Raw genomic sequence first — 53,885 nt, 5'->3', positions numbered from 1 at the left:
GGATTTACGACTTTTGAACGAATCGCCGTGCTCGGCTAGGATCGCATCGATGTCTTCCGCTCCCTTCCACCGCCGCATTGCCCTGGCCACCTGCGTGGTCCTGGCGGCTGCCCCCCTTTCTGCAGCGATGGCCCAGCAGCCACCGCGCGGTGGTGGTGGTGGCGGTGAGCCGCGTGCCGCCATGCGCGCGGACATGCGTACGGACATGATGGATCGTGGTGGCCGTGGCGATGATCGTTCGTTGTCCGATGCCGTGCGCCGGGTGCAGCGCTCCACCGGTGGCCACATCCTCGGCGCCGAGCGCGTGCCGTTCGATGGCCGGGACATCAACCGGGTCAAATACATGGATGACCGGGGCCGCGTCCGCTACATGGACGATCCCGCCCCGGCACGTTCACAGCCGCGCACGCCGCGGTCGGATATGTCATCACTACGCGGCGATAACCCCTGAACAGGGATAGTTGCCGTAATACACCGTACCCACTGGCCTCCGGGCCACACCCAGGACACTAGGGAGAGTTCATGCGTATCCTTCTGGTCGAAGACGAAGCCCCGCTGCGTGAGACCCTGGCAGCCCGGCTCAAGCGCGAAGGTTTTGCCGTCGATGCTGCACAGGACGGCGAGGAAGGCCTTTATATGGGCCGCGAAGTGCCGTTCGACGTCGGCATCATCGACCTGGGCCTGCCCAAGATGTCGGGCATGGAGCTGATCAAGGCCCTGCGCGATGAGGGCAAGAAGTTCCCGGTGCTGATCCTGACCGCGCGTTCGAGCTGGCAGGACAAGGTCGAAGGCCTCAAGCAGGGCGCCGACGATTACCTGGTCAAGCCGTTCCATGTGGAAGAACTGCTGGCCCGCGTCAACGCGCTGCTGCGCCGCGCCGCTGGCTGGAGCAAGCCGACCCTGGAATGCGGTCCGGTTGCCCTGGATCTGGCAGCACAGACGGTCAGCGTCACCGGCAGCAATGTCGACCTGACCAGCTACGAGTACAAGGTGCTGGAATACCTGATGATGCATGCCGGTGAACTGGTCTCCAAGGCCGACCTCACCGAGCACATCTACCAGCAGGATTTCGACCGCGACTCGAACGTGCTGGAAGTGTTCATCGGCCGCCTGCGCAAGAAGCTGGACCCGGACGGCGAACTGAAGCCGATCGAGACCGTGCGTGGCCGCGGCTACCGTTTCGCGATCCCGCGCAACGAGGGCTGAGCCTTTCACAAGGCGATAAACGATGTCCGGCCGTCTGTGGTTCTTCCGACGCTGGCGGCCGCGCTCACTGCAGGCGCGCCAGCTGTTCGCCGCGTCCGTGGGCTTGGTCGCGTTCCTGGCCCTGGCCGGTTACGCGCTGGATGCCGCCTTCGCCGACACGGCGAAGGCGAACCTGCGTGAGCGCCTGAAGAACTACGCCACGGCCTACGCGGCCGGCATCGATTTCACCCGCGACCGCTCGCTGTACATCCGCGAGCAGCCGCCGGATCCGCGCTTCGACGTGCCCGGCAGTGGCCTGTACCTGCAGGTGGTGATGCCGGACGGCAAGGGCAATTCGATGTCCGCCGAAGGCCCGATGCTGCCCACCGTGGGCGGCGGCCTGCTGGCCCCGCGCCAGGAAGTGTTCGAAGGCCCGCTGCCGATGATCCAGATCGATGGCAGCCAGGGCTCGGTGTACCGCTACGGCCTGGGCCTGGTGTGGGATGCCGACGCCGACCCCGCCACCGAATTCCCGTACACCATCTACGTGATGGAAGACTCGCGCGCGCTGGGCGCGCAGCTGCGCGTGTTCCGCAGCCGGGTCTGGTTCTACCTGGGCGGCATCGGCCTGATCCTGCTGCTGCTGCAGACCGTAATCCTGCAGTGGAGCCTGCGCCCGTTGCGCCGGGTCATCACCGAGCTGACCAAGGTGCAGCGCGGCGAGACCGAGCGCATGAGCGAGCGCCACCCGCGCGAGCTGGAACCGCTGACCGACAGCATCAATGCCTTCATCGAGAGCGAGCGCGAGAACCTCGAGCGCCAGCGCAACACCCTGGCCGACCTGGCGCACAGCCTGAAGACGCCCATCGCCGTGCTGCGCACGCAGATGGACAGCGGTGCCGGCGATGGCGCCCTGCGCGAGGAACTGGACGTGCAGCTGCAGCGCATGAACAACCTGGTGTCCTACCAGCTGGCGCGTGCCGCCTCGTCGGGCCACAAGCTGTTCTCCGCGCCGCTGCCGGTGGAATCCAACGCCGAGGAAATCGTGCGTGGCCTGGAGAAGGTCTACGCGTCGAAGGGCGTGCTGTGCGAATTCGACATCGACCCGGCCGCGCGTTTCCACGGCGAACCGGGCGACCTGCAGGAACTGCTGGGCAACCTGCTGGAAAACGCCTTCAAGTGGGCCAAGCGCCGCGTGCTGCTGACCGCACAGCCGCTGCCGGCACCCAACGCGCGCCGCGCCGGCCTGCTGCTGGCGGTGGACGACGATGGCCCGGGCATCGCCCCGGAAGACATCGGCAAGGTGCTGCAGCGTGGCGTGCGCGGCGATGAGCGCGTGCAGGGCCACGGCATCGGCCTGTCGATCGTGCAGGACCTGATCAAGGATTACCGCGGCGAGCTGCTGGTGGCCCGTTCCAGCGAGCTGGGCGGCGCCCGCTTCGAAGTGCGCCTGCCGCCAGGCCCGTAAACCCCGGCACTTCGATCCGCCGGGCATGGCCCGGCGCTACCGGTCGACGTGCCCGCAGGTAGCGCCGGGCCATGCCCGGCGAACGGATGAATCAATCGGCCATTGCCGGCGGCTCGCCATAGAACCGCCGCAGGTGCGCGGCCACCTCCGGCAGCGCCTGCGCCAGCAGATCCGGCGCGGAGAAGTGGTACTCGCTGGCCACTGCGAAGAACTCCTCCGGCGCCTCGGCCGCATACGGGTCGATCAGCGTCTCCACGCCAGCATCCACCTGTGCGCAGAACGCGTCGTAGGACTGCTGGAACGCCGCCGCCCACTCGCGCTGCCACGCACGCGGCAACGGCGGGGTGCCATCCATCGCGCCATCCAGCGCATCCAGCTTGTGCACCATTTCATGCACGGCCACGCAGTAGCCCTCGTGCGGCGCGGCCAGGTCGGCCTGCACGTCGGCCCACGACAGGATCAACGGACCGCTGTCCCACGATTCGCCAATCAGCTCGTCATCCCATTCGTGCAGCACGCCGGCCGCATCCATGTGGCTGCGGTGCACGCGGAAGGCGTCGGGGTAGACGATCAGCTGCGACCAGCCCTCCAGCCCGACCTCGCCGAACTCCAGCAGCGGCAGGCAGCACAGCGCGGCCAGCAGCACGCCATCGGCCACCTGCAGCTGCAGCTCGCCAATCGGGGTGATGGTCTTCTCATGCAGGAAGCGGGTGGCCAGCACGCGCAGGCGCGCGCGGCGCGCATCGCCCAGGCCCCGCAGCCAGGCGGCGCGGCCGCAGGCTTCATTCCACACCGCATCTTCGATCGGCCGCGGCGCAGGCCGCAGCCACTGCAGCAACGACTTGATCAGCGGAACATACCCGGCAGGTAGCTGTGCCACTTCGGCGCGCGGATGCGCTGCAGCACATCGTCATCGCTGCCACCGCCGCCACTGCTGGTGGCGCTGCTGGCCGCCGGCCGTACCGGCGCCGGCTTGGCTGCGGTGGCCGAAGCGGTGGACGTGGCAGCACGCTGCGAAGCGGCGTCCGGGGTGGAGTACACGCAGCCCCCACGGCTGTCGTCCAGCGATGCCGTCGCCGACGCCGCAAAGGGCATCGTCAGCAGGATCAGGCAATGGGCATAACGGCGCATTGACGACATCCACGTTAAGGGAGGGTGAGTTCCCGATTCTAGCCCGAACCCGGCCCCGGATTGGAAGCCCCGCCCCCGGCACCCTGCGGGCGTCGCTGGCGGCTTTCCCGCATAATTCCGTTCTGACCTTGTGGAAGCTGCCGTGGACGATCGCCAATTGCTGGCCAAACTCGCTGCCGGTCGCCTGTCCGGCGACGCCCTGGCCCGTGAGCTGGGCCAGACCCGGGCGGCCATTTGGAAGCGCATTCAAGGACTTAGGGCTGCTGGTGTGGGCATCGAAGGCCGCGCAGGCGAGGGCTATGGCCTGAGCCAGCCGCTGGAGCTGCTGGACCCGGCGGCCATCCGCGCGCACCTGCCCGACGACGCCGTGGCCCTGTTGCATGAGCTGCAGGTGGCCTGGACGGTGGATTCCACCAATGCCGAATTGCTGCGTTGCAGCGCGCCACAGCGCGGCGTTTGCGTCCTGCTGGCCGAGCGCCAGACCGGCGGCCGTGGCCGTCGCGGCCGCAGCTGGGCCTCGCCGCTGGCTGCCCACGTCTACCTCTCGGTGCTGCGGCTGTTCTCCGGCGGCCTGGGCCGCCTGGCTGGGCTCAGCCTGGTGGCCGGCATCGCCGTGGCCGAGGCCCTGCACGACCTCGGCTACACCCAGGCGCAGCTGAAGTGGCCCAACGACGTGCTGGTGGACGGCCGCAAGCTGGTCGGCCTGCTGGCCGAGGGCGGCGGCGAGTACGCCGGCCCGGCGCGTGCGGTCATCGGTATCGGCATCAACGTGCACATGCCGCCGGCCTTCGCCGAACAGATCACCCAGCCGTGGGTGGACCTGGACACCCTGGCCGGTACCCACGTGGACCGCAACGTGGTGGTGGCCGCCGTGCTGGCGCGCCTGCTGCCGGCGCTGGACGTCTTCGACCGCGAGGGCCTGGCCCCGTTCCTGCCGCGCTATGCCGCCTTCGACATGCTGGCCGGTCGCGAGGTGCGCGTGGAACTGGAAGGCCAATGGCAGCACGGCACCGCCCTGGGCCTGGCCGATGACGGCGCCCTGCGCGTGCGCATCGATGGCCACGAGCGCCTGCTGCACGCCGGCGAAGTGAGCGTGAGGAAGGCATGAGCGATTGGTTGTTCGACCTTGGCAATTCGCGCTTCAAGTTCGCGCCATTGCAGGGTGACCGCGCCGGTGACGTGCAGGCCTGGGCGCATGGCGCCGAAGGCATGGCCGCACAGCCGCCGCACAGCCTGCCCACGGGCGGCACCGCCTTTGTTGCCAGCGTGGCCGCACCGTCGCTGACCACCGCCATGCTGCAGCAGCTGCAGGCCCGCTTCGGCGATGTGCGCGTGGTGCGCACCAGTGCCGAATGCGCGGGCGTGCGCATTGCCTACGCCAAGCCGGAAAAATTCGGCGTTGATCGTTTCCTGGCCCTGCTGGCCGCCGCTACCGCGCGGCGCCCGGTGCTGGTGGTGGGCGTGGGTACCGCGCTGACCATCGACCTGCTGGACGCCGACGGCCAGCACCACGGTGGCCGCATTTCCGCTTCGCCCACCACCATGCGCGAAGCGCTGCACGCGCGTGCGGTGCAGCTGCCGGCCAGTGGGGGCGACTACAGCGAATTCGCCAACGACACCGCCGATGCGCTGGCCTCCGGCTGCGATGGTGCAGCCGTGGCGCTGGTGGAACGCAGTGCCCGCCACGCGCAGGCGCTGCTGGGCGTGTCCCCCGCGCTGCTGGTGCATGGCGGCGGCGCACCCGCGCTGATGCCGCTGCTGGACGGCGCCGACTACCACCCGTCGCTGGTGCTGGACGGCCTCGCCCGCTGGGCGGTGCACCAGCCCGCAGGCTAGTATCGGCAGCATGCTGACCCGTGCCCTGATCGTCGTGCTGGCCATCCTCAACGTAGGCGTCGCCAGCTGGTGGCTGCTGCGCAGTGAACCCGCGCCGGCCACGCCGCCCCAGCCCGCCACCGGCGTGGCCGAGCTGCGCTGGCTGCCGGGCGGCACCGATGCCGCTGCCGTGGCCCAGACCAGCGCCGCCACGCCCACCGAAGCCCTGCAGGAGCGCGAGGCCGCACCCAGCGCCGCCGTGGCGGCCACCCAGGCACCGGCACCGGCGACACCGCCGCCCGCCGAAGCCGCCCCCACTGCCAACGCAGCACCCACCGTGGCTGCCGCCGCCAAGCCCGCCGAGCCGGTGGCCGAAGCGCCAGCCGTAGCGAAGCCCGCTGCCGACAAGCCCGCCGCACCGCCGCGCTGCGTTGCCCTGGGCCCGTTTGCCGACCGCGCCGCGGCCGTGGCCGCACAAGGCCGCGCCGGCAGCCTGCTGGCCCCGGCGCGCCTGCGCGAACAGCCCGCCGCCAGCGGCAGCACCCGCTACCGCGTGCTGCTGCCAGCCGCCGCCAGCCGCGAGGAGGCGCAGGCCACGGTCAAGCGCATCGTCGCCGCCGGTCTCAGCGATTACTACATCATCAGCCAGGGCGAAGAGAGCAACGCCATCGCCCTGGGCCAGTACCGCAACCGCGAGGGCGCCGAGCGCCGCATTGCCGCCGTGAAGGCCGCCGGCTTCCAGCCGCGCCTGGTGGCCAGTGGCGACGCCGGGCAATGGTGGCTGGAAGGGCAATTGGCCGCCGGCAGCGAACCGAAGCAGGTGCAGCAGCGCAGCGGTGCTGCGCAGCAGCGGTCGCTGGAATGCACGCGACTGCGCTAGAATCGCCCCACCGCGGCACTGCCGCCGGTGAAGCACCCATGCCGCTTTAGCTCAGTTGGTAGAGCAACTGTCTTGTAAACAGTAGGTCATCCGTTCGATTCGGATAAGCGGCACCAGATCATGGCCGGCCATGGCGCAGAACGTGGCCCTTGGCCCCTGTGAGCATGCCGTGCGCGCTCGTATGGCTACCAGTGTTCAGGCTTTCGGATGGGCTTCCTTCCCGTTTGTACGCGCAGTGGCAGCAGGGCGCGTTTCAGTTCGTCGTCCAAGAGGTGCGTTCTTGTCCAGTCCGCCCTCCCATCGAGAGACGAACTCACTGACCTTCCCGCGGGGCCACCGCCATCCGGAGGGTGTCTCGGCGTCACTACGCCCAGTCGTATGTGTGGAAAGTCCTCTCGAATCGCACTGAGCACCGGCTCAACGTCGCTGTCATTCGAACAGATAACCATCTGCGCATATCTCCCGGATGCTGCATCCCGATACATCGCCAAGGCGATGTTCACATCCGTCTGCTTCTCCTCAATTTTCCACACCCGTATGCGTTGCTTGCGGTCATAAGGGCCGTCTGGGTTGAAGACTGGAAGCAGTGTTCCCTTTCTCTCCATGCTGTGCCTGCCCAATGTCTTGAGGAATCGATCAGGGTGGAGATGTTCATGCGCGCGCAGGTAGCACGCTTGTGCTGCAACTGAAGCGCCGCCATGAGTAGCAAAGCGCCCCAATGCCATGGCCGTGAAATAGTGCACGTGCGCTAGTTCATTCGTCGGGTTCTGATCGTGGAGCAGGATCTCGAATAGCCTCACGACATCAATCCATTTAAAGCACGTATTTCTGATGCGGCCGTAGTAGAGGTTGTAGCCGTCCACGTAGACCGCTGTCGTGATCGCCATATTTGCTTCCTGCAAATGTGAAAAAACCGCCTTTCGGCGGTTTTTTCGTCCTGAGCCGTTGAGTCAACCGAATGACGCGGCAAAGGAGGAGTGGTGCGGCCATTTTATATCGGCGCGCGCGTACCAGTGCAAGGCAGATGCCGACATTCAAAGCCCTGCCCACGCCAGCCCTGCCCCACGCCGTACCCCCCCCAGCCGCCTATTCAGTTGAGCCCGCCAGATTCGTCGCATGATGTGCCCGGTCTGCAACGGATGACGGACATGGCACGGAACTGGATTGTGATGGGGGACGTTACCTCCAGCGGCGGTCGGGTGATCACCGCCTCGGGTGACACCGATGTTGCCGGCAAGGGCGTCGCGCGTATCGGGGACAAGGCAACCTGCCCAAGTCTGCATAAAGGCGTCTTCGCGATTGTCGAAGGCGATGCCACGCTGATGGTCGATGGCCAGCCGGTTGCCTTGCATGGCAGCGCGCTTGCCTGTGGCTGCCGGGTGTTGTCCAGCCAGCAGTCCGTGGTGCATGTCACCGGCGGTGGCGGTGGCGGTGGCGGTGCGGGCGCGGTCGCGGTCGCGGGCGGTGCAGGTGCGAGCTCTGGTGCCGCAAGCAAGGTCGCCGCCATCGTGGGCGCCGTGGCGCCGCTCGCCAGCAAGGTGCTGCCTGCGTACGACCAGGCGGTCCGGTTCGTCGGCTCGCAAGGGACACCGTTGGCCAATGTGCCGTACACGCTGCACCTAGCCGATGGCCAGTCCATCAACGGCACCACCAATGCACAGGGCGAGACGGCACGCGTGTCATCCGGCCAGAGCCAGCCCATCGCGCGTGCCGAGCTGCATCCGCCCGAGCAGCCGACGGGCTGCTGCGCACGCACGTCGCCGGCCAGCGCCGACGCCAAGGAGGTCTTCGAGCTTGATGGGGTGATGACCACCTCCGACGAAATGGGCACCTCGGTCGTGCCGGTGAGTGCGCCGGGCCATGAGCGCAGCCTGACCCCGGGCGAGATCGAGATGGCACGGCTGGTGTTCGGCGATGCGGTCGACTACAGCAGCGTGAAGGTCCACAACCACGGTTATTGGCTGTTTTTCGGCTTCCAGGACAAGAACACCGCCGTTACCCCGAACGGCGAAATGTACTTCCCCAAGGGCATCTACCTCGATGACTTCTCCGCCGACAGCATCGGTAACCAGCAGTTCTTCATCCACGAGATGACGCATGTCTGGCAGTACCAGCTCGGCTACAACGTCAAGCTCGTGCGCGGGCCGAGGCCGGGCATGAGCTATGACTACGTGCTGGATGAAACGCGCCTGTTCCACGACTACAACATGGAGGCGCAGGGTGACATGCTGGCCGACTACTTCCTCGTCACCTTCCGTGGCTCACAGTCGCGCATGAACAACACCCGATATCGCGCGGTGGCCGGCATCGGCGCACAGCTGGAACACACGCTCTCCCAGTTCCTTGCCGACCGCAGCAGCAAGGACAACCTGCCGAGGACAACCCGATGATGCAACTGCGAGTGCCGGTCGCGCTGCTGGGCCTGCTGCTGCCGATGATGGCCAGCTGTTCGTCGCCCGCCGGGCGCTACCAGCAGGCGACCATCCAGGACCGTGGCGGTGTGCCCTGTTTCGGCGTGCCCGATACCCGCGAAACGCGCGCCAACGCGCCGCTCATCACCGGTGTTTCGGTGATGGAAGTCGGCACGGGCGGCGCGCCGATCTGGGAACGCGACTTCCTGCAGTCCGGGTCTGCCGAACCGCCGCTGCCGCCGGGGCAGTGCCTGCCCTACGGGGAAGGCGGACCGCCCGCGCCCGCGCTGCAGAGCGGCAAGCGCTACCAGGTGGAACTCTGGGGCCGCACACCGGGCACGCCGGGCAACAAGGACGAGGCGCAGTCCCGCTGGTTCAACGGCCGCTTCTGCATGGTGGACGTGGCCGGAAAGGTGGTGACCAAGGCCGGTGAATCGGAGTGCACTGCCTCACCCCGGCCGTGACTGCAACGCCACATATTCGGCCAGCCCCCGGCAGGCCAGCATGAGCCCTTCGCGCGCACCGTCGCCGATATCGTCCTTTTCCTCGCCATCCACGCGCACGCGTTCGTTGGCGTGATACAGCTCCAGCAGCGCGACCAGTCCGGCGGCGCTGCGGTCCCGGCGTGCGTTGTCGGCCGCCTAGCCGGGCGTGCGGGTCGGCAACGGCCAGGGCTGTCCATCCGCGGCATCGCCGGCGGCAATGTTCAGCAGGCAGTTGCGCAGGGTGATGGTGCAGGGCACTTCATTTGCGGCAGCGAAGGCGTCCTCCAGTGGCTGGGCCAGATCGGGCGGCAGCTGCGTGGCGGCGTCGCCCAGGGTGGCGGTCAGGTACGGGTGGCGGGATTTGGACATGCGGGCATCCTCGGCAGTAACGGAGATGCCACCGGCTGAGGGTGGCGGACGATGCGTGGCTTCCAAAACCGGGAATGATGAGCCGGCGGGTACGAGACCCCCACGCACCGCCCGCCATACAGCCGCAGACGGATTGCCAGCCGACGCCGCCACATACAGGCGACGTCGGCTGACAAGCGCAAACTTGCTTCATCACAACACGGGTTTGGAAGTCCCGGCCACCCAGTGCGGGTGGCAATTCATCTTGGGCACGCAAAGTCGTGACGCGCCAATCAATTGTTCGGATGAATCTGCTGTTTCCGAAAGGAAAAATGAATTATCGCGATTGGCCTGTTTTTCAGGCTCCGATGGCAAAAGCGACAACGTGCGCGAGCGTGTTCGAGGTGTGCTGACGCAATCAACGACATCGCAACGCTTGAAGCCACGCCCCACGCGCATTGCAAAGCTGGCTTAACAGCCGCACCAGGCCATGCACACCCTCAGTGCGGTGCCAAGCCGAGCGTTACCGCTGCCCGGTATCGCCCGGCACCAGATGCGCCCACGGGAACACGTTCTTTTCGAAATGGCTGACGTAACCGCCCATGCCCGCCTGGATGACCATGAACTGCAACCCCGGCCGCAGGGCCTGAAGCGTCTGCAACTGCGCCACGCTGAGTGCGCTGTTGCGCAGGCGGAAGGTATGCACCGCTGCGAACGCGTCACTGGCGAACAGCCGTTCGTAGGCGGCAAACGGTGTCACCGCATTGGCCTGCCGCGCATCGGCCCAGGTGAACTGCAGTTCGGTGGATTCGCTGAAATCCAGCAGGCCCAGTGCCGGCAGGTTGCGCGATGCGGCCAGGTGCTCGATGAAGTGCTGGGTGTCGTAGCCGCCGCCAATCTGCAGCACGTTCAGGTGCGGCAGCGGCACGTCGAAGAAGCGGGCATCCGGCGCGTTGGGCACCACCAGTTCGGTCAGGTGCGGGGCACGGCTGGCGAAGCGGGCGATCTCGCCCGCCTCTTCCATGATCGAGCCCGCGCGCTGGATCAGCGAGGTGTTGTGGTGCTCCGGCGCGGTGGGGGTGATCACCAGCGAACGCAGGCGCGGGAACTGCACGTTGCTGTCCAGCAGGGAGGTGAACGCCCATTCGCGGGTGCCGTTGGCGCCCTCATCCCCGCCGGTGAAGCGCAGCGACATGACCGCCGCGGCCACGCCCGGATCAGACAGGCAGGCCAGCGTCCATTCGAACGGTTCGTCCCACGGGTTGCCGAAAAATTCCACGTGCAGGCCACCGTACAGCGGTGCCACGGTCAGCCGTGTCTGCAGCGCCAGCCACAACGGCCCGGCTGGATCGTCGATGTCCAGCGCGTACTCGCTGGCGGTGTCCAGGCTGAAGGCGTGGATGCGCTGCTGCAGCTCGAGCAGGGTCTGCTGGGCGGGGGCGAAGCTGGAGGTGGCCATGCGGGTGGTCCGGTCGTCCTTGGGGTGCCCGGATGATAGCGCCGGCCCGTGACGCACCGGCCCCGCGATGGCCGATCGAGGTCTTGATATTCCTCACGGACCGGCGCGCCCCTGCCGACGCATACTGTCGCCATCCGCCCAACCGGGCCGCCTTGGGAGTCAATCATGCGTCGCTACGCTGTTTCCCTGACCGCTGCACTGGTGTGCTCCGCCGTCGCGGCCCCGGCCATGGCCGCCGTGCCGTTCTTCAACGCGAGCTGTCCCGGCGGCCTGGATGTGCACGCCGATGAGGGCGGGCCGGTCTACGTCCAGGGGCGGGAGGCGGCGCTGAAGCGCTTCAACGACCGCTATTTCGAAGCGCGTGATGCGCAGAGCGGCGTGACCCTGTCGATCACCCGCGGTGACGACGGCACGCCGCAGATCAGTTACACCGGCCGTGGCGGCGCCAACGGCATCTGCCAGGTCAGCGGCAGCGATGCACCGGCCGCGACGGAGCGGCACGACCGCCACCACCACGATGACGATGAGGGGGCGGCGCTGCCGAGTGAGGTCACCTGCGAATCCACCGACCAGCGCCAGGTGTCGTGCGCGATGGATACGCGCGGCAACGTGGAAGTGGCCCGCCAGATCAGCCGCACGCGCTGCGAGCAGGACCAGAACTGGGGCCTGTCGCGGCACGCGGTGTGGGTGAATGGCGGGTGCCGCGCGGTGTTCCGCAACACCTCGCGCGCCGCGTACAGCGCACCCAGCGGTGGCAATGCGCTGGGGGCCTGCAACACGCGCAAGGGCGCACAGGGCACGCTGGTCACCCAGGTGCCGGTGGGCAGCGATTACCAGGAACTGATCATCGATTACCCCGATGGCCGCTTCCTGTGCATGCTGCGCAACAGCGGCGAAGTGCAGAGCGTGACGCCCGTGCGGCACCGCGGGGGTTGAGTTCGTCGCGCCCACCGCCCTATGGTGGCCGCCCTTACTGACGTCGGGTGGCATCACCATGTCCCATCTTCTGGCCAAGGCTGCTGAAAAGGCGGATCTCGACCGGATCGATGCCTTGCTGGATGCAGGCGCCGATATCGAGTGGCAGCACAAGGGTACGGGGCGCACCGCACTGCTTTCGGCCGTGATTGCCGGAAAGCGGGATGCCGTAGCGCGTTTGCTGGATCGCGGTGCCAATATCGAGCATGCCTGCACGGCACTGGGCTACACCGCGCTGGGTTGGGCCGCCGAGCAAGGCGATACTGAAATCGGCGGCCTGCTGATCGCACGCGGCGCCATGCTCGATCCTGCTTCATCGGAACAACGGCGTACGCCGCTGATGCTGGCGTGCGCAGGTGGGCACCTGGCGATGGTCGAACGGTTGCTGGACAGCGGCGCGTCCGTAGCAGTCCGTAGCACCGCTGGATTTCGACGGCCGGAACGCTCTGGCGATGGCCGATGACCGCGGGTATGCCGAGGTGGTGGCACTGTTGCACGCCGCCGGTGCGACGCCGCCGCCTGTGTTGATGGAGGCACCGCCGCTGGAATGGCCCGAACCGGACGCGGCTGGGGAACCGGCGGCCGTGGTGCGCGGTTATCTGTTGGCCCACTACGCGTGGGAAACGCGCGGTTACCTGGATTCCCGGGCCGGCGGCACGCTCCTGCTCAGTCCGGGCTTCCAGGAGGAGAAGGCAAATCTCCTGGCGGCCTGGTGTACGGAGCGGAAACGGGCGTACGCAACCGGTGTTTCGGTCGGCAACCCCCGGCGGTTTGTGCCTGAGGATCTGCTGGTGGCCGTTGCGAAGCCGACCGCCTCGAAAGCGGAAGTGCTGGTACGCGATGACCCGCAGAAGTCCCGCTCGCTGCGCTATGAACACCTGTTCGTGCTCAAGCGCGTTGGTGGCCAGTGGCGTATCGACGTGCTGAAGAAGCGCCAGTACCACACCGAGGCCTGGACGACGGCCATTCCCTGAGTGGCGAAGCGGCCAGGATCGCGGCACTTTCCTGCTGCACCGCCGCGAGTGGTGTCACATGCCTCTGGCTAGACTGTGCTTCTTTTTCGCCTGCAGGAGGCACCCATGGCCCATCCCATTTCCGTAACCCTCATCGGCGTGCCCACCGACGTGGGCGCGGGCCATCGCGGTGCACGGCTTGGCCCGGAAGCCCTGCGCGTGGCCGGCCTGCCGGAGGCGCTGGAGGCGCGCGGCGTGGACGTGCGCGACCTGGGCAACCTGGACGGCCCGCGCAACCCGTGGACCACGCCGGTGCAGGGCTACCGCCACCTGGACGAGGTGGTGGCCTGGAACCGCGCGCTGATGGACGCCAGCTACGCTGAACTGCAGGCCGGGCGCATGCCGATCATGCTGGGCGGCGACCATTGCCTGGGCATCGGCTCGATTACCGCCGTGGCGCGCTGGTGCCGCGAACAGGGCAAGACCCTGCGCGTGCTGTGGCTGGACGCACATTCGGATTTCAACACCAGCGATGTCACCCCGTCGGGCAACATCCACGGCATGCCGGTGGCCTGCCTGTGCGGGCTCGGCCCGGACGCGCTGACCCAGCTGGGCGGCAGCAGCCCGGCCATCACCCCGGCGCAGATGCACCAGATCGGCATCCGCTCGGTGGACCCGGACGAGAAGCGCCTGATCAAGACCCACAAGGTCGATGTGTACGACATGCGCTACATCGACGAGAACGGCATGAAGCGCACCGTGGAAGCGGCACTGGCCGGCATCGACGAGAACACCCACCTGCACGTCAGCTTCGATGTGGATTTCCTCGACCCGAGCATTGCCCCGGGCGTGGGCACCACGGTGCCGGGCGGGGTGAACTACCGCGAGGCGCAGCTGGTGATGGAGATGATTGCCGACAGCGGCCGCATGGGTTCGTTGGATATCGTTGAACTGAACCCGCTGCTGGACAAGCAGAACGCGACCGCCGAGCTGGCGGTGGACCTGGTGGAAAGCCTGTTTGGCAAGTCCACGCTGATGCGCGACTGAGCGTCAGCGGCCTGCACCTGAACGGCCTGGAAGCCTGTTCACACTCGCTGCACGCGGCAGACGCCAGATTGCACTTCACGCAAGGCCACTCCACTGCGGGAATGGCCAAGCGCGATGAAAACCATGTAGTGGCGAACCCCAGGAGAAGACCATGAAGCGTGTAGTTGCCCTGATGCTGTTGTCGATGTTCTCGGTGGCCATGCTGGCTGGCTGCAACACCGTTGCCGGCGCCGGCAAGGATGTGCAGAAGGCAGGCCAGTCGGTTGAGGATGCCGCCAAGGGCAACTGAGCCCGGGGTGGTGCCCAATGAAAGAGGCCGGGATATTGTCCCGGCCTTTTTTGTGCGCGCTTTCCAGGGTGCAGGCGGAGTGAACCATTCAAGCAGGTGAGCACGCTTTTCATTGCGGGTTGACCGCTGGCCAACAGCCGATGCGCGAAGCTGGAACCACGGTAAGAACGCCGTTGCAACCAAGGGTTCCAGCAATGAACAAAGACATCATTTCCGGCAAGTGGTCGCAGCTCAAGGGCAAGGCACAGGCCAAGTGGGGCGATCTGACCAACGACGATTTCGATGTGGCCGAAGGCAACGCTGAGTATCTGGCCGGCCGTCTGCAGGAACGCTATGGCTGGGCCAAGGACCGCGCGGAGAAGGAAGTGCACGAGTTCTCCGACAGCGTCCGCAAGGATTATCCGGACTTCAAGTAAAGGTCCGTCGCGCTTCCCCCACAGCGCGCCCCCACAGCCCGGCGCCCGTACCGTGATGGTGCGGGCGTCGTGGTGTCTGCCTCAGCGCGAGGGCGGGTCGGGCACGTAGCGGTTGGGGAAGGCCTGCGGCTCGCGCGGCAGGCGCGAGGGCGAATCGAGCACGATGCCGCGTGCGCGCAGGTTGCGTGCGCTGTCGTAGCGCAGTTCGCTGACGTAGGACGGATCGCGGCTGGCGCGGTCGAAGGTGGTGTCGCGCACCTGCGAGGTCTCGCGGTCGCCGTGGCCGGTGCCGAGTGCCGGTGCCTGCGACTTGGCCGCGTAGCCTTCGGCACGGCTGGCACGGGCGCTGCTGTCGGCGGCTGCGGAGGCTTCAGCCATGGGGGCGGGCGACGCCGGCCGGCGCAGGATGGGGCGCGGCTCCGGCCGCCACTGGGTGCGCTCGTTGAACACCGCGATACCGATCACGCCCACGTTGTCCGGCCGCCCGGTACGGCTGGCATAGCTGTTGCCAGGGCTGCTGAACACGAACTGGGCCACCTCGTCCTGGCTCTTGCGCCAGCCGGTGATGTCCGCGCGCTGGCCGGGGTTGAGCACGTAGCCGGTCTGGGAGGGGTTGGCCTCCTCGCCGGAAATGGCATTGATGCCGTCCACCGACAACACCACCAGCACGCGGCGCGGGCTGTCGTTGTACAGGCGCACCGCATAGCGATGGCCACGATCGCCGGCCACCCAGCGCTGGCCGTCGGCCGGGTAACTGCGCAGTTCGGTGCCGCGGTCGCGGTCGACCAGGGTCATGCGGACCGGGCCGTCCTGGGCGATCGGCGGCGGCAGCGGGGCCGGGCGGAAGCCAGCCAGGGGCAGGATCAGCAGCAGGGGCAGCAGGCGTTTCATCGGGCGTCTCCAGCGGGGTTGGGTGAACAAACGCGCCGCAGGCCCTGACGGGGTTGGTCACGGGCGCGGTAAACTGGCCCCGTTCATCGAAGGTTACCCCCACGCAGTCATGACGACCCGAGTCCTCACCGGTATCACCCCCTCCGGCACGCCCCACCTGGGCAACTACGTTGGCGCCATCCGTCCAGCCATTGCCGCCAGCCGCGCTCCGGACATCGAGAGCTTCTTCTTCCTGGCCGACCTGCACAGCCTGATCAAGTCGCAGGACCCGCAGCGCACCCAGCGCGCGACCCTGGAGATCGCCGCCAGCTGGCTGGCCTGTGGCCTGGACCCGGAACACGTGTGGTTCTACCGCCAGAGCGACATCCGCGAGACCACCGAGCTGATGTGGTTCCTCACCGCCATCGCCAGCAAGGGCATCCTCAACCGCGCGCATGCCTACAAGGCGGCGGTGGACAAGAACCGCGAAGAGGGCGTGGATGAAGATGCGGGCGTCAGCGCCGGCCTGTTCATGTACCCGGTGCTGATGGCCGCCGACATCCTCATCTTCAAGGCCAACCAGGTGCCGGTGGGCCGCGACCAGATCCAGCACATCGAAATGGCGCGCGATTTCGCCCAGCGCTTCAACCACGTGTACGGCAAGGAGTACTTCCCGCTGCCGGACGTGGTGATCGACGAGCAGGTGGCGACGCTGGCCGGCCTGGACGGCCGCAAGATGAGCAAGAGCTACCACAACACCATTCCGCTGTTCGTGCCGCGCGAGGAGCTGAAGAAGCTGGTGTTCTCGATCCTCACCGATTCGCGCGCACCGGGCGAGCCGAAGGACACCGAGGGCTCGGCGCTGTTCCAGATGTACCAGGCCTTTGCCACCCCGGAACAGACCGCTGAATTCGCCAAGGCCTTTGCCGCCGGCATCAGCTGGGGCGATGCCAAGCAGCAGCTGTTCGAGCGCATCGACGGCGAGCTGTCGCCGCTGCGCGAGCGCTACAACGCGCTGATGGCCGAGCCGGAAAAGATCGAAGCGCTGCTCAAGCGCCGTGGCCAGCAGCTGCGCGAGCAGCTGGCCGCACCGCTGCTGGAAGAGCTGCGCCATGCGGTGGGCCTGCGTGACCTGTCCAGCGCCGGCGACATCGCCAGCGAGGATGCCGGCGTGGCCCGCGTGGCACCGCCGCTGTTCAAGCAGTACCGCGAAAAGGACGGCCGTTTCTACTTCAAGCTGACCGCCGGTGACGGCACGCTGCTGATCCAGAGCGAAGGCTTCGATTCGCCGCGCGATGCCGGCCAGTTGATCGCGGTGATCAAGCAGGCCGAGCAGGGCGACCAGCTGCAGAGCGAGCTGTTCAAGCTGGAAGCCGACGTGGAAGTCGTGCTGGACGCGCTGGCAGAGCTGCGCGCCGAATGACGGGTCGTGCCGGCCGCTGGCCGGCAACCGCACGGGACATGCCGGCCAGCGGCCGGCACGACCACGGCATTGCACCCATGGCATGATGGCCGCGCGCCCCCGGCGCGATGACATGGAGTCTGCGATGGCCTGGTTGTCGCTGCTGCTGTTCCTGCCCTGGTTCCTGCTGCTGGGCAGCCTGTACTGGCTGTTCCCGCGCCAGCCGCGCACTGCGCGGCGGCGCCTGTTCGATACCACCACCCTGGTGCTGGCCTTCGCCCTGAGCATCGGCTCGATGCTGTGGGGCTATCACATCGGCCGCGTGCAGCCCGGTGCCGGACCCATCTGGCCGCAGGTGCTGGCCGTGCTGTATGCCTACGGCGCGTTCCTGGCGGTGCTGGTGCTGGCGTTGCTGCTGCGGCCACGCTGGCTGCAAAGGTAGAGTCGACCGTTGGTCGACTGCTCTCCTGTCGGCCATCGCCAAATTCCGCGCTGCGCGCGAAGTCGACTGACAGTCGACTCTACCCGCCGCCGACCCGTCCACAACCGGCCAGCGGCCGGCACTACCCGACCAAAGCCGCATCGAACCGGGCCCGCGCTGGCGCCTACCATGGGGGTCTGTTCCTGATCCTGCCAGGTGCGTGCCGATGACCGCCGATCCCAGCATCCACACCATCGATACCGGCTTCCAGCGTCCCGACTTCGACGCGGCCTACCTCATCGTCGAAAACGGCCGTGCGGCCTTCGTCGACTGCGGCACCGGCCTGTCCGTGCCGGCCATGCTGCAGGCGCTGACCGATGCCGGGCTGGGCGTGGAGGCGGTGGATTGGCTGCTGCTGACCCACGTGCACCTGGACCATGCCGGTGGTGCGGGCCTGCTGATGCAGCAGCTGCCCAATGCCAAGGCCGTGCTGCACCCCCGCGGTGCGCCGCACATGATCGACCCGACCCGGCTGATTGCCGGTGCCACCGCCGTCTATGGTGCCGAGGAAATCGCCCGCAGCTACGGCCGCATCGAAGCGATTGCCGAGGCCCGCGTGGTGGTGGCCGAAGACGGCCACCGCGTCGACCTGGCAGGCCGCGAGCTGTTGCTGCTGCACACCCCTGGCCACGCGCAGCACCACTACTGCGTGTGGGATGCACGCAGCCGCAGCTGGTTCACCGGCGATACGTTCGGCATTTCCTACCGCGAGCTGGACAGCGCGCAGGGCGCCTTCATCTTCCCCACCTCCTCGCCGGTGCAGTTCGACCCGGAGGCGATGAAGGCCTCGATCCAGCGCATGCTGGGCTACGGCCCGCAGGCGATGTACCTGACCCACTACGGCCGCGTGCAGCAGGTCGAAAAGCTGGCCGGCGACCTGTTCGAGCAGATCGATGCGATGGCGGCGATCGGCCGCCAGTGCGATGGCCGTGCCGACCGCCACCGTTGCCTGCTGGCCGCGCTGCAGGCGCTGTACCTGGAACGCGCGCAGCAGCACGGCTGCGCACTGGACCAGGCGGCGGTGGCCGAGGTGCTGGCGATGGACATCGAGCTCAACGCGCAGGGCCTGGCGTGCTGGCTGGACCGCGCACGCCGCTGACCGGCACGGCTGCGCCGCGGTGTCACGACCACGTTACACTCTGGTGACTCCCCTTCCTGCCGTGGTATTGCCGTGAATCCGATGCGTGTGTTGCTGCTGTCGTCCTGCCTCTTCGTCGGGGGCCTGGCCCATGCGGCCAACGACCTGCCCGGCGGCGGCATCGATCCGCAGGCACTGTCGCGCCACGTGCGGGTGCTGGCCTCGGACGAGTTCGAGGGCCGCGCACCGGCCAGCGCAGGCGAAGAGCGCACCGTGCAGTACCTCATCGAGCAGTTCCGCAGCTACGGCCTGCAGCCCGGTGGTACCGATGGCAGCTGGGTGCAGCCGGTGCCGCTGGTGCGTGCGCAACTGGATGGCCCGGCCAAGGCCAGCCTGCAGCTGAAGAAGGGCAAGCGCACGCTGGCCAACGGTGTGGACGTGACGCTGCAGAGCCTGCAGCCGCGCAAACGCGTGCAGATCAACAACGCGCCGCTGGTGTTCGTCGGCTACGGCATCGATGCACCCGAGCGCCAGTGGAACGATTACAAGGACGTGGACCTGCACGGCAAGATCGCCGTGGTGCTGATCAACGACGCTGATTTCGAAGCCGATGCACCGGGCGCGTTCGATGGCAAGGCAGTGACCTACTACGGCCGCTGGACCTACAAGTTCGAGGAAGCCGCACGCCGCGGCGCCGAGGGCGTGCTGATCGTGCACGAGACCGCGCCGGCCGCCTACGGCTGGGCCACGGTGAAGAGCTCGGGCACCTCGCCGCTGTTCGACATCGAACGCGGCCAGGCCGAAGCGATGGCCCAGCACACGCCGCTGCGTGGCTGGATGCAGCGCGAACTGGCCGAGGCGATCTTCGCCGACGCGGGCCTGGATTTCGACGCCGAGAAGCGCAAGGCCATGCAGGCCGATTTCCGCCCGGTGGTGCTGGACAACGCGAAGCTGAGCGTGGATTTCGCACTGAAGCGCGAGCAGGTGGTGACCCGCAACGTGGTGGCCAAGCTGCCCGGTGGCGAGCATGGCGACGAGGCCGTGATCTTCTCGGCGCACTGGGATGCCTTCGGTATCGGCCAGCCCGATGCCAAGGGTGACCGCATCCGCCACGGTGCCATCGACAACGCCACCGGCGTGGCCACCGTGCTGGAACTGGGCCGCGTATTCGCGGCCGGCCCGCAGCCGCAGCGCAGCCTGTACTTCGTGGCCCTGACCGCGGAGGAGAAGGGCCTGCTGGGTGCGAGCTACTACGCCGCGCACCCGCTGGCGCCGCTGGAAAAGACCGCCGCCGTGCTGAACATCGAAATGTTCAGCCCGGACGGTGCGACGCGTGACATCGCGTCGTGGGGCAAGGGCCGGGTGTCGCTGGAAGGTGACCTGGAACGCGTGGCCAAGGCCCGTGGCCGCAGCTACAGCCCCGACCCGAACCTGGAAGCGGGCTTCTTCTACCGCGCCGACCACTTCGCCTTCGCCCGCCTGGGCGTGCCGGCCATCACCATCGGCCCGGGCCTGGACAAGCTGGACGGCGGCGTCGAGGCCGGCCGCGCGCTGCGCGAGAAGTACTTCGCCGACTGCTACCACCAGGCCTGCGATGCCTGGACCCCGAGCTGGGACCCGGCCGGCCACGCTGCCGACACCCTGCTGGTCTACGACCTGGGCGCCGAACTGGCCAACAGCCGCCGCTGGCCGCAGTGGGAGAAGGCGTCGGAATTCCACGGTGCCCGCGAGAAGAGCGACGCCGCCCGTCGTTGAGGGGGCCGGCGGGCGCCACGGTGTTCCGCCGAAGCCGGTAGCGTCGACTGGGTAGAGTCGACTGTTAGTCGACTACCCGCGCAGCGCGGGGTTCTTGGCAGCCTGATCGAAGAGCAGTCGACTAACAGTCGACTCTACCGGTCGCCGGTCGCCGGTCGCCGGTTGCCGGCCAGCGGCCGGCACTACCGTCGCTGGCGCAGCAGCTTCCATGCGCCCCAGCCACTGGCGACGAGCGCGGCCAGATAGCACGCCACCATCGTGCGCATGCCCATCGGGTGCAGTTGCCCGCCGCGCGGGTGGGTACTCATCGCCAGGGAGCTGTGGCCGCTGCCCAGGTCCACCGCCAGCTGCAGCGCCAGCGCGGCACAGAACACCAGCAATGCCACCCCGAAGCCGATGCGCGGCCACGCGGCCTGCGCACTGGGGCGGCGCAGCAGCCAGGCCACTGCGGTGGCTGCGGCCAGCACCACCGCCATCCACATCAGCGGCGACGCCGGAGACGCAGCAGCCACCGGCATTGCACCGGTGGCTGCCATCAACACAGCGCCCTTACTTGCGGGTGCCGTCGAGCCAGTTCGGGCCCTTGTTGGTGAGGAAGAAGACATAGACCACCAACGATACCGCGATCGTGGCGGTGACGTAGATGGCGAACCAGTCAACGTGGCCGGTCTTCAGCGCGCCTTGGTACAGCAGCGGCGCGGTGCCACCGAACAGCGAGTTGGCCAGCGCATAGCCCAGGCCCACGCCCAGTGCACGGATGTGGGTGGGGAACAGTTCGGCCTTCACCACCGCGTTGATGGAGGTGTAGCCGGTGAGGATGACAAAGCCCAGCGCCAGGGTGAGGAAGGCGAGGGTGGCATCGTGCTGGTGCGGCAGCTGGGTGATCAGGTACCAGCTGTACAGCACGCCGCCCACGCCGAAGAACACCAGCAGGCTCTTGCGGCCGATGATGTCCGACAGCCAGCCACCGACCGGCTGCAGCACCATCAGGAACGTCAGCACGCCCAGGTTGACCAGGGTGGCGGTCATCGGATCATCGGCGGCGAAGGCGCTCTGGATCATCTTCGGGCCGTTCACCGAGTAGGTGTAGAAGGCAATGGTGCCGCCGGCGGTGATCAGGAAGCACAGCAGCAGCGGGCGCCACTGGTGCACGAACAGCTCGTACATCGAGCCGGACTTCTTCGCCTTGCCTTCGCGTGCGGCCTCGATCGACGACTCTTCCATCGTCTCGTCCATGCCCCGGCGCAGCCAGAACACCACGACTGCGGCGATGCCACCGATGCCGAACGCGATGCGCCAGCCGAACTCGGAGATTTCCGGCTTGCCCCAGAAATTCAGCATCAGGAACAGCGTGAGCTGCGCCAGCACGTGGCCACCGACCAGGGTGACGTAGTGGAACGAGGACAGGAAGCCGCGGCGGCCGGGAATGGCAGCCTCGGACATGTAGGTGGCGCTGGCGCCGTACTCGCCGCCGGTGGCGAAGCCCTGCAGCAGGCGCGCGAACAGCAGGATGATCGCCGCCCAGATGCCGATGCTGGCCGCCGTGGGCGTGATGGCGATGAGGAAGGAGCAGACGGCCATCAGGGTGACCGACACGGTAAGCGCCAGGCGGCGGCCGTGGCGGTCGGCGAAGCGGCCGAAGAACCAGGCGCCGATCGGGCGCATCAGGAAGGTGGCGGCGAAGATCGCCCACACGTACATCGTGGAGTTCTTGTCTTCGGGCGAGAAGAACTGCGATTCGAAGTACACGGCGAACACCGAGTACACGTAGACGTCATACCACTCCACCAGGTTGCCGGCGGAGCCTTTGAGGGTATTGGAGATCGAGCGGCGCAGCGCGGCGCCGTCGGTGCTGGGGACAGCAGGTTGGGACGTGGTACTCATCTGGGTGAGGATCCTCGATGCGGTGCTTCCATGCGGGAAAGATCGGTGCCAGGGGCGCGCGTGGGGCGCTGCCAGCCAGCCTCCTAGGTACTGCATCCCACGTCAACGCCGGGTGCCGGAGGGGCAGGCAGGGCATGGGGACCGCACAGGGTGACAGCGGCGCGCAGGGGGGACCATAGCTAGATCGTCGTACGCGCGGCCGCGTGCCGCGTGTTCAGCCGCACCGCACGAGGCCCGCGCGCCTGCCGGAAGCGGGGTTATTTCCACCCGCCGAACCTTCTAGAATCCGTTTTCCCCTGCCTGCTGGTGCGTCATGTCGGCTTCCCCTGTTCCTTCTGCGGCTGCCCCCCGGGGTGGCCTTGTCGCGCTGGCGCTGCTGCTGGTCTACGTGGTCTGGGGCTCGACCTACCTGGGCATCGCCAAGGCCCTGCACGGCGGCGCGCTGCCGCTCACGATGGTGTCCGGCAGCCGCTTCATCATTGCCGGCGGCCTGATGTACCTGGCCCTGCGCCTGTTCTGGAAGATGCCGCGGCCGACCCTGCGGCAGTGGCGCAACCTGGTCATCATGGGCGTGACCATGCTGGTGCTGGGCAACGGCATGGTGGTGCTGGCAGAGCGCGAGGTCTCTTCGGGGCTGGCGGCCACGGCGGTGGCCTCGGTACCGCTGTGGATGGCGCTGTTTTCGGCGCTGCGCGGCCAGCACGCCAGCCGTGGTGAATGGCTGGGCATCGCGGTGGGCTTCATCGGCGTGGTCTGGCTCAACGCCGGCAGCAGCCTGACCGCCTCGCCGACCGGGCTGGTGCTGCTGCTGATCGCGCCGATCGGCTGGGCCTTCGGCTCGGTGTGGGCGCGCGGGCTGGATCTGCCCGGCCCGTTCATGACCGCCGCCGGGCAGATGATCTGCGGCGGCGTGCTGCTGGTGCTGATCGGCCTGGCGGTGGGCGAGCGCCCGACCACGCTGCCCGATACCAGCGGCCTGCTGGCCATGGCTTACCTGTGTGTCTTTGGTTCCATCGTGGCCTTCACCGCGTACGTCTGGTTACTGCACAACGTGCGCCCGGCGCTGGCCGGCAGCTATGCGTACGTGAACCCGGTGATTGCGGTGCTGCTGGGTGCGGCACTGAACGGTGAGCATTTCGGCTGGCGCGACTTCCTGGCCATGGCGGTGATCCTGCTGGGCGTGGTGGTGCTGACCATGGCGCGGACCTGGAAGAAATGAGCATGGACGAGAAAGAACAACGCCGCGGGTTGCTGGTCACCGCTTCCACCTTCGTGCTGTGGGGGCTGGTGCCGGTGTACTGGCACCTGCTCAACCAGGTGCCCTCGTTCCAGATCATCGCCCACCGCATCATCTGGTCCACGGTGCTGGTGGTGGCGTGGCTGCTGCTGAGCGCGCGCCTGGGCTGGTGGCAGAAGATCGCCGCGCAGCCACGCGCGCTGCCGATCCTGGCGGTATCCAGCCTGACCATCGCCTTCAACTGGGGCCTGTACATCTGGGCGGTCAACGCCGGGCATGTGATTGAAACCAGCCTGGGCTACTTCATCAATCCGCTGGTGAACGTGCTGCTGGGCGTGCTGGTGCTGAAGGAACGCCTGCGCCGCCTGCAGTGGGTGGCCGTGGCGATGGCCGCCGTGGGCGTGGCCTGGCTGACCATCGATGCCGGCACGCCGCCGTGGATCGCGCTGGGGCTGGCCTGCTCGTTCGGCCTGTACGGCCTGCTGCGCAAGCTGGTGTCGGTGGATCCGGTGGCCGGGCTGGGCGTGGAAAGCCTGTACCTGTTCCTGCCGGCGCTGGCGTTTGCGGTGTGGGCAGAGAACGGCCATGGCGGCGCGTTCTTCCATGGTTGGGGGTGGCGCAACGACCTGCTGCTGGTCTTCGGTGGCGTGGTCACCGCGGTGCCGCTGATCGGCTTCGCCTACGGGGTGAAGCGCATTCCGCTGTCGCTGGTCGGCATCCTGCAGTACATCGCGCCGAGCCTGCAGCTGCTGCTGGGCGTGTTTTTCTTCCACGAGGCATTCGACACCGGCAAGGCGATTGGCTTTGCGGTGATCTGGGCCGGGCTGGTGCTGTTTGTCGGCGAGAACGTGCGCGCGATGCGGGCGACGAAGCGGTAATCGCGAAGGGATCCGACCCCGGTTCCGGCAAAAAAGAACGGCGCCCCGAGGGGCGCCGTTCTGCTTCCATCTCCGGCCAGGAGAGAGTTGGCCGGAACGGGAACGCGGGTGCAGGCTTAGAAGCGCTGCTGGTACTTCATGTACATGAAACGACCGATGTCGAAGCCGCCGTAGTAGACGAAGCTGCTGTTCGGCTGGCTGTACATGACCGGACCCTGGTGGTCGAACACGTTGTTCAGGCCCAGCGAAACGGTGCCATCCCACGGCAGGCTGTAACGCACCTGCAGGTCGTGGAAGGTGTTCGAGCCCACCTTGTTGGTCGGCGAGGCATCGGTGTAGGCCGAGCTGAAGCCCGGGATGTTGCACTCGTCCATGTAGGAGCACTTCTCCTTCATGCTGGAGTAGTAGCGCGCGGTCCAACCGATGCCCAGGTTGCCGTACTGCCAGTCCAGGTTGAAGGTCGATCGCACGCGGAAGTTGCCGCCCCAGCTGGTCAGCTGCTCCACCGGCGTGGTGGCGGCGTTGTCGTTACGCTGCTCCAGGTAGTCGGTGTAGGTGGTGTTCCAGGTGACGGCGAACTTGCCGAACGCGGTTTCCGGCAGGCGGTAGCGCGCGCTGATGTCATAGCCGGCGGTTTCGCGGTAGCCGGCGTTGACCAGCGAGCGGTCCAGCCCGTTGACCTGGCCGTTGCTGCCACGGGTGAAGCGGCCGCAGGCAGCGTCCGAACCCTGCACGTAGCACTGTTCCAGGATGTTGGTGGCCGACTCGCCGACGATGGCGTTGTCGATGCGGATCTTCCACCAGTCCAGGCTGACGTCCAGGCCCTGCACGAAGTCCGGGCTGTAGACCAGACCCACGGTCCAGGTCTTGGCGGTTTCCGGCTTCAGGTCCGGGTTGGAACCCGAGCTGAAATCGGTGGTGGCCTGCTGGCCCGGCTTGCTGGCGACGGTGCCGTCGCTGTTGAGCTGGCGGAAGTTGGCCGGCACGTTCAGGGCCTTGCAGCGTGCAGCAACCGCAGCACTGGTGGCGGCGGTGCCGAACGAGGTGTCGCACGGATCGGTGAACGAGTCACGGCTGCTGACGGTGCCGCCGTACAGATCGTCCACGGTGGGCGCACGGAAGCCGGTGCCGTAGGTGGCGCGCACCAGCAGGCTGTCGATCGGCTTCCACTTCACGCCGAACTTGCTGTTGGTGGTGGAGCCGAAGTTGTTGTAATCCGAGTAGCGACCGGCCACGTCCAGCGACAGCTCACGGGCGAAGGCCATGTCGGCCAGCAGCGGCACCTGCAGTTCCAGGTAGACCTCGTTGAGCGAGTAGTCGCCCTGGGTCGGCTTGCCGCTGGTGCCGGCGATCTGGCCGTTCTGCACCATCAGGTCCGGGGTGTAGCGTGCTTCTTCGGTGCGGTGCTCGAAGCCCATCGCGGTCAGCACGTCGCCAGCCGGCAGGGTGAACAGCGAACCGGAGATGTTGGCGCTGGCCACCTTGGTGGTGGTCTGGCTCTTGTCCACGAAGCGGGCGAACAGGTAGTCCTGCACGTCCTGGTTGCTCAGCGAGCCCGGGCCGGTGTAACCCATCGGTGCAGCCGGGTTCCACGGCACGCAGCCGGCGATGATCGCATCGGTGGTACCGCAGTAGGCCACGCCATCCTTGATGAAGGACGGGCCGACGGCCTGGTTGACGTTCGGCTGGAACATGCTGCCCGTGCCGATGCGCTCGCCTTCATTGCGGTTGTAGGTGTAGTTGACGTTCCAGTCCCAGTAGCGCGAGCCGGTCTCGAAGCTGCCTTCCAGGCCCAGGCTGCCGCGCTTGGTTTCCAGGTTGTTCTCGGTGCCGCGCAGCAGTTCTTCGGTGCGGTGCGAGAACAGCACGTCCTGGCCCCACAGGTTGAACGCGCTGTCCTTGGACAGGGCGGCACGGGTGCCGTTGCGGGCCTGTGCGGCGGTGACCGAGTACGGGTAGCCGGCCAGGTGCTTGCTCGATTCGCGCTTGCTGTACAGCGCGTCGGCGACGATGCGCAGGTTGTCGTTGACCGAGAAGCCGCCGTTGGCGAACACCGAGGTGCGCTCCAGGCCGGTCAGCAGGCTCATGTTGATCTTGGTGTTGGCACCATCGGCCGGGTTCAGCGTGTGGAAGTTGGCTGCATCGGTCGGGTCGCCGCCCGGGCCGACCGTTACCGGCTTGCCGCCGACGGTGACGCTGCCCCACGGCGTGGTGCCGTTGAGGCCGTCGTTCGGGTGGCGCGGGCCGTTGACGTAGCGGCTGAACTCGCGCGCGCCGCCCATCACTTCGTCTTCCTTGGTGCGCTCGGCGCCGACGCTGAACCAGCCGCGGTCGAAGGTCTTGCCGAAGGTGGCGCTGTAGGAGCGCTTCTGGCCGTCGCCTTCACCGTACTGGCCGACGTAGACGCTGGCTTCGCCACCGTCGAAGTTCTTGCGGGTGATGATGTTGACCACACCGGCGATGGCGTCCGAGCCGTACAGCGCCGAGGCACCGTCGGTCAGCACTTCCACGCGCTCGACGATGGCCGAGGGGATCGAGGCCAGGTCGGAGTAACCGCCGGCGCTGACGCCCATGCGGCGGCCGTCGATGAGCACCAGGCTGCGTTCCGGGCCCAGGTCGCGCAGGCTGACATACATGCCACCAAAGTCGCGCGAGGAGATCAGCGAGGACGCGCGGCTCATGCTCGGCGAGCCGGCAGCGGTCACGTCCTGCAGGATGTCGGCGACGTTGACGTAGCCCTTCTTCTCGATGTCGGCGCGGTTGAGCGCAACCACCGGCTGGGCGGTCTCGACACTGGCTTGGCGGATGCGCGAGCCGGTGATTTCGATGCGATCGAGGTTGGTGGTGTTGTCGCCCGCATCCTGTGCGAAGGCGGGGGTGGTGCAGCTGGCAGCCAGCGCGATGACGATCGCGTTGCGCAGCGGGGTGGTCTTCAGGGACATCCGTGAAATCTCGTGTTTCAGAAAAAAACATGCGCCCGTTCTGTGGGCGCGTGGGGTACTGCAAACCAACGTGGGGGGCGGGATTCTAGAGTGTTTTCATTCGTAACTGTTTGTCCCTGCGTGTTTCATCGCGTTGAAGATGAATCGCAACCAACAATCCACAGGAGGGCTGTGCGCAGCGTCACGCGCGTGCTGTTTTCGATGCGCAGAGGCACCGATAACGGCCGCAATCGCGTGATCTGTAATGCGCGGGGTGTGCGTGTGTTCATCCACGCATGGCGTGGATCTACTGGAATGCGGACACCCGCGCGATCAACAGGCGCACCGGTAGATCCGCGCCATGCGTGGACAAGGCACCAGTAGATCCACGCCATGCGTGGATGAAGCACCGGTAGATCCACGCCATGCGTGGATGACGCCCCAAAAAAAAGGGCGAAGCCTTCGCTTCGCCCTTCCACATCCATCACCTCACACACGTGTGCGCCGATCAGGTTTCGCGCAGCGCCGTGGTGATCGGCAGGCGCGCCGCGCGCAGTGCCGGGAACAGGCCACCGACCAGGCCGATGCCCAGCGCCCACTTCAGCCCATTCCACAGCAGCTCCGGCGATACATGGAACTTGAACACCACCGCGCTGAAATTGCTGCCGATGGTGGACACGCTGTACCCGTTGAACAACAACCAGGCCACGGCGCAGCCGAGCAATCCACCCAGCAGCGCCAGCAGCATGGTTTCCAGCATCACCGCAGTCACCACCGGCAGGCCGCGGAAGCCGATCGCGCGCATGGTGGCGATCTCGCGTGCACGCGTGGCCACGGCGGCATACATGGTGTTGAGCGCGCCGAATACCGCGCCCACCGCCATGATCGTGCCGATCACCTTGCCGAGGATGTCGATCAGCGTGGTCAGGCCGCCGCCCTGCTTGCTGTAGTAGGCGCGCGTGGTTTCCACGTCCAGCTTCAGGCGCGGGTCGGCAGCCACCGCCGCCTTGAACTGCTCGAAGCCCGCCTTGCCATCGGTGCGCACGCTGATCGACTGCCATGCACCGCGCTGGTAGGTGGTGGCCAGCGTATCGGCGTCGGTCCACAGTTCCGAATCATGTGCATCGCCGGTGGCGAACACACCCACCACGGTCCAGGCCTGGTTGCCCAGGGTCAGCGTCTTGCCTACCTCCATGTTGCGGAACTGGCCCTGCGCGCCCTGGCCGACCACGATCTCGCGCAGGCCGGTGGCGAACTTGCGGCCCTGCACGATCCTGACCTTGTCATGCACCGCCCACGCCTGTGGGCCGACGCCGCGGAACTGCGCATTGACGTCGGTGCCATCGGCCCGCGACACCAGGTTCACCACCTGCGAGAGTTCCGGCGACAGCAGGGGCCGGCCTTCGCCATCGCGGCTGATGCCGGGCAGGGTGGACAGCGTGGGCACCTGTTCGCGGGTGATGACCGAGTTGGTCTCGGCCTGCGAACCACCCCGCAGCACGATGGCGGTAGTGTCATCGCCGGTGTTGTTGAGCGTGGCCTGGAAGCCTTCGCCCATCGCCAGCATCGCCACCAGCACGCCGACCACGCCGGCGATGCCGACCACGATCACCGAGGAGGCGCCCCAGCGCTGCGGCAGGCTGGCGATGCCTATGCGGGTGGCCGCCAAGGCCAGGCGGCCGCTGCGGGTCAGCAGCAGCCACAGCGCCACCAGCACGGCCACGGCCAGCACGCCAAACCATGGCAGGCCGATCCACAGCACCAGGCCCACCGCCAGCAACAGCACGGTCAGCGCGTTGCCCAACCACTTCTTGAGCTTGTTCATTGGTTGTCCTCCTCAGCGGCCGGCCAGCGCATCGACGATCTTCAGGCGCTTGGCCCGCAGCGCAGGCAGCAGCCCGACCACGATGCCGATCACCACGATCAGGCCCACGCCCACCAGCCAGGTGGGTGTGGGTACGTGCGGCGGCAGCATGCCCATGCTCTTCGGCGCGATGGCCGGCAGCACCAGCGCGGCCAGGCCCATGCCGATCAGGCCACCAAGGCCGATCAGCAGCACCGACTCGACCATCACCAGCGTCAGCACGGTGCCATCCTTGAAGCCCAGCGTCTTCAGCGTGGCCAGTTCGGGAATGCGCTCGCGCACGGCCTGGGCCATGGTGTTGCCGGTCAACAGCAGCAGGGTGAAGAACACCGCGCCCATGATCGAGGTGACGATCATGCCGATATCCGCGAACTGCTTGACGAAGGCCTGCTGGAACGCTGATTCGGTCTGGGTCTTGGTTTCGTGGTCGGAGTTGGCCGAGATCGCATCGATGGCCTGGGCCACCCGCGAGGCATGGTCGGGGTTGTCCAGGGTGATCGTGTACCAGCTCACCTGGTTCTTGATGTAGTCGTTGGATTCGTCGAAGTACTTCCAGTTCATCATCAACTGGCGTTCTTCGTTGCCCGCCTGCGCGCGGTCCTTGGAACGGAAGATGCCCTTCAGTTCCAGCGGCCAGTCATTGCTGCCGCCGCGGGGGAAGATGGTGGCCTGCAGGGGGATGGTGTCGCCGATCTTCCAGCCGAACTGGTTGGCCAGGCTCTCGCCGACGATGGCACCGGTGCGGGTCTGCTTCCAGTCTTCCAGCTGCGCCGGGTCGATCTGCAGTTCGCGGTAGACATCGAAGTAGTTGGGCGACACCGAGAAATTCGGGAAGAAGTTCTTCGGGTCCTGGTAGATGCCGCCGAACCACATGCCATAGGCCACGTCGCGCACGCCGTCGACCTGGCGGATCTGCGTTTCCAGGCGGATCGGCAGCGACTGGGTGATCGACAGGCGCGATGCGGTGACCAGGCGGTTGGCACCTTCCACGCTGCCGCCGGAGTTGAATGCCACGCGTACCGAATCGAGCATGCCGAACAGCAGGAACGCGGCGACCACCGAGAGCAGGGTCAGCAGGGTCCGGGTGCGGCTGCGGAACAGCTGCGCCCAGACAAGGGAAAAGTATTTCATCGCCGGGGCCTCCGTCAGTGGGCCAGCGGGGCGTCGGCCAGCTCGCCCTTGTCCAGGTGCACCGTGTGGGTGGCGTACTCGGCGGCCTTCGGGTCATGGGTGACCATGATGATGGTCTTGCCGTGTTCGCGGTTGAGCTGCTGCAGCAGGCCCAGGATCTCCTCGGCCGACTGCCGGTCGAGGTCGCCGGTGGGTTCGTCGCAGATCAGGAAGGTCGGGTCGGAGACGATGGCGCGGGCGATCGCCACGCGCTGCTGCTGGCCGCCGGACAGTTCGTTGGGGCGGTGGTTGCGGCGGTCGGCCAGGCCGACCAGGGTCAGCGCGATCTCGGCATTGCGCCTGCGCTGGGCGGCGCTGAGGTGGGTCAGCAGCAGCGGCAGTTCCACGTTCTTCTGCGCGGTCAGCATCGGCATCAGGTTGTAGAACTGGAAGACGAAGCCGACGTGGTGGCTGCGCCAGGTGGACAGCTGGCCGCCGCTCATCTGGTCGATGCGCTCGCCTTCGATGCTGATCTCGCCGCCGCTGGGGTTGTCCAGGCCGCCGATGAGGTTGAGCAGGGTGGTCTTGCCCGACCCGGACGGGCCCATCAGCGCGACGAAGTCGCCGCTGGCGATGTCCAGGTCGATGCCGTGCAGCACCTTCACTTTTTCCGGGCCGCGTTGGTAGGTCTTGGTGATGTTGCGCAGTGAAACCAGGGTCGACATGGGTGGTTCTCCACGGAAGGCGGGAAACGGGGCACTGCGCCTGCGGTAGCCGCAGGCGTGCGTCGAACGGTGCTGCCGGCGGCGCCACGCGGGCGCCTGGCCGTTACTGCGCTTGTTTCTGTTGCACCTTGGCGCCATCGCGCAGGGTCTGCGGTGGGTTGACCACCACCGACTCACCCGCGCTCACGCCCTTGAGGATCTGGCGGTCCTTGCCCATCGCCTGGCCGGCCTGCACGGTGCGCTGCTGCACGCGGTCGGCATCGCCCAGCACGAAGGCCACGCTGGCACCTTCGCGCTCGACCACCGCCGTGGCCGGCACGCGCACGCCCTGCGGCCTGCTGGCGGCGGCCTGCGGCTGCGCCTGCTCCAGGAAGCTGACCCGCACGCCCATCTCCGGCACGATGCGCGGGTCCTTCACCTTCAGCGCGACGCGCACCTTCACCGTTGCCTTGCCACGGTCGGCGGTGGGAATGATGGCGATCACCTCGCCGGGGATCTTCCATTCCGGGTAGGCATTGAGCGTGGCTTCCACCGGCATCTTCGGCTGCACGCGGCCGATGAAGGCTTCGCCCACTTCCACTTCGATTTCCAGCGAATCCATGTCGACGATGGTGCCGATGCCGGTACGGGTGAAGCCGCCGCCGGCCGACAGCGGCGAGACGATCTCGCCCGGCTGCGCGGCCTTGGCGGTGACCACGCCGGAGAACGGCGCGCGCACGATGTTGTTGTCCACGCCGAGGTCGGCGATGGCGAGCTGGTCGCTGGCCACCTTGACGTTGCGCTGGGCGGTATCCAGCTGTGCACGCACGCTGTCACGCTGGGCCACGGCCTGGTCGTACTGCGAACGCGAGACCAGCTGCTGGCCCACCAGTGCCTGCAGGCGGCTGGCTTCGGCGGCGGCCTGGCGCTGCTGCGCCTGCAGGCCGGCCACCTGCGCACGCGCGGCCTGCACCTGCGACGCGGACAGGCTGCGCTGTGCATCGGCATCGATCGGGTCCAGCGTGGCCATGATCTGGCCGGCCTCCACCCGCATGCCTTCCTCGATCATCACCTCGCGCACCTTGCCGGTGATCTTGGCCGACACCGTGGCCATGCGCCGGGCCACCACGTAGCCACTGGCGTCGAGCACCGAACTGCTGGCACTGCCCTGCTGGATCGCCACCGCCGGTGCGGTCTCGACCTCAGGCGCCGGCTCGCGGCCGAACAGCAGGAAGGCGCCGCCGGCCAGCAGCAGCACGATGACGACCAGGGCGATCCACAGCCATCGGCGGCCGCCCGGGCCATCCCCGGAGGACGGCGGCGGGTTCTTGCGGTCGATGCGGAGTTCCTTCAACAGCTCGGCAGAAGCGTTCATTGCGTTCCATCACAGGCGTTCGGGCGGGTATGGCCGGAAGGGCGACAGCGGCGGTTCCGGTGGGCAAGCGTGCAGCACAGCATGCAGGTGGCACGGGGCGGGATGGCAGTGACAGCTGTCACCCGATGGAGCTGACGGCGGCCACTGCGAAACGTGACCGGCGCGGCACAGGATGGCAACGTCCCCGCTACCGGTACCGCACCGATGGATCCGACCGCAGCTCCCACTACGGCCCCGCTGGCCCGCCTGCACCAGGTGCAGGTGCATTACGCCGGCCATGCCGCACTGCAGGGTATCGACCTGCAGGTGCGTGCCGGCCAGGTCCTGGCCCTGCTGGGCCGCAACGGTGCTGGCAAGAGTACCGCGATCAGCGTGCTGCTGGGCCTGCGCCGCGCCGATGCCGGGCAGGTTGAACTGCTCGGTGGCGATCCGCAGCAGCGCGCCAGCCGCCTGGGGCTGGGCGTGATGCTGCAGAGCACCAGCCTGCCGCCGATGCTGCAGGTGGATGAACTGGTGGCACAGGCCAGCGCCTGCTATGCCGCGCCGATGCCGTTGGCGGAGGTGCTGCAGCGCACCGGACTGCAGGATCTGGCCCGCCGTCGCTATGGGCAGCTGTCCGGTGGCCAGCAGCGCACGGTGCAGTTCGCCATCGCGCTGTGCGGGCGCCCGCGCGTGCTGTTCCTGGATGAGCCCACCACCGGCCTGGACATCCAGGCGCGGCAGGTGATGTGGCAGGCGATCCGGCAGCTGGTGGCCGAAGGCTGCGGCGTGCTGCTGACCACCCATTACCTGGAGGAAGCCGAAGCACTGGCACAGCAGGTGGTGGTGCTGGAACAGGGCCGCGTGCTGGCCGATGCGCCGCTGGCCGAACTGCGCCTGGCCGACCGGCCGCGCCGCATCCGCTGCCGCAGCAGCCTGGCGGTGGAGGACGTGCAGCGCTGGCTGGGCGTGCAGCAGGTGCAGCGCGATGGCGCGCACCTGCACCTGTTGGCCAGCCCGGCCGAACCGGTGGTGGCCCGCCTGCTGGCCGCCGATGCGCAACTGCAGGAACTGGAAGTACAGGGCGCGGCGCTGGCCGACGCCTTCCACGACATGACCCGGGAGGCTGCATGAACACCGTGACCCGTTCCCTCGCTGCGCCGCGCCCGTCCATGCGTGCCGTCCTGCGCCCGTACATCGCCGAGCTGCAGGCCGAACTGCGCCGGGCCTGGCGCACGCCGGCCTTCGCCGTGCCCTCGCTGCTGTTCCCGGTGCTGTTCTACCTGTTGTTCGGCGTGCTGCTGGGGCGTGGCCATGCGCCGCTGTACCTGCTGGCCACCTACTGTGTGTTCGGCGCGATGGCACCGGCCCTGTTCGGCTTCGGCGTGCAGTTGGCGCTGGACCGCGAGGGTGGCCTGCTGACCCTGAAGCGCGCGCTGCCGATGCCGGCCGCAGCGCCCCTGCTGGCGCGGCTGGCGATGGCGGTGCTGTTTGCGCTGCTGGTGGCCGGGTTGCTGGTCACCGTGGCCTGCACCCTGGGCGGCGTGCATCTGCAGGCACCGCAGATCATGCAGCTGCTGGCGGTGGCGGCACTGGCAGCGCTGCCGCTGGGCGCCATCGGCCTGCTGATCGGCAGCCATGCCAGTGCCAGCGCGGCACCGGCGATGGTCAACCTGGTGTACCTGCCGCTGGCCCTGCTGTCGGGGCTGTGGCTGCCGCTGTCGGCGCTGCCGAAGCTGTTTTCCACGATGGCACCGCTGTGGCCGACCTGGCACCTGGCCCAGCTGGCACTGCCCGTGGTGGGGCAGCCGGCGGTGGGCAGCATCGCCGGGCATCTGCTGGTGCTGCTGGGCGTGACCGTGGCGGCGCTGCTGCTGGCGCGCCGTCGCCTGCGCCGGGTCGGCTGAACTGGCATGATCGGCAGCGAACGTTCCCGCCTGGATCCGCCCGTGCCTTCGAACCGGCTTGCGTCGCTGCTGCGCCCCGCGCCGGATTCGGCCGTGGCCGACCTGCTGCGGCGGGGCAAATCGCCGTGGAGCGGTGCGATCCACCTGCTCTGGTCGGTGTGGATCTTCCTCACCCCCGCGCTGGGCAACGGCTTCACCCTGCGCTGGCTGTTCCTCACCCTGGCCAGCTATCCGCTGTTCCTGCTGCTGTATGCGCGGGTGATGCTGGCGCCGCGCCACCACGGCCCGCGCTATGCGCTGGCGATGGTCGCGCTGTCGCTGGTGCTGCTGCCCTGGTATCCGTCCGGCCTGAGCTACTTCGTGTTCGGCTGCGTGATGATGCGCATGAGCGGGCGCAGTGGCTGGTGGATGTACCTGCTGCAGCTGACCGCGCTGAACATCGTGTTCTGCGCCGCCGCGCTGTACTTCGGCTACCCGTGGCAGGCGCTGGTGTGGATGCCGGCGGTGTCCTTCATCGTCGGCCTGGTGGTGAACGTGGAGGCGTTGAGCCAGCAGCGCGACGTGGCCCTGCAGCTGTCGCAGGAGGAGGTGCGGCGGCTGGCGACCACGGCCGAGCGCGAGCGCATCGGCCGCGACCTGCACGATCTGCTGGGCCACACGCTGTCGCTGATCACGCTGAAGCTGGAACTGGCGCGCAAGCTGTACGACCGCGATGACGCGCGTGCGCGGCAGGAGATCGGCGAGGCCGAGGCCATTGCCCGGGAAGCGCTGGCGCAGGTGCGCAGCGCGGTTACCGGCATCCGCGCCAGCGATCTGGCCGGCGAGCTGGCCTCGGCGCGGCTGCTGCTGGAATGCCAGCAGGTGCACCTGCACTACACGGTGCCGCCGCCGATGCCGATGGAGGTGGAGCGCGGCCTGGCGCTGGTGCTGCGCGAGGCGGCCACCAACATCGTGCGCCATGCGCAGGCGACCCAGGCACGGGTGGAGTTCATGCAGGAAGGACGGCAGCTGGTGATGCAGATACGCGATGACGGACGGGGCGGCCTGCAGGCCGAGGGCAACGGCATGTGCGGCATGCGCGAGCGCGTGGCCGCGCTGGGCGGCCAGTTGCAGGTGCAGTCGGGCAAGGGCGAGGGCACGCTGCTGACCCTGCGCGTGCCGCTGGTGGCGGCGACCACGTCGGTCCCGCCGGCGTCGCTGGCACAGGGCGGTGCGGCATGATCCGCATCCTGCTGGCCGAGGACCAGGCCATGGTGCGCGGCGCGCTGTCGGCGCTGCTGGGCCTGGAACCGGACATCGAGGTGCTGGGCAGCGCTGCCGATGGCGAGGCGGCCTGGCGCATGCTGCAGCAGCTGCAGCCGGACATCCTGGTGACCGACATCGAGATGCCCGGCCTGACCGGCCTGGAGCTGGCCCAGCGCATTGCCCGCCACGAACTGCCGATCAAGGTGGTCATCGTCACCACCTTCGCCCGCGCCGGTTTCCTGCGCCGCGCGCTGGAAGCGGGGGTGCTGGGCTACCTGTTGAAGGACGCCCCGGCGGAGAACCTGGCCGACGCGCTGCGCAAGGTACAGCAGGGTATCCGCGCGATCGACCCGCAGCTGGCGATGGACGCATGGTCGCAGGCCGACCCGCTGACCGACCGCGAGCGGCGCGTGCTGCGCCTGGCCGGCGAAGGCCGCACGGCCAGCGAGATTGCCGAGCAGCTGGGCTTGTCGCACGGCACGGTTCGCAATTACCTGTCCGAATGCATCGGCAAGCTGGGCGTGGCCAACCGTATCGAGGCGTACCGGCTGGCGCGGCAGAAGGGCTGGCTGTAGGCGCGCGATGCGCCGGTAGCGCCGGGCCATGCCCGGCGAGCGAAGCGGCCGCCCTTGACCTGCACCTGCACGTGCGACGAAACGATCCGCCGGGCGTGGCCCGGCGCTACCAGTTCGCGGCCCTGTTCAATCCTTTCCGCGCGCCATCGCCTGGAACACGCCATCGCGGCGCACCCACAGGTGGAACAGCGCCGCGCCCACGTGCATCAGCACCGTGGCGAACAACACATACGCCAGCAGGCTGTGCGCGTTGCGCAGGGCCGCATACAGCGCCGGGGTGTGCGGCACGATCGGCGGCAGGTGCACGCCGCCCCACAGGGTGATCGGGTAGCCGCCGGCCGACAGCATCGCCCAGCCGATCAGCGGCATCGCCAGCATCAGCCCGTACAGCATCCAGTGCGAAGCCTTGGCCGCCAGCGCCTGCCACACCGGCAGGTCCGCCGGCAGCGGCGGCGGGCGGTGGCGCAGGCGGTTGTACAGGCGCAGCAGCACCAGCACGAGGATGGCGATGCCCAGTGGGCGGTGCAGGTCGATCAGCATCGGCCGCAGGTGCAGCGATGCAACCATGGTGACGCCGACGAACAGCATGGCCAGGATCATCACCGCCATGGTCCAGTGCAGGATGCGCGCGAGCAGGTTGAAGTGGCCGTTGCCGGTACTCATCGTGCGGCCTCCTTCTTCGGTTGTTCGACGTTGCCGGCGGCGCGTTCGCGTTCGCGGCGGTTGAAGGACTGCGAGTACACGGCCGAGCGCGCGGCCAGGATCGGGTCGTCACTGCCGCGCACGCCGCTGGGCAGGATCAACGGGTCGAAGTTGATCTGGCCGCAGGCGCCTTCCTCCTGCGATTGCATGCGGTCCAGGCTGAGCACGCCGGCCACCACCTGGTCGCGCGTGTCCGGCCACGGCGTGGACGGATCGTCGATGGCATCGCCGGGCGCGGCGGTGCTGACCACCAGGTTCCACTGCACCGGGCCCTTGGCCAGGCGCTGCTGCAGTTCCTGGCTGAGGAAATCGACGCTGGCCTGCTTGCGCGTGTCCGCATCCATCTCCACCACCGGCGCCAGCGGCTGCCAGCGCCAGCGCACCGCGCGCTTCTGTCCCTGCGCGTTGGTGAACCAGAAACTGTTGACGCTGTTGTAGGTGGTGTCGGCCCAGCTGCTGGTCCACGGCGCAGTCTTCGCCCATTGCTGGAAGGCCTGCGCACTGGGGTATTTGGCCAGCACGGCCGCCATCTTCTGCGGGTCGGGCTTGCCGGTGGCCGGGTCGGGGATGGACGCGCGGGTCTGCTCGTAGAACGCCTCGGCATCGGGCACCGCGAAGAACGGGAAGCTGTTCATCGCCATCCGCCATTCCTGGCCGTCATCGCTGACCATCTGCACGGCCATGCTGCGCACGCGGGCAGTGTTGTCGGCGCCGTACGGGTCGCCGCCACCGATCGACAGGCGGCCCATCACCGGCACGCGGGCCTGGGAGAACACCCGCGCGCTGGACAGGGTGGGCGCCTGCGCGCTGGGTTCGAACCAGCCGCTTACGCAGATGCCCTTGCTGTGCGCGCGGCGGAAGCCGGGGTGGGCCGGGCCGGTGGCTTCGATGGTGTCGGTGAAGCGCTGCGCGGTGAGGCGGTTGCCGATCCAGCCGGCCAGCCAGGCGAACGCCAGCGCGACGCCGCCCAGGATCAAGGCGATCAGGGCGATCCAGGGCAACGGGGAATGGGCGCGCGGTGCGCCGGGCGTCTGGCCGGCGCGGGTGTAGCGGAAGAGCGACATGGTCGGGTTCCTGCCTTCACGGATCGTGTGGGTGGTCGACCCGCACATCCTCGCAGAACCCGGCCGGGGCCGAAATTCAATTTTTCGTCAGATTTGCCAGCCCCCGGCCCCGGCAGCGGTAGAGTCGACCGTTGGTCGACTGCTCTCCGACCGGCCCTGGAAAATCCCGCGCTGCGCGCGATAGTCGACTGACAGTCGACTCTACCGTGGAGCGCGTGCCGCCGCCCCGCCGCCTCACCGGCCAGGCCGGTGGGGCAGGGGAGCGCGCAGGCTCAGGCGTACCGCGCCTTCAGCATCGCCCAGGCCGAACGCAGGGCCAGGGCCTCGCCACCGGCCGGACGGCCCGGGCGTTCGCCGTCGTTCCAGGCGTACACGTCCAGGTGCGCCCAGCGCTGGTCGTTCTCCAGGAAACGTTCCAGGTACAGCGCGGCGGTCACCGAGCCGGCCATGCGCGAGCCGGCATTGGCCAGGTCGGCCACACCGCTGCTCAGGTAACGCAGGTACGGGCGCCACAGCGGCATGCGCCACACCGGGTCGCGGGTTTCATCGCCAGCCTGCAGCCACTGCTGGGCCACCGTGTCGTCATTGCTGAACAGCGCCGGCAGGTCCGGGCCCAGGGCAATGCGCGCGGCACCGGTGAGGGTGGCGAAATCCAGCACCAGGTCGGGCTTCTGCTCGCCGGCGAAGGTCAGCGCGTCGCACAGGACCAGGCGGCCTTCGGCGTCGGTGTTGTCGATCTCGATGCTCAGGCCCTTGCGCGTGGCGATGATCTCGCCCGGACGGAAGGCATCGGGGCCGATTGCATTTTCCACCGCCGAAATCAGCAGGGTCAGGCGCACCGGCAGCTTCTGGGCCATCACCAGCCCGGCCAGGGCCAGTGCGTGGGCGGCGCCGCCCATGTCCTTCTTCATGTTGCGCATGCCATCGGCCGGCTTGATGTCCAGGCCGCCGGTGTCGAAGCAGACGCCCTTGCCGACCAGCGCCAGCGCCAGGTCGCTGTCCTTGCCCCAGCGCAGCACGATCAGGCGCGGCGCACGGTGCGAGGCACGGCCCACCGCATGGATGGCCGGGAAGTTCTGCTTCAGCAGTTCATCGCCGGTGATCGCTTCGACCTGCGCGCCATGGGTGTCGGCCAGCGCACGCGCGGCGTCTTCCAGCTGCTGCGGGCCCATGTCTTCGGTCGGGGTGTTGACCCAGTCGCGCACGCGCAGGCTGGCGGCGATCAGGTCGGCCACTTCCGCCGACGGGCTGGCCAGTAGCTGCGCCGGTGCACGGTTGCGCTTGCGGTAACGGTCGAAGCGGTAGCTGCCCAGGCCCCAGCCCAGCTGCAGCAGCGCCTGTTCGGCGGCCGGCAGCTCGGTGGCCAGCTGCCACACGCTGCCTTCGGGCAGGGCGTGCGGGGCATGCGCATAGGCATAGGCATCGGCGCGGTCGCCCACCCCGATCACCGCACCGGCCAGGCCGTTCTCGCCGGGCAGCAGGGCCACACTGTGGGCGCTGGCGGTGAAGCCCTGTGCGTCCAGCCATGCCTGCTGGGCGGCGGGCTGCGCGGCCTTCCAGCTGGCGTACTGCTCGCGGTCCAGCACGTGCAGCGGCAGTGCGGCGGTGGCGGTGGCGGTGAAGCCGGTGATCTCGCTCATGCGTCAGTTACTCCGGTGTTCGTCGGCGGCATCAAGGTTGGCGTCCAACCAGTCGGCCAGGCCGGTAAGGGTGTCGAACTGCAGGTCCGGCTGCAGCTGCGGGTGGGTCCAGGTGGCGGCGTCGCGGTTGATCCAGCAACCGCGCAGGCCAGCGGTGATCGCCCCGGCCACGTCCATCTCGACATGGTCGCCCACGTGCAGCACCTGCGCCGGGGCCACGCCCAGGCGCTCGCAGGCGGCATGGAAGATGCTGGCCTCCGGCTTGGCCGCGCCGTGTTCGCGCGCGCCCAGCTGGAAGGCGAAAAGATGCGACAGGCCGATCCGCTCCAGGTCGGCGTTGCCGTTGCTCAGCGCTGCCACCGGCACCCGCGCGGCGATGCGCGCCAGCGCCTCCAGCGCGTCGGGGTAGTACTCGACCTGGTTGCGCGCGGCATAGAACACTTCGTAGGCCGGCTCCAGCAGGTCCAGGCTGGCGCCGCTGTTCTGCAGCGCCTCCTGGATCGTCAGCCGGCGCAGTGCGCTCAGGTCGAAGTGCAGGTGCGGGTTGTCGCGGAAGGAGCGCTCGCGCAGTTCGCGCATCGCCGCCACCGGGTACATGGCAGCGGTGGCGGGGCTGTGCTCGCACATCCATTCGTGCAGGACCACGTCGATGCGGGCGCCGATCGGCGCGAACGGCCACAGCGTGTCGTCGAGGTCGAGGGTGATGGCTTGGACTGGAAATTTCACCCGGCCATTCTACGCCTGCCCGCCGGGGCTTTCATTCCAGCAGCCGCGCCCAGCCCTGCATGCCTTCCAGGCGCGCCAGCACCAGCTTGATGCAGACCAGCAGCGGCACCGACAGCAGCAGGCCGACCATGCCCCACGCCCAGCCGAACACCATCAGGGCCAGGATCAGCACCAGCGGTGACAGCTTCATCTGCCGGCCCAGCACGATCGGGGTCACCAGCTGCCCTTCCAGCGTATGCAGGCCCAGGTAGGCGGCGGCCGGCAGCAGGGCCTGCAGCGGGTCGCGGAACTCGACGAAGCCCATCAGCAGCATCATCGCCACGCCGATCAGTGGGCCCACGTATGGCGCGAAGTTCAGCAGCGCGGCTACCGTGCCCCACAGCAGCGCCTCCTGCAGGCCGATGCCCAGCAGCATCAGCACGCCGGCAAATACCAGGCCCACCAGCGTGTTGATGACGCTGATGGTGAGCACGTAGCGCGAGACCTCGCGTTCGATCGAGCGCAGGATGTCCGTGGTGAACCGTTGTTGCTGGCGGTTGGGGAACAGCGCGATGGCCGCGCGTTGCAGGCTTTCGCCATAGATCATGAAGAACAGGGTGAGCAGCACCACCGCCAGCACTGATGCGGCCAGCTTGGGGGCCCGGGTCAGCATGCGGTAGGGGTCGTCCAGCTGGGTGCGGATGACCTGGATCCTGCGGTTGCTCTCGCCACCGGCCACGCGCGCGAAGTTCTCCGCCGCCAGGTTGGCCTGCTGCACCGGCTTGGTCAGGTCCTGCACCTGGCGGGCGACCTTGCGCAGCTGCTGCGGTGCTTCCTGGGCCCAGTCCATCGCCGGGCCGATCAGCTGCACGCCCAGCGAGGCGGTCACGCCCAGGCCGGTGCCGAGGATCAGCAGCGCACCGATCGCGCGGGGGATCCACAGCCGGCGCAGGAAACGCAGGATCGGGTTGCCCACCAGCGCAAAGAACATGGCCAGCAGCACCGGCAGGATGATGTCCTGCGCGGCCCACAGGGTGAAGGCCACGGCGAGGGTGGCCAGCACCACCAGCGACATCGGCCCGCGTGGGCGCGATGGCGGCGGCAGGGGCGCCGCGTTGTCCGGTCGGGGTGCCGCAGGGGACAGCAGGGACTCGCTCATCGACGCACCAACCGGGAAGGGAGGCCCATTATCAGCCCGCCGCGATCAACGCGGCGGGTGTGTCGAGTCAACGCTCGGAGACGTCGGTGGCCGCTTCGGCCGGCTGTGGTTCGCGCAGTTCCGGTTCGGGCGTGGCAGCCGCGCGCGGGGCAGGGCGGGCTGCGGCCTGCGGGGCCATCTGCTCGGCCGCCTCATCGGCCTGGTCGGCGGCTTCATCAGCCGTATCGGCCGCGTGCGCGGCCATCGCGGCGGCAAACGCCGCTTGGCCACTGGCAAACAGGTTCGATACCGAGCCGATCATCTGCAGCCAGCGTGCACCGTTCACCTTGCCCGGTACTTCCAGCTTGCCGGCCAGGAAACCGCCGGCCAGGCCGACGGTGATGATGCGCAGCGGCGACCAGCCCTGCCGCCAGACCTGGCTGAGCACGGTCCAGTTGTCTTCGGTTTCGGCCATGCGCACGGCCATCACCTGTTCGCAGCGCTTCACCCGCCGCTGCAGCGCGCCGAACTTCATGGCTTGCCCTCCGGTATCTGCACCTCGGCATCGGGGTCATCTTCGCTGGGCTCGTCGAACAGGCCCAACTTCGACAACTGGCGCCGCGTGGCATGCATGCCGGTGTGGTGGAAGAAGTAGGACACCCGCCAGATCGCATAGCCGGTCACGGCCAGGCTCAGCAGCGAGGTGATCAGCAGGGCCTGCAGCCAGCTCAAGCCCCAGCTCTGCAGCAGGGCGATGAGGGTGGCGGCCATCAACAGCCAGGCCGAGGCCCCGAAGACGATGCCCACCCCGGCCCAGGCCAGGGCGCGGCCGAATGCGCTGCGGGCCAGGGCGAAGTCGGCCGAAGCCAACCGCCGCAGCGAGCGCAGCGAATTCCTGGCCGAATCGGCGGCGGCCTTACCTGCCGCGCCGACCTGGCGGATGCTCTCGTCCAGCGGCGGGGTCGCCGCCGGATCGGGTGCTTGCGTGGTCTCTTCGCTCACGCCGCAGCTTACTTGTCGCTGCTGCTGGCCAGCTTGGCGATCAGCCAGCCAGCGGCGAAGGCCACGCCGAACGATGCCAGCGGACGCTCGCGGATCAGCTCGGCGGCGCTGTCGACCAGGTCCTTGCCCTTGTCCATCAGTGCGTCGACCTGTTCCTTGGCAGCGGCACCGCCGAATTCGGCAGCGGCCAGGCCGGACAGCGCGCTGTCGGACAGTTCGGCCTTGACGTTGGCCTTGCCGATGCGCAGTTCGTCACCGGCGGCGCCGGTTGCACCCTTGATCGCACCGCCGGCAGCGGTGGCGGCCTGCTTCAGGTGGGAACCGGCTTCACCCAGGTGTTCCTTCAGGTTCTCGGTATTGGTGGGGCTCATCGAATCACTCCTGTTGCGATGGGGGGACGAACGAAGGGTTCGGCCGATAGGGCGTACAGCAATAGCATCGGCCGGGTATAGGGGGTGTTACGGCGGGGCGATCAGCGCATCACCAGCTGGCCCTGCTGCTGGCCATTGTTGCGCAGGATGCGCAGCACCAGGTTGGCCGGGCGCTGCTGGAAGTTGGCACGCCAGCTGGCCAGGTCGGCAAATTCGCCCACCGTGGCCTCGGCGATGATGTCGCCCTGCTGCAGGCCGTTGCTGGCCGCGCGGCTGCCGCGCTTGACCTCGCTGACCAGCACGCCGCCCACGCCGGACTGGCGCAGCGACTCGGGCAGGTCGGTGAAAGTGGCGCCGGTCAGGCGCGGGTCCAGGCTTTCGCCGGTGACCGAGCGTGCCTGTTCCTTCAGCGTGGCCTTGACCTGCACCGCCTTGCCTTCGCGGCGCACGTCCAGCGCCAGCACGCTGCCGACGGCGGCCAGGCCTTCGACGTTGTGCAGCGCTTCGGCGCTGTCCACGCGCTGGCCATTGGCCGACACCACCACGTCGCCCGGCTTCAGCCCGGCTGCAGCGGCGGCCGAACCGGCCAGTACGCGGGTGATCAGCGCGCCACGCGTTTCACCCAGGCCCAGGCCCTGGGCGATCTGCGCGCTCAGGTTCTGTGCTTCCACGCCCAAGGTGCCGCGCACCACCACGCCGTGCTTGACCAGCTGGTCGACCACGCTGCGCGCCAGGTTGGACGGGATGGCCAGGCCCAGGCCGATGTTGCCGGCCATGCTGCCCTGCGGGTTGAAGCTGGCCGTGTTGATGCCGACCAGCTGGCCCTGCAGGTTGACCAGCGCGCCACCGGAATTGCCCGGGTTGATCGACGCATCGGTCTGGATGAAGTTCTGGTAGCCCAGGCCGCGGATGCCGGTGCGGCCCACCGCCGAGACGATGCCCGAGGTCACCGTCTGGCTGAAACCGAACGGGTTGCCGATGGCCACCACGAAGTCGCCCACCCGCAGCTGGTCGCTGTTGCCCAGCTTGATGTCGGTGAGGTTCTGCGCCGGGATGCGGATCAGGGCGATGTCGGTGTCGCGGTCCGAACCGAGGAATTCGGCCTTCACCGTGCGCCCGTCGGCCAGGGTCACCTGCACGTCGTCGGCGTTGTCGATGACGTGGTGGTTGGTCAGCACCAGGCCCTCGCTGGCATCGATGATGACGCCCGAACCGAGCGATTCGTTGATGCGTTCCTGCGGCACGTCCGGAAACAGGCGGCGGAAGAACGGGTCGTTGAAGAACGGATTGCGCACCCGCACCACCTGCTTGGTGTTGACGCTGACCACCGCCGGCATCGCCTTTTCCAGCATCGGCGCCAGCGACGGTACCGCCTGCCCGGCAACTGCGGCCGGCAACGCGGCACTGGTCGGCAGCGCGGCGGGAAGCGGCGCGGCATCGGCGCGGTTGTCCAGGTGGGCGTTGATGCCGGTGGCGACGAAGCCGCCGAAGGCAGCCGCGATTGCGAGCGTGAGCAGGGTGGGAAGCGGTCGCATGGGAGTCGGTTCGCTGGCGGTGGAGTGGGGCCGTAGGGCTATACGGTAGAACAAGCTGAATGAGTGTGTCGCGATCCGGATAAATGGCCCATGAAAAAAGCCTGGCTCGCGACGCGCGCGGCGACCGTGCAGGCGTGCCTCTGCAGCATGCCTGCACGCGCCGAACCTTGCGCAGTTCGGCGCATCCTGGCGTTGCCATGGCGCTTGCCGCGCATCTCTTGCACGGGCCATGCAGCGCCATGGGCGGGATGCCCATGCACACGCGGGCATCATCGCGTAGCACTTAAATAAAGGGGTTTTCTGAATGAAGGTCGGCCTGGCACTGGCTGTCGCTTACACCAGGGCCGTCGCATCCGATGCGATTGGATATGTGCGCCCCGTTCCACGATGGACAATGTCGGTATAGCATCGCCCCGTTTTGACAATCCAGGCCCCCAGGAGGGCAACATGAGCAACGGTAATGGTGTGTCGGTCGTGACCGACGCCGTCGAGAACGTTAAAGAAACCGCCGCCAACGTTGGCGAGACCATCGCCCACGCCGCCGAAGACGCCGTGAAGTCGGTCAAGAAGACCGTCAAGCGCGCCACCAAGGCTGCCGGTACCCGCGTTGCCAAGGCCAGGAAGGCTGTGGTCAAGGTCGAGAAGACCGTTGCCAAGAAGGCCGAGAAGGCTGCCAAGTCGGTCGGCAAGACCGTCGCCAAGGCGAAGCAGAAGCTGGAAACGGCCAAGAAGAACGCCAAGGCCGAAGCCGCTGCCCTGAAGAAGGAAGTGGCCAAGAAGAAGGCGGCTGCCGGCAAGACCGTGACCAAGAAGGCCGCTGCGGCCAAGAAGACCACCAAGGCCGCCACCAAGGCTGCCGGCAAGAAGGTCGCCACCGTGAAGAAGGCCGCCACCAAGAAGGCTGCCGTCGCCAAGAAGACCGTTGCCAAGAAGACCGCGGCCGCTAAGAAGGTTGTCGGCAAGAAGGCTGTGGCTGCGAAGAAGGTTGTCGGCAAGAAGGTCGCCGCCAGCAAGAAGGTCGCCACCAAGAAGACCGCCGCTGCCAAGAAGGTCGTCGGCAAGAAGGTCGCCGCCACCAGGAAGGTCGCCACCAAGAAGACCGCTGCTGCCAAGAAGGTTGTCGGCAAGAAGGTCGCCGTCGCCAAGAAGGCCGTCGCCAAGAAGGCTGCGCCGCTGAAGAAGGTTGCCGCCAAGAAGGCTCCGGCCAAGAAGGTCGTCGCCAGGAAGGCCGCTGCCAAGAAGGCTCCGGCCAAGGCCGTGCGCAAGGTCGCCAAGCGCAAGTAATCGCGCGGTGACAGAAGGCCCTTCCGCCCCCCCGGGCGGGAGGGCCTTTCGCATTCCAGGGGCAGGCTTTGCGGCAAGATGCGGGTTCTTCCCGCTGGAGCCCCGGGCATGCGCGGTATCGATTTCAGTTCCTGGCAGGGCGTACTGTCCACCCTGGCCGGCCTGGTCCTGATCACCCTGCTGGGCGTGGGTATCCGCCTGCTGGTGATGCAGACCCTGCAGCAGCGCCGCGAGCGCGAGAACCGGCAGATCAACGAACGCCTGCGCACGCTGATGGCGGCCTACAAGACCCTGGGCGGTTCCTTCACCGGTGAACTGGGCGTGGATCCCACCCATCGCCGTGACCTGCGCCAGCGCGAGGAAGCCGAAGGCATCGCCGAGCCACGCTCGGACCGCGCCCGGCGCATCCGCGATGCGGTCGAAGCTGCCCTGTCCGACATCCTGCTGCTGGGCACCGACGAACAGGTGCGCCTGGCTGCGCGTGCCGCCGAGGAACTGGCACAGGGCCGGCCGGTGCACACCCACGAACTGGTGATATCGCTGCGCGACTTCGTGCGCGAGGCACTCGATCTGGCGCCCATCCCGGGCGATCTGCGCATTCCCCTGCAGGGGCCCACCCGGCCCGGTGGCAGTGGCGGTGGCAGCGGCAAGGGGCGCAACGACGGCGATGCCAAGGGCGGCCGCGGCGGTGGTGGTGGCGGCATGGGTGGCGGCATGGGTGGCATGGGCCTGGGTGCCGGCGCCGCGCTGGGCGCCGGCCATGCCGCCGGAAGTGATGACACGGACGCGCGCTGAGCACGCGCGCCCGGCCATCGGTGCTCAGGCGGTCAGTTCGTAGATCGGGATGAAGCCACCGTAGATCATCCGCGCACCGTCGAAGGGCATCGGGTTCTTCGCCGGATCCAGCCGCGGGTCTTCCATCATCTTCTGCATGCCGGCATCGCGGGTGGCCTTGTCCGGCCACTCGATCCAGGAGAACACCACCGTTTCCTCCGGCGTGGCCTTCACCGCACCGAAGAAGTCGGTGGTCTTGCCGTGTGGCACATCATCGCCCCAGCACTCGACCACGCGCAGCGCGCCGTACTCGATGAACACCACGTCGCCGCTGCGCGCGTGGGCGAGGAATTTTTCCTTGTTGGCGGTGGGCACCGCCAGGACGAAACCATCGATGTAACTCATCGCTTGCCTCCGAGGTGGGCCGTGCCACATGCACGGCCTTCAATGACCCGACGAACCGGCGTGGGGGAAATCGACAACGGTGCTGGCAACACGCGGCAATCACGCCAGAGCTGCGTTCGCGACCGCGCGCGTATGCCTGAAAGTGCCTGAATCAAGGCAAAAAATTCAGCAATGCGAAGGTCGCTGTTTTCAGGGAGCGTTGTGGCGAATAACGGAGAATTTACATTCCCGATGCGATGGCGCCCTGGCGCTGCTGCACAACATAAGAAAGTAAAGGTGTACCCCCATGAAGAATTCGCTGATTGCCCTGGCGCTGGCCGCTGCCCTGCCGTTCACTGCCTCGGCCGCCGAGAACCTGTCCTACAACTACGCTGAAGCCGACTACGCCAAGACCGACGTCGACGGCATCAAGGCCGACGGTTGGGGCGTGAAGGGTTCCTATGGCTTCCTGCCGAACTTCCATGCCTTCGGTGAATACAGCCGCCAGGAAATCGACCACACCAACCTGAAGGTTGACCAGTGGAAGATCGGTGCCGGCTACAACGTTGAAATCGCCCCGTCGAGCGACTTCGTTGCCCGCGTCGCCTACCAGAAGTTCGACCCGAAGCACGGCCTGGACTTCAACGGCTACAGCGCTGAAGCCGGTATCCGCACCGCCTTCGGCCCGCACGCCGAAGTCTACGGCCTGGTGGGTTACGAAGATTATTCGAAGAAGCACGGTGTCAATCCGGAAGGCCAGTGGTACGGCCGCCTGGGTGGCCAGGTCAAGCTGAACCAGAACTGGGGCCTGAACGGCGAGCTGAAGATGAACCGCCACGGCGACAAGGAATACACCGTCGGCCCGCGCTTCAGCTGGTAATCGCACCACGGCGCGCCTGCGCGCTGGATGTGCATCGACAGGCCCGGCATTGCCGGGCCTGTTGCGTTTGCACCGCTTGCAACGGCATGCGACCGTTTGTCGCGGATTCTGTTGCATTGCAAGAAATTGGATTCCGCTGCTGGCGGCGCGCACCTACGGTGGGGGTCCTGTGCAACAGGACCCGACGCAATGCCACCTGCGCTACCTCCCTTGCTTCCCGATCAGCCGCGTCGCCTGGCGCTGCTGGATCCGCATCCGGTGCTGCGGCTGGGGGTGGAAGTATTGTTGAGCCAGCACAGCGGCGTGCAGGTCTGCGCGAGCTATTCCGACCCGGCACTGCTTCTGGCACGGCTGCAGCGTGACCCGCAGTCCGTGGACCTGCTGGTGGTGGATGCGTTCGCGCTGGGCGATCGTGGCGATGGCCTGGCCCTGCTGCGCGAGCTGGCCCAGCACTGCCCCCACCTGCCCGTGCTGGTGCTGTCCGCCGACTGCAATGCCAGCACGGTGGCCAGCGCCATGAAGGCCGGTGCGCGTGGCTTCATCTCCAAGGCTACCTCGCCGGACGTGCTGCTGCGCGCGTTGGATACGCTCTCGCGGGGCGGCCGCTTCGTGCCGCCGGAGCTGCGCACGCAGCTCAACCGATCGCGCACGCGGCGTGCGCCTGCGCTGGCGCTCACGCCCCTCAGCCGGCGCGAACGCGAAGTGCTGCGGCTGGTGCTGCAGGGCTGCAGCACCGGCGAAGTGGCACGGCGCTTCCAGCGCTCGGCCAGCACCATCAGCACGCAGAAGAAGACGGCCTACCAGAAGCTGGGCATCCGCAGCGATGGCGAGCTGTTCCGCATCCGCCACCTGCTGGACTCCTGTTGAAGCGCGGGCTTACTCGCCCTGGTACTGCTTCTCTTCCACCAGCGCCGAGCCGGCGACGCGGTTGATCTCGTTCTTCACCGCGATGCGTTCGCCATTGGTGCCGTAGACGCCGCGGGCCAGCTGGATGAACGCATCATCGAACACCTGCGCTGCTTCCTTGTCGCGCAGCTGGTCCTGGATGTCCCACATGCGTTCGTTGATGGCCTTGAGCTGGGTGCGCAGCGCGCCCAGCGCCGGCTGCGCCTGCAGCTGCTGCTGCAGCAACGGCAGCAGGCCGTCCAGTTCGGTGCGCACGTTGGCCAGCTTGGCGGCATCGTCGATGCGCTCGGCCTTGATCTCGAGAATGGTGATCTTGTCGATCAGCTCGCCGATCGATACCGGGGTCAGGATGGCGTCCACGCGGTTGGTTCCTGGAAACAGGCGGCCATGATACCCCGCCTGTTGCCGGCGCCCGGTCGCTTTACGGTGAATTTGCGCGTTGGGCGTGGCTGCGCCATCGATCCGTTACGGCGCTGCCGCCGACACTGCCGTCCCGGCGGCGCGACCGCCTTCGACGAGGAACACCACGCAGTGGACAGCAAGGGGATGAGCGCGGCCGTGGCCGCACTGGTGGCCGGCCTGCTCGGGATCGGCAGCGCGCAGGCGCAGCAGGTGCAGGCCAGCGGCAACATGGCCGTGACCAGCGATTACGTGTGGCGCGGCAGCTCGCAGACCGGCGGCGACCCGGCGGTGCAGGCCGGGGCGAAGCTCGCTCTGCGTTCAGGCCTGTATGCCAGCGTGTGGGGATCGAACGTGTCGTTCACCCCGGACATCGGTGCGCGCAGTGAATTCGACGTGGTGGCCGGCTGGTCCGGCGCGGTGGCGCAGGACTGGAACCTCGATGCCAACCTCACCCGCTATCTCTACCCGGGCACCGGCCGTGCACTGGACTGGACCGAGCTGGGCGCCACGCTCAGCTGGAAGCAGCGGGCCTGGTTGCAGCTGGCCCATTCCAGCGATGCGCTGGCCGGTGGCCATCGCGGCACCTATGCACAGCTGGGCGGCCGCCTGCCGTTGAACGAACGCTTCCGCCTGGAAGCGGCCGTCGGCCACTACTGGCTGGCCGACGCACAGGGCCCGGACTACCTGCATGGCCAGCTCAGCGCCATCGCCACCCTGGCACCGGCGTGGGAACTGCGGGCCACCGTGCATGACACCGACAATGCCGCGCGCCGGCTGTTCCCCGGCAATGCCGGCGGGCGCTGGGAGCTGGCCCTGCAGGGCAGCTTCTAGCGGGCGATGGCCGCCTGGCGCGCACGCCACGCGCCGGGCAGCCACAGCAGCAGGGCCAGCACGGCCACCGCGGCACCGGCCACGCATACACCGGCCCAGCCGAAGTGCTGGTAGACCTGCGCCGACAGCAGCGAACCCAGCGAGCCACCGATGAAATAGCCGGTCATGTAGCCGGCGTTGAGGCGGTTGCGTGCTTCCGGCTGCAGCGCATAGATCAGGTTCTGGTTGCTGACGTGCAGCAGCTGCGCGGCCAGGTCCAGCACCACCACGCCCACCAGCAGCGCCAGCAGCGAGTGCGCCGACAGGCCCAGCGGCAGCCACGACAGCAGCAGCATCAGCAGCGCGATGGCGGTGGCGCGGCCGGTCTGGCCGCGGTCGGACATGCGCCCGGCCAGCCCCGCTGCCAGCGTGCCGGCGGCACCGACCAGGCCGAACAGGCCGATGGTGGCGTCGCTGTATTCGTAGGGCGGCTGTGCCAGCAGGAAGGCCAGCGGCGTCCAGAAGATGGCGAACATGGCGAAGCTGCAGGCACCGAGCAGGGTGCGCTGGCGCAGTACCGGTTCCTGCACGAACAGGGTGCCGATCGAACGCAGCAGGGCGAAGTAGCCCAGGCCGGCGCTGTGGTGGAAGCGCGGCAGCCCGCGCTGCAGGGCCAGTGCGGTCAGCACCAGCACGGCGGCGGCGATGGCATAGACCAGGCGCCAGTCGCCCAGGCTGGACAGCAGGCCGGCCACGGTACGCGCCAGCAGGATGCCCAGCAGCAGACCGCTCATCAGCGTGCCGACCACCCTGCCGCGATGCTCCGGCGCGGCCAGGGTGGCGGCGAACGGTACCAGCACCTGCGCCACCACCGAGAACAGGCCGGTGATGGCCGTACCCACCAGCAGCCAGGCCAGCGACGGCGCGCAGGCACTGATGACCAGCCCGGTGGCCGAGAGCAGGCTCATCACCACGATCAGCCGCCGCCGCTCGAACAGGTCGCCCAGCGGCACCAGTAGGATCAGGCCGGCGGCGTAACTCAGCTGGGCGGCCGTCACCACCATCCCGATCTGGCCGAACGGCACGCCGAAGGCATCGGCAATGGTGTGCAGCAGCGGCTGCGCGTAGTAGTTGCTGGCGACCGCCACGCCGGTGGCCACCGACATCAGCAGCACCTGCCAGCGGTGCAGGGGAGGGAGGGACGGGCTCACGGGGCATTCCAGAACGTGGGGAGCACAGTGTCCCCCTGCTGCATTGATGATGGAAATGAATCATCATCATCCTTGGCATCTGGAAACCAGATGATGATGCGGGGTGGCACGCCGTGAACCTCAAGCAGCTTGAATTCGCCGTGGCCCTGGCCGAGGAGGGCAACTTCACCCGTGCCGCCGCGCGCTGCCACGTGGTGCAGTCGGCGCTGAGCCACCAGATCGCGCATCTGGAAGCAGAACTGGGGACGCCGCTGTTCGAGCGCCTGCCGCGCCAGGTGCGGGTCACCCCGGCCGGCGAGGCCCTGCTGGTGCATGCGCGGCAGGTGCAGGCCAGCCTGCGCCACCTGCGCGCCGATGTCGCCGCCGTGACCGGCACGGTACGCGGCACGCTGGCGATCGGGCAGATTTCCTCGCTCACCGAAATCGACGTGGTGGCCATCCTCGCCACCTTCCGCGAGGCCTACCCGCAGGTGGAATTCCAGCTGCGCGTGGACAAGAGCGAAACCCTGATCGCGCAGGTGCAGGCGCGTGAACTGGACGTGGCCCTGGTCGGGCTGGCGCCCTCGGCCAGCCTGGAGGGCGTGTGCCACCAGATGCTGCAGGAGGAGGATCTGGTGGCGGTGGTGGCGCCGACGCACCGGCTGGCCGGGCAGGCGCGGCTGCCGCTGGCCCGGCTGCAGGACGAGGCGTTGGTGGATTTCGCGCGCGGGACCGGCGCGCGCCGGCAGACCGACGATGCGTTCGCCGCGGCCGGGCTGCCGCACCCGGTGCGTTTCGAGGTCAACCAGATGGAGTTGATCGAGCGCTTCGTCCGCCATGGGCTGGCGGTGGGCATCGTGCCGGTGCTGATCGCCCAGGGCTTTGAAGGGGTGGTGCAGGTACCGCTGCAGCCCACCCCGACGCGGCGCGTGCACCTGGCCTGGCAACGCCTGCCCACGCCGGCGGCGCGGGCCTTCGTCGATGCCGTGCTCAGCCGCGCACGCGCAGGCTCAGGCCCTTGAGGAAGTTGCGCAGCATCTGGTCCAGGCAACGCCGGTAGTTGGTATGGCCGGGCTGGCGGAACAGCGCGCCGAGCTCGGATTTGGACACCTTGAAGCCGACGCTGGCGAAGATCTCCATCAGGTCCACGTCGCGCAGCTGGAAGGCCACGCGCAGCTTCTTCAGCACCAGGTTGTTGTCGATGCGGGTTTCCACCGCGCGCAGCGGCTGGCTCTCGTCGCGGCCCCGCAGGTGCACGATCAGGCCATCCAGGAAGTGCGCCAGCGCGCCATCGTTCATGGCTTCGAAGCCGGCCTCGTCGTCGCGCCGCAGCCAGGCCTTCACCTGCTCGGTATCGACCACGAAGGCCGGGTCGGCCATCTGGCACAGGGTCACCACGTGGTGGTCGCCCAGGTCCAGCGCGTAGCGCACGCTGCGCAGTACATCGTTGTTGATCATGGCCCATTGTACCGGCCTGGCGCGTGTCACCGGACTGTCATCCCGTCGTAGCAAAGTGTGCGCACTTCCGCTGAGACTTCGCCGATGCGCCGGTTCCTCCTGTCCGCCCTGCTGGTCGCCAGCAGCTTCGCCGCCACCGCCCAGGACCGCTTCGTGCCGGTCGAACAGCGCCTCACCGCGGCCCAGCTGGCCGAAGTGGGGCTGAGCCCGGCCCAGCTGCAGGCGCTGAACCGGGTGATGCGCGAGGCGGAAACCGCAGCGCCGGCTCCCGCAGCCCTGGCCGCCCGACCGGCGGCGCCCCTGCCGGCAAACGTTCCGGCCCCGGCCGCCATGCACCTGGGCCTGGAAGAAGGCCCGGTCACGGCGCGGGTGGTGGGCGATGTCGCCGGCTGGGAACCCGGCACCGTCTTCACCCTCGACAATGGCCAGCAGTGGCAGGTGATGAAGGGCCAGATGAAGCTGCGAAAGACCCTGCAGGCACCGCAGATCGAAGTGATCCCGGGCATCGCCGGGCGCTGGTTCCTGCAGGTGGACGAAGACCTGCCCAAGGCGCGCGTGTTCCGCCTGCGCTGATCCCGGGCTGGGCACCCCGGCCTGATCCGGCAACGCAGGCATCGGTCGACGGTGCCAGAATGGGGGTCTGGTTCCCCACGGAGTTGTCTGCATGACCCGCACCGTCCTGATTACCGGCGCCACCTCCGGCTTCGGCGCCGCCGCCGTCCATCGCTTCGCCCAGGCTGGGTGGAAGGTGATCGCCACCGGCCGCCGTGGCGAACGCCTGCAGCCGCTGGTCGATCGCTATGGCAAGGACGTGGTGCACGCTGCCGTGTTCGATGTGCGTGACCCGGTGGCGATGGAAGCCGCCCTGCTGGCACTGCCGCCGGCCTTCGGCGAGATCGATCTGCTGGTGAACAACGCCGGCCTGGCCCAGGGCACGGCGCCGGCGCAGAACGCCAAGCTGTCGGACTGGACCACCATGATCGACACCAACATCACCGCCCTGGTGACCCTGACCCACCGCCTGCTGCCGCTGCTGGTCGAGCGCAAGGGCGCGATCATCAACATTTCCTCGGTGGCCGGCGTGTACCCGTACCCGGGCGGCAACGCCTACGGCGGCACCAAGGCCTTCGTCAGCCAGTTCTCGCTCGGGCTGCGCTCGGACCTGCACGGCACCGGCGTGCGCGTGACCACGATCGAGCCGGGCATGGCCGAGACCGAATTCACCGTGGTCCGCACCCATGGCGACCAGGCCGCCTCGGACAAGCTCTACACCGGCGCCAACCCGATGACCGCCGAGGACATCGCTGAGCAGATCTTCTGGGTGGCCACGCTGCCGCCGCACCTGAACATCAATCGCCTCGAACTGATGCCGGTCAGCCAGTCGTTTGCCGGCTTCCAGGTCGCCCGCGAAGGCTGACCGGCGTCGCATCGCTTCTTGTAGAGCCGAGATCCTATGTTCGTGGTCAAGCCTGCTGGAAGCAGGCTTGACCCACTTTCAACATGGCTGGGTCGA

At 67.9% G+C, this 53,885-nt stretch carries 57 protein-coding genes, 1 tRNA gene and 1 pseudogene; 33 read left to right on the top strand and 26 right to left on the bottom strand.

What is annotated here, in order from left to right; genetic code table 11:
- The first annotated feature begins 49 nt into the window (after positions 1 to 49).
- The 3 genes from AC3WL7_RS06435 (at position 50) to AC3WL7_RS06425 (ending at position 2,653) form a co-directional block, all read left to right on the top strand.
- A complete protein-coding gene (locus AC3WL7_RS06435; RefSeq protein WP_079224890.1) occupies positions 50 to 451 on the top strand; it encodes a hypothetical protein in 402 nt (133 codons plus the stop codon).
- Between the two features lie 71 nt (positions 452 to 522).
- The gene (locus tag AC3WL7_RS06430; protein ID WP_079224892.1) at positions 523 to 1,206 is read left to right on the top strand and encodes a response regulator transcription factor; all 684 of its coding nucleotides are present in this window, start codon (positions 523 to 525) and stop codon (positions 1,204 to 1,206) included.
- A 22-nt stretch (positions 1,207 to 1,228) separates the two neighbouring features.
- The gene (locus AC3WL7_RS06425) at positions 1,229 to 2,653 is read left to right on the top strand and encodes an ATP-binding protein (protein WP_079224893.1); all 1,425 of its coding nucleotides are present in this window, start codon (positions 1,229 to 1,231) and stop codon (positions 2,651 to 2,653) included.
- 91 nt (positions 2,654 to 2,744) lie between these two features.
- Here the strand turns inward: AC3WL7_RS06425 and AC3WL7_RS06420 are convergent, their stop codons facing one another.
- Positions 2,745 to 3,533 (bottom strand): zinc-dependent peptidase, encoded by a 789-nt coding sequence (locus AC3WL7_RS06420; RefSeq protein WP_200733089.1) that lies wholly within the window; start codon positions 3,531 to 3,533, stop codon positions 2,745 to 2,747.
- On the bottom strand, positions 3,500 to 3,784 hold the full coding sequence (locus AC3WL7_RS06415) for a hypothetical protein (protein WP_079224897.1): 285 nt from the start codon (positions 3,782 to 3,784) through the stop codon (positions 3,500 to 3,502). The genes AC3WL7_RS06420 and AC3WL7_RS06415 overlap by 34 nt, the downstream gene beginning before the upstream one ends.
- A 142-nt stretch (positions 3,785 to 3,926) precedes the next feature.
- Between AC3WL7_RS06415 and birA the strand changes: the two genes are divergently transcribed.
- The 4 genes from birA to AC3WL7_RS06395 all read left to right on the top strand — a co-directional run bounded on the left by birA (position 3,927) and on the right by AC3WL7_RS06395 (position 6,595).
- Positions 3,927 to 4,892 (top strand): bifunctional biotin--[acetyl-CoA-carboxylase] ligase/biotin operon repressor BirA, encoded by a 966-nt coding sequence (birA, locus tag AC3WL7_RS06410; protein ID WP_295522011.1) that lies wholly within the window; start codon positions 3,927 to 3,929, stop codon positions 4,890 to 4,892.
- Complete coding sequence (locus AC3WL7_RS06405; protein ID WP_492749697.1) at positions 4,889 to 5,620, top strand: type III pantothenate kinase; 732 nt, start codon at positions 4,889 to 4,891, stop codon at positions 5,618 to 5,620. The genes birA and AC3WL7_RS06405 overlap by 4 nt, the downstream gene beginning before the upstream one ends.
- Positions 5,621 to 5,630: 10 nt before the next feature.
- Positions 5,631 to 6,479: an SPOR domain-containing protein gene (locus tag AC3WL7_RS06400; RefSeq protein ID WP_492749696.1), complete on the top strand. Its 849-nt coding sequence runs from the start codon at positions 5,631 to 5,633 to the stop codon at positions 6,477 to 6,479.
- Positions 6,480 to 6,519: 40 nt separating this feature from the next.
- Positions 6,520 to 6,595 (top strand) — tRNA-Thr (locus AC3WL7_RS06395).
- Between the two features lie 69 nt (positions 6,596 to 6,664).
- Here AC3WL7_RS06395 and AC3WL7_RS06390 read toward each other — a convergent pair.
- Positions 6,665 to 7,366 (bottom strand): NYN domain-containing protein, encoded by a 702-nt coding sequence (locus tag AC3WL7_RS06390; protein WP_492749695.1) that lies wholly within the window; start codon positions 7,364 to 7,366, stop codon positions 6,665 to 6,667.
- Positions 7,367 to 7,627: 261 nt separating this feature from the next.
- Between AC3WL7_RS06390 and AC3WL7_RS06385 the strand changes: the two genes are divergently transcribed.
- Both AC3WL7_RS06385 and AC3WL7_RS06380 read left to right on the top strand, forming a co-directional pair.
- Entirely contained in the window at positions 7,628 to 8,869 is a 1,242-nt protein-coding gene (locus AC3WL7_RS06385; protein ID WP_492749694.1) for a PAAR domain-containing protein, read from the top strand.
- On the top strand, positions 8,866 to 9,354 hold the full coding sequence (locus tag AC3WL7_RS06380; RefSeq protein ID WP_492749693.1) for a hypothetical protein: 489 nt from the start codon (positions 8,866 to 8,868) through the stop codon (positions 9,352 to 9,354). Before AC3WL7_RS06385 ends, AC3WL7_RS06380 begins: the two co-directional genes overlap by 4 nt.
- Here the strand turns inward: AC3WL7_RS06380 and AC3WL7_RS06375 are convergent.
- Positions 9,340 to 9,744, bottom strand: a pseudogene (locus AC3WL7_RS06375) (hypothetical protein). The gene AC3WL7_RS06380 and the pseudogene AC3WL7_RS06375 overlap by 15 nt on opposite strands.
- A gap of 502 nt (positions 9,745 to 10,246) precedes the next feature.
- Positions 10,247 to 11,182, bottom strand: coding sequence for a hypothetical protein (locus tag AC3WL7_RS06370; RefSeq protein ID WP_492749692.1), 936 nt, complete (start codon positions 11,180 to 11,182; stop codon positions 10,247 to 10,249).
- A gap of 165 nt (positions 11,183 to 11,347) precedes the next feature.
- On the opposite strand from AC3WL7_RS06370, the gene AC3WL7_RS06365 reads away from it, so the two are divergent.
- From AC3WL7_RS06365 to AC3WL7_RS06340, 6 genes are all read left to right on the top strand, one after another.
- Positions 11,348 to 12,118 carry a DUF3011 domain-containing protein gene (locus AC3WL7_RS06365; RefSeq protein WP_492749691.1) on the top strand — a complete coding sequence of 257 codons (771 nt, stop codon included), beginning with the start codon at positions 11,348 to 11,350 and terminating at the stop codon, positions 12,116 to 12,118.
- A 58-nt stretch (positions 12,119 to 12,176) separates the two neighbouring features.
- A complete protein-coding gene (locus AC3WL7_RS06360; RefSeq protein ID WP_492749690.1) occupies positions 12,177 to 12,620 on the top strand; it encodes an ankyrin repeat domain-containing protein in 444 nt (147 codons plus the stop codon).
- On the top strand, positions 12,610 to 13,131 hold the full coding sequence (locus tag AC3WL7_RS06355; RefSeq protein ID WP_492749689.1) for an NTF2 fold immunity protein: 522 nt from the start codon (positions 12,610 to 12,612) through the stop codon (positions 13,129 to 13,131). The genes AC3WL7_RS06360 and AC3WL7_RS06355 overlap by 11 nt, the downstream gene beginning before the upstream one ends.
- 105 nt (positions 13,132 to 13,236) lie before the next feature.
- Entirely contained in the window at positions 13,237 to 14,157 is a 921-nt protein-coding gene (gene rocF, locus AC3WL7_RS06350) for an arginase (protein WP_079224915.1), read from the top strand.
- A 151-nt stretch (positions 14,158 to 14,308) separates the two neighbouring features.
- A complete protein-coding gene (locus AC3WL7_RS06345) occupies positions 14,309 to 14,446 on the top strand; it encodes an entericidin A/B family lipoprotein (RefSeq protein WP_079224917.1) in 138 nt (45 codons plus the stop codon).
- 194 nt (positions 14,447 to 14,640) lie between these two features.
- A complete protein-coding gene (locus AC3WL7_RS06340) occupies positions 14,641 to 14,862 on the top strand; it encodes a CsbD family protein (protein ID WP_079224919.1) in 222 nt (73 codons plus the stop codon).
- An 81-nt stretch (positions 14,863 to 14,943) separates the two neighbouring features.
- Here AC3WL7_RS06340 and AC3WL7_RS06335 read toward each other — a convergent pair whose 3' ends face one another.
- On the bottom strand, positions 14,944 to 15,753 hold the full coding sequence (locus tag AC3WL7_RS06335) for a hypothetical protein (RefSeq protein ID WP_492749688.1): 810 nt from the start codon (positions 15,751 to 15,753) through the stop codon (positions 14,944 to 14,946).
- Positions 15,754 to 15,862: 109 nt separating this feature from the next.
- Between AC3WL7_RS06335 and AC3WL7_RS06330 the strand changes: the two genes are divergently transcribed.
- From AC3WL7_RS06330 to AC3WL7_RS06315, 4 genes are all read left to right on the top strand, one after another.
- A complete protein-coding gene (locus AC3WL7_RS06330) occupies positions 15,863 to 17,155 on the top strand; it encodes a tryptophan--tRNA ligase (RefSeq protein WP_492749687.1) in 1,293 nt (430 codons plus the stop codon).
- Between the two features lie 124 nt (positions 17,156 to 17,279).
- Complete coding sequence (locus AC3WL7_RS06325) at positions 17,280 to 17,576, top strand: hypothetical protein (RefSeq protein WP_367381105.1); 297 nt, start codon at positions 17,280 to 17,282, stop codon at positions 17,574 to 17,576.
- A gap of 205 nt (positions 17,577 to 17,781) precedes the next feature.
- Positions 17,782 to 18,714: an MBL fold metallo-hydrolase gene (locus AC3WL7_RS06320; RefSeq protein WP_492749686.1), complete on the top strand. Its 933-nt coding sequence runs from the start codon at positions 17,782 to 17,784 to the stop codon at positions 18,712 to 18,714.
- Positions 18,715 to 18,795: 81 nt separating this feature from the next.
- Positions 18,796 to 20,448 carry a M28 family metallopeptidase gene (locus AC3WL7_RS06315; protein WP_492749810.1) on the top strand — a complete coding sequence of 551 codons (1,653 nt, stop codon included), beginning with the start codon at positions 18,796 to 18,798 and terminating at the stop codon, positions 20,446 to 20,448.
- A 182-nt stretch (positions 20,449 to 20,630) separates the two neighbouring features.
- On the opposite strand, the gene AC3WL7_RS06310 is transcribed toward AC3WL7_RS06315, so the two are convergent.
- Together AC3WL7_RS06310 and AC3WL7_RS06305 are read right to left on the bottom strand one after the other, a co-directional pair.
- The gene (locus AC3WL7_RS06310; protein ID WP_492749809.1) at positions 20,631 to 20,966 is read right to left on the bottom strand and encodes a hypothetical protein; all 336 of its coding nucleotides are present in this window, start codon (positions 20,964 to 20,966) and stop codon (positions 20,631 to 20,633) included.
- Between the two features lie 31 nt (positions 20,967 to 20,997).
- Entirely contained in the window at positions 20,998 to 22,332 is a 1,335-nt protein-coding gene (locus tag AC3WL7_RS06305; protein WP_200733079.1) for an MFS transporter, read from the bottom strand.
- Between the two features lie 313 nt (positions 22,333 to 22,645).
- Between AC3WL7_RS06305 and yedA the strand changes: the two genes are divergently transcribed.
- Complete coding sequence (gene yedA / locus AC3WL7_RS06300; protein WP_108745753.1) at positions 22,646 to 23,551, top strand: drug/metabolite exporter YedA; 906 nt, start codon at positions 22,646 to 22,648, stop codon at positions 23,549 to 23,551.
- A complete protein-coding gene (rarD, locus tag AC3WL7_RS06295; protein ID WP_492749685.1) occupies positions 23,548 to 24,447 on the top strand; it encodes an EamA family transporter RarD in 900 nt (299 codons plus the stop codon). The genes yedA and rarD overlap by 4 nt, the downstream gene beginning before the upstream one ends.
- A gap of 116 nt (positions 24,448 to 24,563) precedes the next feature.
- Here rarD and AC3WL7_RS06290 read toward each other — a convergent pair whose 3' ends face one another.
- From AC3WL7_RS06290 to AC3WL7_RS06270, 5 genes are all read right to left on the bottom strand, one after another.
- Positions 24,564 to 27,389 carry a TonB-dependent receptor plug domain-containing protein gene (locus AC3WL7_RS06290; protein WP_492749684.1) on the bottom strand — a complete coding sequence of 942 codons (2,826 nt, stop codon included), beginning with the start codon at positions 27,387 to 27,389 and terminating at the stop codon, positions 24,564 to 24,566.
- A 487-nt stretch (positions 27,390 to 27,876) separates the two neighbouring features.
- A complete protein-coding gene (locus AC3WL7_RS06285) occupies positions 27,877 to 29,193 on the bottom strand; it encodes an ABC transporter permease (RefSeq protein WP_312738069.1) in 1,317 nt (438 codons plus the stop codon).
- 12 nt (positions 29,194 to 29,205) lie between these two features.
- Positions 29,206 to 30,363 (bottom strand): ABC transporter permease, encoded by a 1,158-nt coding sequence (locus tag AC3WL7_RS06280; RefSeq protein WP_079224932.1) that lies wholly within the window; start codon positions 30,361 to 30,363, stop codon positions 29,206 to 29,208.
- Positions 30,364 to 30,377: 14 nt separating this feature from the next.
- Positions 30,378 to 31,067: an ABC transporter ATP-binding protein gene (locus AC3WL7_RS06275; protein WP_200732813.1), complete on the bottom strand. Its 690-nt coding sequence runs from the start codon at positions 31,065 to 31,067 to the stop codon at positions 30,378 to 30,380.
- Positions 31,068 to 31,170: 103 nt separating this feature from the next.
- Entirely contained in the window at positions 31,171 to 32,421 is a 1,251-nt protein-coding gene (locus AC3WL7_RS06270; RefSeq protein ID WP_492749683.1) for an efflux RND transporter periplasmic adaptor subunit, read from the bottom strand.
- A gap of 204 nt (positions 32,422 to 32,625) precedes the next feature.
- Between AC3WL7_RS06270 and AC3WL7_RS06265 the strand changes: the two genes are divergently transcribed.
- From AC3WL7_RS06265 to AC3WL7_RS06250, 4 genes are read left to right on the top strand one after another with little or no spacing between them, the layout of a single operon-like run.
- Entirely contained in the window at positions 32,626 to 33,534 is a 909-nt protein-coding gene (locus AC3WL7_RS06265) for an ABC transporter ATP-binding protein (protein WP_492749682.1), read from the top strand.
- Complete coding sequence (locus AC3WL7_RS06260) at positions 33,531 to 34,307, top strand: ABC transporter permease (RefSeq protein WP_492749681.1); 777 nt, start codon at positions 33,531 to 33,533, stop codon at positions 34,305 to 34,307. The genes AC3WL7_RS06265 and AC3WL7_RS06260 overlap by 4 nt, the downstream gene beginning before the upstream one ends.
- Positions 34,308 to 34,313: 6 nt before the next feature.
- On the top strand, positions 34,314 to 35,528 hold the full coding sequence (locus AC3WL7_RS06255; protein WP_492749680.1) for a sensor histidine kinase: 1,215 nt from the start codon (positions 34,314 to 34,316) through the stop codon (positions 35,526 to 35,528).
- A complete protein-coding gene (locus tag AC3WL7_RS06250) occupies positions 35,525 to 36,127 on the top strand; it encodes a response regulator transcription factor (protein WP_079224937.1) in 603 nt (200 codons plus the stop codon). The genes AC3WL7_RS06255 and AC3WL7_RS06250 overlap by 4 nt, the downstream gene beginning before the upstream one ends.
- Positions 36,128 to 36,253: 126 nt before the next feature.
- Here AC3WL7_RS06250 and AC3WL7_RS06245 read toward each other — a convergent pair whose 3' ends face one another.
- The 9 genes from AC3WL7_RS06245 to AC3WL7_RS06205 form a co-directional block, all read right to left on the bottom strand.
- Positions 36,254 to 36,790: a cytochrome b gene (locus AC3WL7_RS06245; RefSeq protein ID WP_079224938.1), complete on the bottom strand. Its 537-nt coding sequence runs from the start codon at positions 36,788 to 36,790 to the stop codon at positions 36,254 to 36,256.
- The gene (locus AC3WL7_RS06240; protein WP_313419785.1) at positions 36,787 to 37,893 is read right to left on the bottom strand and encodes a catalase family peroxidase; all 1,107 of its coding nucleotides are present in this window, start codon (positions 37,891 to 37,893) and stop codon (positions 36,787 to 36,789) included. Before AC3WL7_RS06240 ends, AC3WL7_RS06245 begins: the two co-directional genes overlap by 4 nt.
- A gap of 272 nt (positions 37,894 to 38,165) precedes the next feature.
- The gene (locus AC3WL7_RS06235) at positions 38,166 to 39,533 is read right to left on the bottom strand and encodes a leucyl aminopeptidase family protein (RefSeq protein ID WP_492749679.1); all 1,368 of its coding nucleotides are present in this window, start codon (positions 39,531 to 39,533) and stop codon (positions 38,166 to 38,168) included.
- Positions 39,534 to 39,536: 3 nt separating this feature from the next.
- Entirely contained in the window at positions 39,537 to 40,259 is a 723-nt protein-coding gene (locus tag AC3WL7_RS06230; protein WP_492749678.1) for an HAD family hydrolase, read from the bottom strand.
- A gap of 31 nt (positions 40,260 to 40,290) precedes the next feature.
- Positions 40,291 to 41,397, bottom strand: coding sequence for an AI-2E family transporter (locus AC3WL7_RS06225; RefSeq protein ID WP_295519198.1), 1,107 nt, complete (start codon positions 41,395 to 41,397; stop codon positions 40,291 to 40,293).
- Positions 41,398 to 41,464: 67 nt separating this feature from the next.
- A complete protein-coding gene (locus AC3WL7_RS06220) occupies positions 41,465 to 41,911 on the bottom strand; it encodes a protein sip-5 (RefSeq protein WP_079224948.1) in 447 nt (148 codons plus the stop codon).
- Positions 41,908 to 42,378: a phage holin family protein gene (locus AC3WL7_RS06215; RefSeq protein WP_200732804.1), complete on the bottom strand. Its 471-nt coding sequence runs from the start codon at positions 42,376 to 42,378 to the stop codon at positions 41,908 to 41,910. The genes AC3WL7_RS06220 and AC3WL7_RS06215 overlap by 4 nt, the downstream gene beginning before the upstream one ends.
- An 8-nt stretch (positions 42,379 to 42,386) precedes the next feature.
- Complete coding sequence (locus tag AC3WL7_RS06210; protein ID WP_079224951.1) at positions 42,387 to 42,749, bottom strand: hypothetical protein; 363 nt, start codon at positions 42,747 to 42,749, stop codon at positions 42,387 to 42,389.
- Between the two features lie 101 nt (positions 42,750 to 42,850).
- Entirely contained in the window at positions 42,851 to 44,284 is a 1,434-nt protein-coding gene (locus AC3WL7_RS06205; protein ID WP_079224953.1) for a Do family serine endopeptidase, read from the bottom strand.
- 447 nt (positions 44,285 to 44,731) lie between these two features.
- Between AC3WL7_RS06205 and AC3WL7_RS06200 the strand changes: the two genes are divergently transcribed.
- Both AC3WL7_RS06200 and AC3WL7_RS06195 read left to right on the top strand, forming a co-directional pair.
- Positions 44,732 to 45,568, top strand: a complete 837-nt coding sequence (locus AC3WL7_RS06200) for a histone (RefSeq protein ID WP_492749677.1) — start codon at positions 44,732 to 44,734, stop codon at positions 45,566 to 45,568.
- Between the two features lie 108 nt (positions 45,569 to 45,676).
- Complete coding sequence (locus AC3WL7_RS06195) at positions 45,677 to 46,363, top strand: hypothetical protein (RefSeq protein WP_492749676.1); 687 nt, start codon at positions 45,677 to 45,679, stop codon at positions 46,361 to 46,363.
- A gap of 24 nt (positions 46,364 to 46,387) precedes the next feature.
- Here the strand turns inward: AC3WL7_RS06195 and AC3WL7_RS06190 are convergent, their stop codons facing one another.
- Entirely contained in the window at positions 46,388 to 46,747 is a 360-nt protein-coding gene (locus AC3WL7_RS06190; RefSeq protein WP_079224958.1) for a DUF1428 domain-containing protein, read from the bottom strand.
- A gap of 286 nt (positions 46,748 to 47,033) precedes the next feature.
- On the opposite strand from AC3WL7_RS06190, the gene AC3WL7_RS06185 reads away from it, so the two are divergent.
- Entirely contained in the window at positions 47,034 to 47,606 is a 573-nt protein-coding gene (locus AC3WL7_RS06185; RefSeq protein WP_079224960.1) for an OmpO family porin, read from the top strand.
- 189 nt (positions 47,607 to 47,795) lie between these two features.
- The gene (locus AC3WL7_RS06180) at positions 47,796 to 48,473 is read left to right on the top strand and encodes a response regulator (protein ID WP_492749675.1); all 678 of its coding nucleotides are present in this window, start codon (positions 47,796 to 47,798) and stop codon (positions 48,471 to 48,473) included.
- A gap of 9 nt (positions 48,474 to 48,482) precedes the next feature.
- On the opposite strand, the gene AC3WL7_RS06175 is transcribed toward AC3WL7_RS06180, so the two are convergent.
- Positions 48,483 to 48,872: a DUF6165 family protein gene (locus AC3WL7_RS06175; RefSeq protein ID WP_312738043.1), complete on the bottom strand. Its 390-nt coding sequence runs from the start codon at positions 48,870 to 48,872 to the stop codon at positions 48,483 to 48,485.
- A gap of 171 nt (positions 48,873 to 49,043) precedes the next feature.
- Here AC3WL7_RS06175 and AC3WL7_RS06170 point away from each other — a divergent pair, with 171 nt between their 5' ends.
- On the top strand, positions 49,044 to 49,745 hold the full coding sequence (locus AC3WL7_RS06170; protein WP_492749674.1) for a TorF family putative porin: 702 nt from the start codon (positions 49,044 to 49,046) through the stop codon (positions 49,743 to 49,745).
- Here the strand turns inward: AC3WL7_RS06170 and AC3WL7_RS06165 are convergent.
- Positions 49,742 to 50,890: an MFS transporter gene (locus AC3WL7_RS06165; protein ID WP_343125652.1), complete on the bottom strand. Its 1,149-nt coding sequence runs from the start codon at positions 50,888 to 50,890 to the stop codon at positions 49,742 to 49,744. The genes AC3WL7_RS06170 and AC3WL7_RS06165 overlap by 4 nt on opposite strands.
- A 158-nt stretch (positions 50,891 to 51,048) precedes the next feature.
- Between AC3WL7_RS06165 and AC3WL7_RS06160 the strand changes: the two genes are divergently transcribed.
- Positions 51,049 to 51,936: a LysR family transcriptional regulator gene (locus tag AC3WL7_RS06160; RefSeq protein ID WP_492749673.1), complete on the top strand. Its 888-nt coding sequence runs from the start codon at positions 51,049 to 51,051 to the stop codon at positions 51,934 to 51,936.
- Here the strand turns inward: AC3WL7_RS06160 and AC3WL7_RS06155 are convergent.
- Positions 51,905 to 52,372, bottom strand: coding sequence for a YehS family protein (locus tag AC3WL7_RS06155; protein WP_079224971.1), 468 nt, complete (start codon positions 52,370 to 52,372; stop codon positions 51,905 to 51,907). The genes AC3WL7_RS06160 and AC3WL7_RS06155 overlap by 32 nt on opposite strands.
- Before the next feature lie 84 nt (positions 52,373 to 52,456).
- Between AC3WL7_RS06155 and AC3WL7_RS06150 the strand changes: the two genes are divergently transcribed.
- Positions 52,457 to 52,945, top strand: a complete 489-nt coding sequence (locus AC3WL7_RS06150; protein ID WP_295517672.1) for a hypothetical protein — start codon at positions 52,457 to 52,459, stop codon at positions 52,943 to 52,945.
- Between the two features lie 91 nt (positions 52,946 to 53,036).
- A complete protein-coding gene (locus tag AC3WL7_RS06145; RefSeq protein ID WP_295517671.1) occupies positions 53,037 to 53,789 on the top strand; it encodes an SDR family NAD(P)-dependent oxidoreductase in 753 nt (250 codons plus the stop codon).
- The last annotated feature ends 96 nt before the right edge of the window (positions 53,790 to 53,885 follow it).

Source organism: Stenotrophomonas sp. FW305-3-2-15-E-LB1 (genome assembly GCF_058787375.1).
Note: the sequence above shows the minus strand (reverse complement) of the source record. Positions and strands in the feature narration are given on the sequence as shown.

Bases quoted from the DNA above. Each gene is read 5' to 3' on its own strand.
- AC3WL7_RS06305 (WP_200733079.1), bottom strand. From the start codon at position 22,332: ATGAGTACCACGTCCCAACCTGCTGTCCCCAGCACCGACGGCGCCGCG.
- AC3WL7_RS06405 (WP_492749697.1), top strand. From the start codon at position 4,889: ATGAGCGATTGGTTGTTCGACCTTGGCAATTCGCGCTTCAAGTTCGCG.
- AC3WL7_RS06195 (WP_492749676.1), top strand. From the start codon at position 45,677: ATGCGCGGTATCGATTTCAGTTCCTGGCAGGGCGTACTGTCCACCCTG.
- AC3WL7_RS06200 (WP_492749677.1), top strand. From the start codon at position 44,732: ATGAGCAACGGTAATGGTGTGTCGGTCGTGACCGACGCCGTCGAGAAC.
- AC3WL7_RS06335 (WP_492749688.1), bottom strand. From the start codon at position 15,753: ATGAAACGCCTGCTGCCCCTGCTGCTGATCCTGCCCCTGGCTGGCTTC.
- rocF (WP_079224915.1), top strand. From the start codon at position 13,237: ATGGCCCATCCCATTTCCGTAACCCTCATCGGCGTGCCCACCGACGTG.
- AC3WL7_RS06365 (WP_492749691.1), top strand. From the start codon at position 11,348: ATGCGTCGCTACGCTGTTTCCCTGACCGCTGCACTGGTGTGCTCCGCC.
- AC3WL7_RS06220 (WP_079224948.1), bottom strand. From the start codon at position 41,911: ATGAAGTTCGGCGCGCTGCAGCGGCGGGTGAAGCGCTGCGAACAGGTG.
- AC3WL7_RS06280 (WP_079224932.1), bottom strand. From the start codon at position 30,363: ATGAAATACTTTTCCCTTGTCTGGGCGCAGCTGTTCCGCAGCCGCACC.
- AC3WL7_RS06430 (WP_079224892.1), top strand. From the start codon at position 523: ATGCGTATCCTTCTGGTCGAAGACGAAGCCCCGCTGCGTGAGACCCTG.
- AC3WL7_RS06435 (WP_079224890.1), top strand. From the start codon at position 50: ATGTCTTCCGCTCCCTTCCACCGCCGCATTGCCCTGGCCACCTGCGTG.
- AC3WL7_RS06270 (WP_492749683.1), bottom strand. From the start codon at position 32,421: ATGAACGCTTCTGCCGAGCTGTTGAAGGAACTCCGCATCGACCGCAAG.
- AC3WL7_RS06415 (WP_079224897.1), bottom strand. From the start codon at position 3,784: ATGCGCCGTTATGCCCATTGCCTGATCCTGCTGACGATGCCCTTTGCG.
- AC3WL7_RS06245 (WP_079224938.1), bottom strand. From the start codon at position 36,790: ATGAGTACCGGCAACGGCCACTTCAACCTGCTCGCGCGCATCCTGCAC.
- AC3WL7_RS06285 (WP_312738069.1), bottom strand. From the start codon at position 29,193: ATGAACAAGCTCAAGAAGTGGTTGGGCAACGCGCTGACCGTGCTGTTG.
- AC3WL7_RS06380 (WP_492749693.1), top strand. From the start codon at position 8,866: ATGATGCAACTGCGAGTGCCGGTCGCGCTGCTGGGCCTGCTGCTGCCG.
- AC3WL7_RS06255 (WP_492749680.1), top strand. From the start codon at position 34,314: ATGATCGGCAGCGAACGTTCCCGCCTGGATCCGCCCGTGCCTTCGAAC.
- AC3WL7_RS06165 (WP_343125652.1), bottom strand. From the start codon at position 50,890: ATGTCGGTGGCCACCGGCGTGGCGGTCGCCAGCAACTACTACGCGCAG.
- AC3WL7_RS06360 (WP_492749690.1), top strand. From the start codon at position 12,177: ATGTCCCATCTTCTGGCCAAGGCTGCTGAAAAGGCGGATCTCGACCGG.
- AC3WL7_RS06330 (WP_492749687.1), top strand. From the start codon at position 15,863: ATGACGACCCGAGTCCTCACCGGTATCACCCCCTCCGGCACGCCCCAC.
- rarD (WP_492749685.1), top strand. From the start codon at position 23,548: ATGAGCATGGACGAGAAAGAACAACGCCGCGGGTTGCTGGTCACCGCT.
- AC3WL7_RS06210 (WP_079224951.1), bottom strand. From the start codon at position 42,749: ATGAGCCCCACCAATACCGAGAACCTGAAGGAACACCTGGGTGAAGCC.
- AC3WL7_RS06235 (WP_492749679.1), bottom strand. From the start codon at position 39,533: ATGAGCGAGATCACCGGCTTCACCGCCACCGCCACCGCCGCACTGCCG.
- AC3WL7_RS06325 (WP_367381105.1), top strand. From the start codon at position 17,280: ATGGCCTGGTTGTCGCTGCTGCTGTTCCTGCCCTGGTTCCTGCTGCTG.
- AC3WL7_RS06205 (WP_079224953.1), bottom strand. From the start codon at position 44,284: ATGCGACCGCTTCCCACCCTGCTCACGCTCGCAATCGCGGCTGCCTTC.
- AC3WL7_RS06390 (WP_492749695.1), bottom strand. From the start codon at position 7,366: ATGGCGATCACGACAGCGGTCTACGTGGACGGCTACAACCTCTACTAC.
- AC3WL7_RS06290 (WP_492749684.1), bottom strand. From the start codon at position 27,389: ATGTCCCTGAAGACCACCCCGCTGCGCAACGCGATCGTCATCGCGCTG.
- AC3WL7_RS06320 (WP_492749686.1), top strand. From the start codon at position 17,782: ATGACCGCCGATCCCAGCATCCACACCATCGATACCGGCTTCCAGCGT.
- AC3WL7_RS06250 (WP_079224937.1), top strand. From the start codon at position 35,525: ATGATCCGCATCCTGCTGGCCGAGGACCAGGCCATGGTGCGCGGCGCG.
- AC3WL7_RS06370 (WP_492749692.1), bottom strand. From the start codon at position 11,182: ATGGCCACCTCCAGCTTCGCCCCCGCCCAGCAGACCCTGCTCGAGCTG.
- AC3WL7_RS06155 (WP_079224971.1), bottom strand. From the start codon at position 52,372: ATGATCAACAACGATGTACTGCGCAGCGTGCGCTACGCGCTGGACCTG.
- AC3WL7_RS06180 (WP_492749675.1), top strand. From the start codon at position 47,796: ATGCCACCTGCGCTACCTCCCTTGCTTCCCGATCAGCCGCGTCGCCTG.
- AC3WL7_RS06385 (WP_492749694.1), top strand. From the start codon at position 7,628: ATGGCACGGAACTGGATTGTGATGGGGGACGTTACCTCCAGCGGCGGT.
- AC3WL7_RS06315 (WP_492749810.1), top strand. From the start codon at position 18,796: ATGCGTGTGTTGCTGCTGTCGTCCTGCCTCTTCGTCGGGGGCCTGGCC.
- AC3WL7_RS06355 (WP_492749689.1), top strand. From the start codon at position 12,610: ATGGCCGATGACCGCGGGTATGCCGAGGTGGTGGCACTGTTGCACGCC.
- AC3WL7_RS06185 (WP_079224960.1), top strand. From the start codon at position 47,034: ATGAAGAATTCGCTGATTGCCCTGGCGCTGGCCGCTGCCCTGCCGTTC.
- AC3WL7_RS06345 (WP_079224917.1), top strand. From the start codon at position 14,309: ATGAAGCGTGTAGTTGCCCTGATGCTGTTGTCGATGTTCTCGGTGGCC.
- AC3WL7_RS06240 (WP_313419785.1), bottom strand. From the start codon at position 37,893: ATGTCGCTCTTCCGCTACACCCGCGCCGGCCAGACGCCCGGCGCACCG.
- AC3WL7_RS06225 (WP_295519198.1), bottom strand. From the start codon at position 41,397: ATGAGCGAGTCCCTGCTGTCCCCTGCGGCACCCCGACCGGACAACGCG.
- AC3WL7_RS06265 (WP_492749682.1), top strand. From the start codon at position 32,626: ATGGATCCGACCGCAGCTCCCACTACGGCCCCGCTGGCCCGCCTGCAC.
- AC3WL7_RS06275 (WP_200732813.1), bottom strand. From the start codon at position 31,067: ATGTCGACCCTGGTTTCACTGCGCAACATCACCAAGACCTACCAACGC.
- AC3WL7_RS06145 (WP_295517671.1), top strand. From the start codon at position 53,037: ATGACCCGCACCGTCCTGATTACCGGCGCCACCTCCGGCTTCGGCGCC.
- AC3WL7_RS06400 (WP_492749696.1), top strand. From the start codon at position 5,631: ATGCTGACCCGTGCCCTGATCGTCGTGCTGGCCATCCTCAACGTAGGC.
- AC3WL7_RS06190 (WP_079224958.1), bottom strand. From the start codon at position 46,747: ATGAGTTACATCGATGGTTTCGTCCTGGCGGTGCCCACCGCCAACAAG.
- AC3WL7_RS06310 (WP_492749809.1), bottom strand. From the start codon at position 20,966: ATGCCGGTGGCTGCTGCGTCTCCGGCGTCGCCGCTGATGTGGATGGCG.
- AC3WL7_RS06425 (WP_079224893.1), top strand. From the start codon at position 1,229: ATGTCCGGCCGTCTGTGGTTCTTCCGACGCTGGCGGCCGCGCTCACTG.
- AC3WL7_RS06340 (WP_079224919.1), top strand. From the start codon at position 14,641: ATGAACAAAGACATCATTTCCGGCAAGTGGTCGCAGCTCAAGGGCAAG.
- AC3WL7_RS06150 (WP_295517672.1), top strand. From the start codon at position 52,457: ATGCGCCGGTTCCTCCTGTCCGCCCTGCTGGTCGCCAGCAGCTTCGCC.
- yedA (WP_108745753.1), top strand. From the start codon at position 22,646: ATGTCGGCTTCCCCTGTTCCTTCTGCGGCTGCCCCCCGGGGTGGCCTT.
- AC3WL7_RS06260 (WP_492749681.1), top strand. From the start codon at position 33,531: ATGAACACCGTGACCCGTTCCCTCGCTGCGCCGCGCCCGTCCATGCGT.